The organism is Massilia sp. 01N417 (assembly GCF_056399645.1).
Genome location: NZ_JBFTRS010000014.1, coordinates 110,384 through 162,625, shown reverse-complemented (window position 1 = coordinate 162,625; position 52,242 = coordinate 110,384). Strand labels below are relative to the sequence as shown.

Here is a 52,242-nt window from a genome sequence, read left to right as displayed (position 1 = left end):
CGACTTCGCGGGCGATCAGGCCGTAGGACACATAGTTCAGGCCGGGGCCGCCGTACTGTTCCGGAATGGTCGGGCCCAGCAGGCCGAGTTCGCCCATCTCGCGGAAGATGGACGTGTCCATGGCTTCGTGGCGGAAGGCTTCGAGGATGCGCGGCTGCAGCTTGTCCTGGCAGTAGGCCGCGGCGGCGTCGCGCACCATGCGCTCTTCGTCGGTAAGCTGCTGGTTCAGCAGCAGCGGGTCATCCCAGTGGAATTGGGCTTTGCGGGGCGAATCGGAACGGCTCATGGGGCTCCTGTCTCAATCGGTCTTGTTGGAATGGAGCCATTATAGAAATCCTGTCCTTGTGCGGCTTTTGAAACTGCGACAGCGATTTTCACTTTTCTCACTGACAGCACGCCGCCACTGACCGCCGCTCCCTATGTCGAACCGAACTGGCCGCCATGGAAGATCAGGGCCGACTGCGGATGCGCGGCGCATTCTTCGACTTCGCCGACGAAGATCACGTGGTCGCCTTCCGGATAGCGGCTGCGGTTGTGGCATTCGAACCAGGCGGCCACGCCTTTCAGGATGGGCTGGCCGGTGCGCGAGAGTTCGTAGTCGGTGCTGGCGAAGGGGTTTTCGCCGCGGCGGGAAAAGCGCCGCGCCAGTTCTTCCTGGCCGGCGGACAGCACGTTGATCACGTAGTGCGAGTTGCCGCTGAAGATGGGCAGGCTGTTGGCCTTGCCCGACAGGCTCCACAGCACCAGCGGCGGCTCCAGCGAGACGGAATTGAAGGAACTGGCGGTCAGGCCGCGGAAGCTGCCGTCTTCGAGGCGGGTCGTAATGACGGTGACGCCTGTCGCAAACTGGGACAGGGCCTGGCGAAAATGCGCGGAATCGAAACCGCGCTCGGTGGCGCGGGGGGATCTGGTGTTCATTTTCGCCATTATGCCATCAATGCCCCGGCCGCCCGGAGCCGCTCCGGAGCCGGCATGCACAGGCGTGCACTTTGGTTTACAGTGAAGCCATAAAAAATCCCTTATTTCCCGAGGACCGAGTATGAGCCAAACCGAAGTGGCGATCCTGGGCGGCGGCTGTTTCTGGTGCCTGGAAGCCGTGTACCTCGAGGCGCGCGGCGTGACCCGTGTCGAATCCGGCTACATGGGCGGCAGCACCGCCGGCCCCACGTATGAACAAGTGTGCGCCGGCACCACCGGACATGCCGAAGTCGTGCGCCTGGAGTTCGACCCGAGCGTGATCAGCTATCGTGACATCCTGGAAATCTTTTTCACCATCCACGACCCGACGACCCCGAACCGCCAGGGCAACGACGTCGGCACCCAGTACCGTTCGGTCATCTTCACCACCACGCCCGAGCAGGACGCGACGGCGCGCAAGGTGATGGCGGAAATGGCGGCAGTCTGGGACGCGCCCATCGTCACCCAGGTGCTGCCGGCCGAGACCTGGTACAAGGCCGAGGACTACCACCAGAATTACTTCGAGCAGCATCCCTTGCAGGGTTACTGCGCCTTCGTGGTGGCGCCCAAGGTGGCGAAGTTCCGCAAGACCTTCGCGGAACGCCTGAAGTGATCAATGCCGGGTCGATAGCATGTCGATAGCCCCGCTGCCGTCGTACATGTAGCGGCGCGACCACGGGATCTGGGCCGGTTCCTGGCCCGCCTTGCCGCACACGATCTGGTACAGGCTGATCCAGTCGTGGGCGAAGGCATAGGCGCAGCCGGCCAGGTAAACGTGCCAGATGCGGAAAGTCTTCGGATCGGCCAGCCGGCGGATGCGTTCGGCGTTGTTCTCGAAGTTCTCGGCCCAGATTTCGCAGGTGCGCGCATAGTGGCGGCGCAGGTTTTCCACGTCGCGCACTTCGAGCCCGCCTTCCTGCATCGTACGGATCACGGTCGACAGGTGGGCCAGCTCGCCATGCGGGAACACGTAGCGGTCGATGAATTCGCCGCCGCCGTAGGGGCTGGCGCGCTGGTCGACGTCGCTGGTCGTGATGCCGTGGTTCATCGCCACGCCGCCCGGGGCCAGCAGCTTGTTGATGCGGCCGAAGTATTCGGGCAGGTTCTGCACGCCCACGTGTTCGAACATGCCGACGCTGGTGATACGGTCGAACTGGCCGTCGACGTCGCGATAGTCCTGCAGGCGGATCTCGATCATGCTCTGCAGTCCAGCCCGCGCCACGCGCTCGCGCGCCAGCTCGAACTGCTTCTGCGACAGCGTGACGCCGACGCAACGGGCACCGAACTTCTGTGCCGCGCGCAGCACCAGCGCACCCCAGCCGCAGCCGATGTCGAGCAGGGTATGGCCCGGCTGCACGCCGATCTTGGTGAGAATGTGGTCGATCTTCTTGGTCTGGGCCGTGGCCAGGTCTTCGTCGCCGTTCTCGAAATAGGCGCAGGAATACACCATCGATGGGTCGAGGAATTCCTGGTAGAACTCGTTCGAGACGTCGTAGTGATAGCGGATTGCCTCGGCGTCTTTTTCGCGGGTGTGCTGCGAGACCATGCGCAGCGCGCTGGCGACGCGGCTGCTGCGCGCCGGCTTGCCGGTCGACTCGGCCAGGGAGTTGCCGATCTGGATCATGTCAGCCGCCCGCCCTTCGATCTCGAGCGCGCCTTCGACATAGGCTTCGCCCAGGTTGTCGAGGGTCGGGGACAGCAGGTAGCGCAGGCCCCCGGGGCTCGGCACGCGAATCTTCACGCGTGGTTGTTCGGACGAAAGATCAACCTGCTCGCCATTCCATAACTCCACGCGCAGCGGCAGGTTGTACTTGTTGCGGATGCCTGCGGTCCAGGCGGATAACTTCAACTGGTCGAACACGCGAATACCTCCGGCACGTACATATCGCCAGCTTCGCAGCCGGCTTTACGGTTGCAAACGTTGCCGCGTCCAGCCGCCGTCTTCCTGCCGCGTGTACACGACACGGTCGTGGAAGCGTGAACGCCGCCCCTGCCAGAACTCGATGCGTTCCGGCACCAGACGAAAACCACCCCAGTGTTGTGGCCGCTGTGGCGTTTCGCCATACTGTCGCGCGACTTCCTCGTAGTTGTGTTCGAGGTCTGCGCGGCTTGCGATCGGCGCACTCTGATGGGAGGCGATCGCCGACAGCCGGCTCTTCAGGGGTCGGCTGTTGAAGTATTTGTCGCTCTCTTCGGCGGAAGTGCGTTCGACCCTGCCTTCGATCCGCACCTGCCGTTCAAGTTCGCTCCAGAAGAATAGCAGAGCTGCAAAAGGATTGCCGTTCAGTTGCTTGCCTTTCTGGCTATCGTAGTTCGTGTACCAGGTGAAACCCCGTTCGTCGAACTGCTTGACCAGCACGATGCGCGAGCTCGGCCGGCCCCGCTCGTCCACGGTCGACACGCCCATCGCATTCGGCTCGTTGACCTCGGCCTTCAGCGCTTCCTCGAACCAGCGGGTGAACTGCCGGATCGGATCGTCGGCGACCTCGCTCTCGTCCAGGCTGGCCTGGCCGTAATCCTTGCGCAGGTCGGCCACCCGTTCGCCGATCGAGGCGGCAACCGGCGCTCCGGCGGCGGCCGGCGGCGCGATCCCGCGGCGGCGCTGCATGGCCTGGCCCAGCTGGGCCATCTGCTGCGGGCTGAACAGGCGCACGGCCATCGGCGCCATCGTGCTTTCCTCGCGCTCCATATGGTTCAGGTAACGCTGGCTGAAGCGCTGCACGGTGCTGTTCGAGAGCTGGGTGCCGCTGCCATCGGCGATGGCGGTGAGCTGCTCGTGCAGGTCCTGCCACATGGCGTCCATGTCCTTGTGGTCCTGCAGGATGACCGGCGCCAGCGCCTGCAGGGTGGCGGCGTCTTCGCCCTGGGCGACGGCGCGCAGCATCGGGATCAGGTCCTGTTCCTCGTCCTCGTGGTGCAGGTGGGCGGCCTTCTCGAAATACTTCAGTACCGCGCCGGCAGCCTGGCGGGCCTGCTGGTCGGCGCCGTGTTCGGGCAGGTGGGCCAGCAGTTTTTCCAGGGTGGCAAGCTGCTTGCGGATGCGTCCGTGGCAATGTTTGAGCACGGCGACCGGCTGGTCGAAATCGGGGGCGGTATCGTGGAGAAGCTCGTTCATGTGGATGATTGTTGCGGAGGCGTAAATGAGCCTAAAAAAATGGTTGACCGAAAGTTATTTTAGAGCAATGCACGCGATCCCGTCCGGTAAAATAAGCCCATCATGACGACTATTCCCACCTCTCTTCTTGCGCCAGCCGAAGGGCGCATCGACGAATTTGTCGACGAGATCGATTTCGAGCGCCGCTTCGGCGGCATCGCCCGCCTGTACGGTGAGCGTGCACTGGAACGCTTCCGTCAGGCGCACGTTTGCGTGATCGGCGTCGGCGGCGTCGGCTCCTGGATCGTCGAGGCGCTGGCGCGCAGCGCGGTCGGCCGCCTGACCCTGATCGACCTCGACAACGTGGCCGAATCGAATATCAACCGCCAGATCCAGGCCCTGTCGACGACCGTCGGCATGCCGAAGATCGAGGCCCTGAAGCAGCGTATCGCGCTGATCAACCCGTATTGCGAGGTCGAGCTGGTCGAAGACTTCATCGATCCGGACAATATCCCGCAGATGGTTGCGCCTGGCAAATTCGACTACGTGTTCGACGCCATCGACAGCGTCAAGGCCAAGGCGGCCCTGATCGCCCATTGCCGCGATCACGCGATTCCGCTGATCGTGATCGGCGGCGCCGGCGGCCAGACGGACCCGACCAGAATCGAAGTGCGCGACCTGGCCCGCACCGAACAGGAGCCGCTGCTGAAGAAGGTGCGCAAGATCCTGCGTGCCCAGTACGGCTTCGCCAAGGGCGAGAAGAACAAATACCACATCGACGCCGTGTTCTCGATGGAACCGCTGCGCTATCCGGAAGCGGGCGATGCCTGCGCGATCGATGCCAGCAGCATCACCGGCCTGAACTGCGCGGGCTTCGGTTCCAGCATGGTCGTGACCGCCACCTTCGGCATGGTCGCGGCCGGCCACTTGCTGCGCAAGCTGGCGGAGGCGGCGAATGCGGTCGCCGCCCCGGCCGTCGTGCCGGTGCGCGTGGCCGAACCGGCGCCCGCCGCCAACGACGCTGTGCAAGCCGGGGAGGCCTTGTTATCATAGGTTCAGTTATTTTTACTGAACCATGAAAGAGGCTCCATGATCCGTCGTATCGCCTTCCTGAGCCTGCTGCTGGCGGCTACCGCCGCCAACGCGCAGGACTCGACCCAGACCCAGGCCCAGACCACGGCCGCCAACCCGGGCAGCACCCAGCAGACGACCGACACGCCGGCACAGCCGACCGCGCAGTCGACCGCGCCGCAGATCCAGATCATCGACACCGTCGTCGGCAAGGGCAAGGAAGCCACCGTCGGCAGCAATATCACGGTCAACTACACCGGCTGGCTCTACAAGCCGATGGCCGCCAAGCAGCGCGGCCGCAAATTCGATTCCTCGCTGAACCCGGGCCGCACGCCGCTCGATTTCCGCCTCGGCGCCGGCATGGTGATCAAGGGCTGGGAGCAGGGCGTGGCCGGCATGAAGGTGGGCGGCAAGCGCACCCTGATCATCCCGAGCGACCTGGCCTATGGCAAGCGCGGTTCGCCCGGCGGCATTCCGCCGGACGCGGATCTGATCTTCGACGTGGAACTGCTGGACGTAAAATAAGTCAAACCAAGCCGACCTGGAGGGCAACATGCGCATCGCGAACGACGTTACTGAACTGATCGGTAATACGCCCCTGGTGCGCATCCGGCGCCTCAACCAGGGCGGGGTGGCGGACATCGTCGCCAAGCTCGAGTTCTACAGTCCGGCCCACAGCGTCAAGGACCGGATCGGCTGGGCCATGATCGAGGCCGCCGAGCAGGCCGGCAAGATCGGCCCCGACACCATCATCGTCGAACCCACCAGCGGCAATACCGGCATCGCGCTGGCGATGGTGTGCGCGGCGCGCGGCTACCGCTGCCGCCTGGTGATGCCCGAAACCATGAGCAACGAGCGTCGCATGCTGCTGCGCGCCTATGGCGCCGAGCTGGTGCTGACGCCCGGTCCCGAGGGCATGCTGGGCGCGATCCGCCGCGCCGAGGAGATCGTGGCCAGCGATCCGCGCTGCTTCATGCCGCAGCAGTTCAACAATCCCGCCAACCCGGAAGTCCACCGCCGCACCACGGCCGAGGAGATCTGGCGCGACACCGACGGCAAGGTCGACATCCTGGTGGCCGGCGTCGGCACCGGCGGCACCATCACCGGCGTGGCCGAAGTCATCAAGCAGCGCAAGCCCGGCTTCCAGGCGATTGCCGTGGAACCGGAAGCCTCGCCCATCCTGTCGAAGGGCACCAAGGGACCGCACCCGATCCAGGGCATCGGCGCCGGCTTCATTCCCGAGGTATTGAATACCAAGGCCTACGACGAGGTCGTCACCGTGAAGAACGAGGACGCCTTCGAGACCGCGCGCGCGGCGGCCCGCCAGGAGGGCTTGCTGGTGGGCATCTCGTCGGGTGCGGCGCTGTGGGTCGCGATGCAGGTGGCGAAGCGGCCGGAGAATGCGGGCAAGCTGATCGTTACCATCATTCCTTCGTTTGGCGAGCGCTACCTGAGTACCGCTCTTTACGCGAACCTGGCTGGGTGAGGTCTGCGTGGGCACTTTGTAGTGCGGGCATTTAGCCCGCCCTACTGCCCACGATCAAAGTTCAATGCGCGTGACCCGCGTGGGCGTGATCGTGGTCATGATCGTGGTCGTGGTCGTGATCGTGATCATGGTCATGCGGCCCATGCAGCGCACAGCTGCCATGATTCGTCGTCCCTTCCTCCACCTGCAGCGTGCAGTGGTGAATCGCGAAATCCCTGCGCAATTCGTCGACGATCCCGTCGAGCACGGCATCGCCCGGATACCCGCCCGGCATCACCAGGTGGGCGGTCAGCGCCGTCTCGGTGGTGCTCATCGCCCAGATGTGCACGTCGTGCACTTCGGTCACGCCCTCGCGTGACTTCAGGAATGCCGTGACCCGCGGCAGGTCCACGCTGGCCGGCACGCCCGCCAGTACCATCTGCGTCGATTCCTTGGTCAGCGACCAGGTGCCGGCCACGATGATCACCACGATCACCAGGCTGACCGCCGGGTCGAGCCAGGACCAGCCCGTGTACATCACCACCAGGCCCGCCACCACCACGCCCAGCGACAGCGCGGCGTCGGCGGCCATGTGCAGGTAGGCGCCGCGCACATTGATGTCGTCCTTGCTGCCGGACATGAACAGCCAGGCCGAGAAGCCGTTGATGAGGACCCCGACCGCGGCCACGATCGATACCGTGGTGCCGGCCACCGGTTCCGGATGGGCGAAGCGCAGCACCGCCTCCCAGGCGATGGCGCCGCAGGCCAGCATCAGCAGCAGGCCATTGAACAGCGCCGCCAGGATCGAGGAGCCGCGCAGGCCGTAGGTGAAGCGGCGCGTTGGCGCGGCCTTCGCCAGCCGCGCCGCGCCCCAGGCCAGCACCAGGCCCAGCACGTCCGACAGGTTGTGGCCGGCGTCGGCCATCAGGGCGGTCGAGTTCGCGATGAAACCGTAGACGAATTCGATCACGACGAAAGCCGTGTTCAGGCCGATCGCCAGCATGAAGGCGCGGCCGGCGTCAGCCGGGGCGGGATGGTGATGACCGTGCCCGTGGCCCTGGTCGTGATGGTGGTGAAGGCTCATGTGTCCAGTCCTGTTGCAGAGTCGGGTTCGGCGATGTGTTCGAACATGTTGGCGAGCAGCCCGCTGATGTGGGCATCGGCGGCCGTGTAGAACACCTGCTTGCCCTGGCGCTCGGCCTTGACGATGCGGGCCGCGCGCAGCAGGCGCAGGTGGTGGCTGACCAGGGAACTGGACAGTTCCAGCTGGGCGGCGATGTCGCCCACCGCGATCGGCTGCGCCAGGCAGGCCAGCACGATGCGCAGCCGGGTCGGGTCGCCCAGCAGGTGGAACAGGTCGGCGAGTTCGTCGACCAGATTGTCGGTGTCGTGTGGCGTACTCATCTTTAACATGTGAAGAACTGTTCACATGTTAATCGCAGGGGTCGAGGTGGCGCAAGCTTTATTTGCCCGGGCGAATCAATGACGTTGCAGCAGCGCGTCCATCTCGTCGAGCGTCACGACCTTGACGAGGCCCTGGTCGGCGCGCGTCTTCAGGGCGGCGCACATGTTTTCCAGGTTGGACGTGGTGGCGCCGCCCACCATGTGGTGGTAGGAGCAGCCGCAGGCATGCTGGGCGATGCCGTCGTCGATGTAGGCCACGATCTGCTGGATCGAGGGCTGGCTGGGGTTGTCGGTCTGGATGCAGTCCGGCTGCGCCAGCCAGCCGCCGGGCGTGTTGGCGATGCCGGACAGGCCGCCGCCGGTCGGGTAGCCGGCCGCGATGGTGTGGGCGTGGTCGGAAGTGCCGCGGATCCACTTCAGGCCGCTGCGCATGCAGGCCGAGCGTACGTAGACGTCGGCGGCGCCTTGCGGCAGGGCGAAGAACCTGGCGCCGCTCGTGATGCCCAGCGCTTCCAGGCCGGCGATCCCGGCCATGATGTCGTTGTAGATGGCGCTGTCGTCGAGGGCGGCGCCCGGATAGCGGTATTGGCCGAGCCCGGTCCAGTCGGCCTTGACCGTCACGGTGGCGTCCAGGCTGCCCTGGTCGCTGGCGAAGGTGGCCGTGAGCGCACTGGGAATGCTCTGGCAATAATAGGTGATGCCCGGGACGAAGCCGGATGGGGCGTCGTCGACGAAGACGATCGGCATATTGATCAGGAAGCGGTGGGGATTCTCGAAGCTCACCACATTGCTGCCGGCCGCGGCGCTGACGGCACGGCGCCGGTACGAGGCATCCAGGCCCCAGGCCCGCACGTACTGGGCCGGCAGGGCATCGACCGGATTGCTCAGGAAATAACCGTAGGGACCGAGCAGGCGCAGCCCCGCGTTGTCGGCGCTGGACGGATGCGAAAACGAATGCGAGCCCACGGACCAGCCCGCGGCATGCATCGCCTGCGCGTCGGCCACGCTCATGAATTTGTTCGGGAGCTTGCCATAACCGTGGATGCCGGAGGTGCCCAGCCAGGCCGGCACGAGGAAGAGGCTGCCCTTGAAACCGTAGCTTTCGACGATCTGCTGGCCGCTGCGTGGCGGACCGTCGTCGATGCTGAACGGCGCATCGCCGGCAAAGCCGCTGCTGGCCACCGGGGCCGACAGCGCGGCGTCGCTGGCGAGCGTGAAGGCGTTCGGCGCCGGCAGCGAGCGCACCCAATAGCGTGTTCCCGGCGTCAGGCCGGACGGCGCAGTCGACGGGAACACGATCGGGGCGCCGATCACCACCGTGTGTTGCCCGGCGGTGAAGAATACGCCATTGTCGGTGCCGGTGACGCGGCTGCCGGGCGGCATGAAAACGGGCGGCGCGTTGCGCTGGGAATCGAAGCCGTCGTCGAAGGTGATCGCGAACAGCGCCTGGCCGGGCACGCCGGCGTAGATGTCGCCGAACAGCAGATAGTCGCCCGGCTGCCATGGTCCCTCGGGCGTGTCGTCCTGCTGCTCGAGGCGCACGGCGCCGACGGCATCGTGGCCGGCGTTCCAGCTCGATCCCGCCAGTTGGCTTGGCGAGATGGTGAGCAGGACCCATCGGTCGAGCGGGTCCACTGCACAGTTCCAGGTGAGCAGGTGCTGGCCGCTGCCATCGAGGAGGCGCAACCGGAAGGCCAGCGTGCGCTTGCCCGGGTTGCGTGCCCAGATCGCCACCGAGAAACCCTGCTGCGTGCCGGGCGGCACATAGCCCTGTGCGGCCGCCAGCACGCCCTGCTGCGCGCTGGTGGGGGAAGAGGCCCAGCCGAGACGCAGGGCCATGCTCGACGGCAAAGCCGATGGCTGGTCGCTGGCGGCCACCTGCACGTCGCCGCTGGACTGCAATGCCCCGGACCAGTTGGCGATGGGCAGGCCGTAAGGTCCGGCAACGGGCGGCCCGTTCGTGCCGGGCGCGGTGCCGGTGCTGCTGCTACCGGATCCAGTGCCGCCGCCGCCACCGCAGGCGGACAACAGCATCGAACCGCCCAGGATGAGGATTTCACGCCGGCTGACCATATTTTTCGCTCCTGTCTGCCTGTTTAGATTAGCAGGGAGCTGGTGGGTTCAACATTACCGCTTCATTACAGCGCGTTGCAGAGTTACTGCAATTGCCCATCCGTATTGCGCATCTCCGGCTGCCCCAGCCCCAGGTCCTTCAGTTGCGGCAGCACCTTCGCCTTATCGCCGACCGCGATCACCTTCATCTGCTCCGGTGCCAGGTATTTGCCGGCGGCCGCCTGCACCTGGGCGGCGGTGACGCGGCGGAACTGCTCGGGCTGGGTCTGCCAGTAATCCTGCGGCAGGTCGAAGATCCAGGTTTCGGCCAGGCTGGCGCCGATCGCGCTGTTGGTCTCGAACTGGCCCGGCAGCGAATACACCTGCGAGTCGCGCGCGCCCGCCAGCTCGCCCGGCGGCAGGGCCTTGGCGCGGATCGCGCGCACTTCCTTGAAGATCTCGGCAATGGAGGCGCCGGTGGCGTCGGTGCGCACGCTGCCGGCGATGATGAAGGGGCCCTGCGTGCGGTCGTAGCGGAAGTTCGAGAACACGCCGTAGCTGTAGCCCTTGTCTTCGCGCAGGTTGAGGTTGATGCGGCTCGAGAACAGGCCGCCGAGCGCCGCGTTCATCACCTGCAGGGCCGGATAGTCGGGCGTCTTGCGGTTCGTCGCCAGCTGGGTCACGCGCAGCGCGGTCTGCGGGGCGCCCGGTTTGTCGACCATCACCAGGCGCGCGCGGGTGCCTTCCGGGTCGCCCATCAGCACCGGCGACGGCAGCATGCGCGGCCAGCCGCCGAAGCGCGCGGTCGCCAGGGCGCGCAGGTCGTCCAGCGTGATGTCGCCGGAGACGATCAGGGCCGCGTTGGCGGGCACGTAGTGGCGGCGCCAGAACTGGTAAAGGTTGTCGCGGGTGACGGCGCGGATCGCCTGCTCGGTGCCGAGCTGGCCGTAGCCGTAGGGGTGCTTGGCGCCGTACAGCGCGCCGGCACTGGCGACGGCCGCCACCGCCTCAGGGTTGTCGCGCTGCTGGGTCAGCGCGCCGATGCGGGCGGCGCGCTGGCGCTCGACTTCGGCGGTGGGAAAGGCCGGATGCTGGACCACGTCGGCCAGCACCTCCAGCGCCTGCGGGAAGGTCGAGCGCAGCGACAGCAGCGAGACCGTCGACGAATCCGTGCCGCTGGCGCTGCCGAGGAAGGCACCCAGCTGGGCGATCTCGTCGGCGATGCGCGGCGCGCTGCGGGTGGCCGTCCCTTCCTGCAGCATCTGGGCGGTGAAGCCCGACAGACCGGGTTCGTCGTCCGGATTGGCGTCGGAGCCGCTCCTGACCACCAGCTCGGCCGCCACCAGCGGCAGCGCCGGATTGTAGTGGTGGATCACGCGCAGGCCGTTCGGCAGCTGGAAGCTCTCGCCGCGCGGCAGCGCGAACTTCGGCGCCGGCCCCGGCTTCGGCGGCTGGCGGCGCCAGGCCTCGTCGCGGTTGATGCCGCTCGCGGCGATCTTCTTCGCGCCCGCTTTCGCCGGCTGCGCGGCCGGATCCGGTCCCGGTTCCGGCTTGCCCGGCACGGCCGCCACCACCACCCGCGCATTCGGCTGCAGCCAGCTGCGCGCGACCCGCTGCACGTCGGCGGCGCTGACGCGGCGCAGGCGCGCGATGTCCTTCGGCAGGTAGCCCGGATCGCCGGTGTACTGGTTGTACTGGTTGACCTGGTTCGCCAGGCCGGCGCCGCCCAGCTTCTCGATCGAGGTCAGCATCGCCGTCTCGATGGTGTTGCGGGCCCGTTCGACTTCCTGGTCGGATGGGCCGTTGTCGCGCAGCGCTTTCAGTTCGGCGTCGATCGCCGTTTCCAGTTCGGCCGCTTCATGGCCGGGGCGGGCGGTGACGTCGATCACGAAGGTCGAGGTGAGGGCGTTCGAGTTCTGCGCGGCCGACGTGTCCTGGGCGATCTGGCGTTCGTAGACCAGCGATTTGTACAGCCGCCCGGCCTTGCCGCCGGCCAGGATCTGGGCCGTGACGGCCAGCTCGGCGTCGCCCGGCTGGTAGGCGGGCGGCGTCAGCCAGGCCATGTAGATGCGCGGCAGTTCGATCCGGTCGGCCACGCTCAGGCGGCGCTCGCGCGTGATCGGCGGTGTCGCCACCTCCGGCTTGGCCACCGGCGCGCTGCGCTTGAAGGTGCCGAAGTATTTCGTCACCAGGGCGCGCGTCTTCGCCTTGTCGATGTCGCCGGCGATCACGATGCTGGCGTTGTTCGGGCCGTAGTAGCGGGTGAAGAAGTCGCGCACGTCCGCCAGTTTCGCGTTCTGGATGTCGGCGTGGGAGCCGATCACCGAGGCGTAGTAGGGATGGTTCCTGGGGAACAGCGCGTGGTTCAGCGCTTCCTCGACGATGCCGTAGGGACGGTTCTCGACGCTCTGGCGGCGCTCGTTGCGCACCACGTCCTGCTGGTTCGACAGCGCGGCCTGGTCGAGCACGTCGAGCAGGTAGCCCATGCGGTCGGCGTGCACCCACAGCGCCAGCTCCAGCTGGTTCGAGGGCACGGTGTCGTAGTAGTTGGTGCGGTCGTAATCCGTGCTGCCGTTGCTGTCGGTGGCGCCGGCCGCTTCCAGCAGGCGGTCCGCTTCGCCGCGCGGGATGTGCCGGGTGGCGGCGAACATCATGTGCTCGAACAGGTGGGCGAAGCCGGTCAGCCCCGGCGCTTCGTTGGCCGGCCCCACGTGGTACCAGATGTTCACGGCGACGATGGGCAGGCGGTGGTCCTCGATCAGGATCAGCTCCAGGCCGTTCGGCAGCGTGGTTTTCTCGTACGCGATCTGCGGCAGGGCGGTGACCGGCGGCGGATTCTGGGCGGCGGCCGGTGGAATGGCGACGGCCAACGCCATGGCCAGCGGCAGCAGCAGCGACGGCAGGCGGATGTTCATGAAACCTCCGTGGGGGCAATCAGTGGCAGGCTTCGCTGCCGCGGTCGGGCTCGGGCAGGCCCAGCGTGGTGAGGCGGTCCGACTCCAGGAATTCCCATTCGTAGCGGCCGTCCAGCAGGCGCAGGCGCAGCACGCCGGTGCGGCCGCTGTCGCGCATTTCGCTGTGATCGACCGTGAGCAGGAACGGCGTCGGGTAGGCGCCGCCGGTGCCGACCACGAACTGGCGCATGCCGTGCGCGCGGTCGAGGCGGCCGTCGGCGTCCTGGGGCGCGAAGCGTTCATAGTCGTGGTCGTGGCCGGACAGCACCAGCTCGGCGCCGGCTTCCTGCAGCAGGCGCCAGGCGTCGCGCATCTTCGGGATGCTGCCGTGGCCGCCCGAGCTGTACAGCGGATGGTGCCAGAAGGCCAGCGTGCAGCGCGCCGGATGGGCGGCCAGGTCGGCGCGCAGCCATTCCATCTGGGCGGCATGCTCGGCCGGGGCCAGGTTGCTGTCCAGCGAGACGATATGCCAGCTGCCCAGCTCCAGGCTGTAGTAGCCGCGTCCGGCGCGCTCGCCGAAGTAGGCGAAGTAGGGCGCGGCCTTCGGCGTGTAGTACTCGTGATTGCCGGGCGACGGCCAGGTGCGGTCCTTGAACCGGCCCCAGGTCGGGTCGTAGCAGTCGCTGAATTCCCCGGCGCGGCCGTAGGGATAGGTATGGTCGCCCAGGGTCAGCACCACGGCTTGAGGATCGGCGGCGAGGCCGGCGGCGACGGTGCGGGCGGTATCGGCCGCGCGCGAATACGCGGGGTCGGGGTAGGGACAGCGGGCGATGTCGCCGGCCGCATACACGGTGACGCCGGCGCCGGCGCCGTTGCCGGTATCGGTGCCGGCATGCGCGGCAGCGGCCAGCAGCAGGCTGCCGGCCACCAGGCCTGGTCGCAGGGCGAAGGCCGGCATCTCCTTATTCGAGGAAGCGCAGCAGCCCGGCCAGGGCGTGCGCCACCGTCTGTTCGCGCACCGCGCGGCGGTCGCCCGAGAACACCAGGCGCTCGGTGTAGGTGGTGCCGCCTTTCGACCAGCCGAAGCAGACGGTGCCGACCGGCTTGCCCGGTACCGCGCCGGTCGGGCCGGCGATGCCGGTGGTGGACACGGCGACGTCGGCATTGCTGTTGGCGACCGCGCCTTCGGCCATGACGCCGGCCACCTCCACGCTGACGGACCCGAACTGGGCGATCAGTGCCGCCGGCACGTCCAGCATCTCGGTCTTGGACGCATTCGAATAGGTGACGAAGCCGCACTCGAACCAGCCGGTCGAGCCGGGGATCTCGGTAATCGCCTGGGACACGCCGCCCCCGGTGCAGGACTCGGCGGTGGCCAGCAGCAGGTTTTTCGTTTCGAGCAGTTTGCCGACCCTGGCTGCAAGTTCAAGAATGTCATTCTCCATGTCGCTCCTCTCCCTTCTCCGTTGATGTGCGTCGCCGGACCATTCTAGCGCGCATCGGTCCGGTGCGCGCTAAAACGTTAACGGAAAAATATTTGCTGTCGTTCCGTGCGACATCATCCTGGGGGCTGCTGCTATCCTGCACCCCTGCCGGGCTCGTCCCGGTAGCGCTCACTTCTTGATGTAGGACTGACATGCCGTTCGAATGTTCGCGCATGGCCGAGGCGGCATGATCGGCCAGCGCTCGATCCGTACCAAGCTGGTTACCATCGTGATGTCGACCACGCTGGCAGCGCTGGCGGTATCGGTCGGCACGGTGGTCGCCTACGACCTGCGCGGCTACCAGCATGCGCTGCTGAACGACCTCTCGACCCAGGCCGAGCTGGTCGGGCACATGACGTCGGCTGCGCTGGCTTTCGACGATCCGCGCCTGGCCCGCGAGAACCTGGCCCTGCTGCGTTCGCGGCCCTCGGTGCGCGCGGCCGCCATCTACGACCAGAGCGGGGCGCTGTTCGCGTCCTACCTGGCGCCGGGCGAGAGCGGGACCTTCCCGCCGCACCCGCGCAAGACCGGCAAGGGCATCAAACCCTATACCAGGGATGGCGACGACCTGGTGCTGTACAAACCCATCGTCGAGAACGGCGAGACGCTGGGCACGGTCTACCTGCGCTCCGCCAACCAGCTGATGGGCCGGGTGCGCGATTACCTGCTGATCTGTATCGCCACCACCTTGCTTGCATTGCTGACCGCCTGGCTGCTGGTGCGCCGGCTGGGGCACACGATCACGACCCCGATCGACGCCATCACCACCATCGCGCGCGAGGTGGTGGAAAAGCGCGACTATTCGCGCCGCGCGCCGCGCATCAGCGAGGACGAGGCGGCCGCGCTGGTCGACTCCTTCAATGCGATGCTGACCGAGATCGAGCAGCGCACCCTGGCCCTGGAAGGCTCGAAGCAGGAAGTGATGCGCCTGAACGAGAGGCTGGAGCAGCGCGTGCAGGAGCGCACCATGCAGCTGGAGCTGGCCAATTCCGAGCTGGAGCTGGCGATCGAGGAGGCGCGCAACGCCAACCAGGCCAAGTCGGCCTTCCTGTCGTCGATGAGCCATGAGCTGCGCACGCCGCTCAACGCCATCCTCGGCTTCGCCCAGATCCTGGCCGCCGACAACATGCCCACCACGCCCGAGCAGAAGAAGGAATTCGCGGGCCACATCCTGAAGTCGGGCCGCCACCTGCTCACCCTGATCAACGAGATCCTCGACCTGGCCAAGGTCGAGGCGGGCGCCCTGACCCTGTCGATGGAGCCGGTCGGCCTGGCCGAGGTCCTGGCCGAGTGCCGCAGCATGATCGAGCCGCTGGCGGCGGCGCGCGGCATCCGCGTGCAATTCCCTGAAAACGCCGCGGCCCTGGTCCAGGCCGACCGCACCCGCCTCAAGCAGGTGCTGCTGAACCTGCTGTCGAACGCGGTCAAGTACAACCGCGAGGGCGGCACGGTGAGCGTGGAGTGCGCCGCCCACGCACCGCACCGGCTGCGCCTGTCGGTGGTCGATACCGGCATGGGCCTGCGCCCGGAGCAGGTGGCCGCGCTGTTCCAGCCCTTCAACCGCCTCGGCCAGGAGAACGGCACCCAGGAAGGCACCGGTATCGGCCTGGTCTTCACCAAGCGCCTGGTCGAGCTGATGAAGGGCGAGATCGGCGCCGCCAGCACCCCGGGCGTGGGCAGCACCTTCTGGATCGAGCTGTCGGCGGCGGCGCCCCTGGCCCAGCTGGCGGCGCCGGCCCGGCAGGACGCCGGCCAGGCCGCGGCCGCGCCGGACAGCGCGGCGCCGCGCCTGATCCTGTATATCGAGGATAATCCCGCCAACCTGCGGCTGGTGCAGGAAATCGTGGCCTTCCGCGCCGACCTGCGCCTGCTGAGCGCGCCGGACGGCCATGCCGGCCTGGCGCTGGCGCATACGCACCGTCCGGCGGTCATCCTGATGGACCTGAACCTGCCGGGCATGAGCGGCTTCGAGGTGCTGGCCCAGCTGCGGCGCGATCCGGATACCGCGCACATCCCGGCCATCGCCCTCACCGCCAACGCCATGCCGCGCGATATCGAGCGCGGCCTGTCGGCGGGTTTCGCCCGCTACCTCACCAAGCCGATCGACATCGAACAGTTGAATGCGGCCATAGACGGCGTGCTGACCCAGCGCGCCCCGGAAGAAAGGACAGCACCATGAGGTCATCTCCATGATTTCGCCTTCGGATATCCGGCGCGCGAGCATCCTGATCGTCGATGACGAACCGGTCAACGTGCAGCTGCTCGAATTCCTGCTCAAGACCAGCGGCTACGAACAGGTTGCCAGCACCACCGATCCGCGCCAGGTCGCCACGCTGCACCTGCAGCACCGCTTCGACCTGATCATCCTCGACCTGCAGATGCCGCACATGGACGGCTTCCAGGTGATGGAAGCGCTGAAGCCGATGGAACGCGAATCCTGGCTGCCGGTACTGGTGGTGACGGCCGAGCCGGACAAGAAGCTGGCCGCGCTCGAGGCCGGGGCGCGCGACTTCATCGGCAAGCCCTTCGACACCGTCGAGGTGCTGACCCGCATCCGCAACCTGCTGGAAGTCCGCCTGTTCCACAAGGAGTCGCGCGAGCACGGCGCCCGCCTGGAACGCAAGGTGAGGGAACGCACCGCCGAGCTGCAGCGCTTCCGCGGCGCGATGGACGCCACCGCCGACGCCATCTTCCTGGTCGACGCCCGCAACATGGCGATGGTCGACGTCAGCGACGGCGCCTGCCGCATGCTGGGTTTCTCGCGCGAGGCGCTGCTGCGCATCGACCCGGTGGCGCTGGGCCTGGCCGAGCGGGCCCAGCTGGAACGCTACTCCGACCCGGGCAGTGCGCCGCGCGAGCACGACATCGTCGAGACCGACCTGCTGCGCGCCGACGGCCAGGGCGCGGTGCCGGTCGAGATCAGCTGGCAGCTGCAGCAGCTCGACGAGATGCGCATGCTGATCGCGGTGGCGCGCGACATCAGCGAACGCCTGCACGCGGCCCAGCGCCTGAAGCACATGTCGAACTACGACAGCCTGACCGGCCTGCCGAACCGCACCCTGTTCTTCCAGACCCTGCGCGACGCCATCGAGCTCGCCCAGGACAAGAACTGGCGCATCGCGGTGCTGTTCATCACCCTCGACCGCTTCAAGATCATCAACGATTCGCTCGGCCCGGCGCTGGGCGACGAGCTGCTGCGCCAGTTCAGCACCCGGCTGGTGCGCTGCGTGCGCCTGCGCGACACCGTCGGGCGCCTGGGCGGCGACGAGTTCGCGCTGATCCTCACCATGACGCGCGAGCAGCAGGAGGAAGAGGCGGTTGGCGTCGCCAACGAGGTGCGCGAAGCCCTGCGCGCGCCTTTCGACCTGAATGGACAACGGGCCGCGCTGACGGCCAGCATCGGCATCGCCATGTACCCGGACGACGCCACCGACCCGGGCACCCTGGTCAAGTACGCCGACGTGGCGATGGTGCGCGCGCGTGAAGCGGGGCGCGACGGCTACCGCTTCTTCACCTCCGGCATGAACGTGCAGGTGCTGGCGCGCCTGGACCTCGAGCTGGCCTTGCGCGGTGCGATCGACGGCGAGCAGTTCGAGCTGCACTACCAGCCCAAGCTCGACCTCAACACCGGAAGGGTCAGCGGGGTCGAGGCGCTGCTGCGCTGGCGCCGCCCCGGCTTCGGCCTGGTCTACCCGGCCGAGTTCGTGCCCATCATGGAAGAGACCGGGATGGTGGTGCGGGTCGGCGCCTGGATCATCGATGAAGCCTGCCGCCAGATCGCCGCCTGGAACCGGCAGGGCGTGCGCGACGTGCGGGTGGCGGTGAACGTGTCGAGCCGCCAGTTCGTCGAGGGCGACCTCGAGGGCGATATCCGCGCGGCGCTCCAGAAGCACAAGGTCGAGCCGGGGCTGCTGGAACTGGAACTGACCGAGAGCGCGCTGATGAGCAATGCCGAGCACACGATCGAGGTGCTGGAGAGCCTGAAGAGGCTCGGCATCCGCATCGCGATCGACGACTTCGGCACCGGCTATTCGAGCCTGGCCTACCTGAAGCGCTTCCCGATCGACAAGCTGAAGATCGACATCGCCTTCGTGCGCGACATCACGACCAATCCGGACGATGCCGCGATCGCGCTGGCCATCATCAGCATGGCGCACAGCCTGCACATGCAGGTGATCGCGGAGGGCGTGGAGTCGCGCGCCCAGATGGCGCTGTTGCGGCGCCATTTCTGCGACGAGATCCAGGGCTTCCACTTCTCGCGCGCGCTGAGCGCCGGGGAGCTGGGCAAGCTGGTGCTCGAGAACCGCGCCCAGCCGACCCGCCCGGCGGCCGACGACCGCAACGTCCAGACCCTGCTGGTGGTGGACGACGACGTCAACGTGCTGGCGGCCCTGCACCGCCTGTTCCGGCGCGATAACTACCGGGTGCTGACGGCGGCCACGCCGGCCGAGGGCTTCGAGCTGCTGGCGCTGTACCACGTGCAGGTGATCCTGTGCGACCAGCGCATGCCGGTGATGAGCGGGATCGAATTCCTCAGCAAGGTGAAGGAAATGTATCCGGACACCATCCGCATCATCCTGTCCGGCTATACCGGGGTGGACACGGTGCTCGATTCGATCAACCGCGGCGCCATCTACCGCTTCTACACCAAGCCCTGGAACGACAACGAGCTGCGCGACAACGTGCGCCTGGCGTTTCGCCAGTACTGGCTGACGCACGGGCCCTACGACGACCGCAAGAAGCCGCGCGACGAGCAGGTCGCCTGATAATAACCTGCGTCAAACGAAGTGGTCCCAGCCGCGCAGGTTCAGGGCCAGCGGAGAGCCGGCCGCATCGACCAGGCGCAGCCCCGGCTCGGCCTCGATACGTCCCACGCGCGTGACCGGCGTGCCCGAACGCTGCCCGGCCGCCAGGATCGCATCCCGGTTCGCGGCCGGCGCCGTGAAGCACAGTTCGTAATCGTCCCCGCCCGCCGCCGTGAAGCGCCGCCGCAGGTCGAGCGGCTGGCGCGCCAGCGCCGGTCCGGCCGGCAGGGCGTCGACGTCCAGCAGCGCGCCCACCTTCGAGGCTGCGAGGATGTGGCCGAGGTCGCCGACCAGGCCGTCCGAGATGTCCAGCGCCGCATGCGCCAGCCGCTCGCCGGCCAGCAGCCGGCCCAGGGCCACGCGCGGCGACGGCGCGTGCAGGCGTGGCGCCGCCTGCCGCCGGTCCGCCTCGTCCAGCGTCAGCTCGCCCAGGGAATCCGCCAGCGCCAGGCGGGCATCGCCCAGGGTGCCGGAGATCCAGATGTCGTCGCCGGGACGGGCGGCATCGCGCCGCAGCGCCGTGCCGGGCGCCAGTTCGCCGAAGATCGTGATGCAGATGTTCAGCGGCCCCTTGGTGGTGTCGCCGCCGACCAGCTCGCAGCCGTGGGCATCGGCCAGCGCGAACAGGCCGCGCGAAAAACCGTCCAGCCAGGCCGGATCGGCCGCGGGCAGGGCCAGCGCCAGGGTGAAGCCGAGCGGCATGGCGCCCATCGCCGCAAGGTCCGACAGGTTCACGGCCAGGGATTTGTGGCCGAGGTCGAAAGGATCGGCGCCGGCCAGGAAGTGCCGGCCCTCGACCAGCATGTCGGACGACACCGCCAGCTGCAGGCCGGGGGTGGGCGCCAGCAGGGCGCAGTCGTCGCCGACGCCGAGCACGGTACGGCCGGAGGCGTCAGGGCGCCCGCGTCGGGTGAAATACTGTTTGATGAGGTCGAATTCGGAGAGCATGGGCGGGATTGTAATCCGGCCCGGCGGCCCGGAATACCTCTGCCTGGCACAGCGGCGATCGCTGTATGTACAACTTTTTGGCAAGGCTGTCGGTAGAAATACCTACACGATTAGAGGATTCCCTCTGATAAAATCAAAGTCCCCCAGTCCCAGTACAGTTCAGGAAGGCCTGCAAAGCATGGATTCGTCAATCGACAAAAAAGAAGAATTACGCCAACAACTGCGTGCTGCAGCGCTCGAGTATCACCAGATTCCCCGCCCTGGCAAGATTTCCGTCACCGCCACCAAGCAGCTGCTGAACCAGCGCGACCTGGCGCTGGCCTATTCGCCGGGGGTGGCAGCTCCCTGCGAAGAGATCGTCAAGGATCCGGCCAACTCCTATAAATACACGGCGCGCGGCAACCTGGTTGCCGTGATCTCGAACGGCACCGCCGTCCTCGGCCTGGGCAATATCGGCCCGCTGGCGTCGAAGCCGGTCATGGAAGGCAAGGGCGTGCTGTTCAAGAAGTTCGCCGGCATCGACGTCTTCGACATCGAGATCAACGAGAACGATCCGGACAAGCTGATCGACGTGATCGCCGCGCTCGAGCCGACTTTCGGCGGCGTGAACCTGGAAGACATCAAGGCGCCGGAGTGCTTCTACATCGAGCGCAAGCTGCGCGAGCGCATGAAGATCCCGGTCTTCCACGACGACCAGCACGGCACCGCGATCATCGTCGGCGCCGCCATCCTGAACGGCCTGAAGGTGGTCGGCAAGGATCTCAAGCAGTGCAAGCTGGTGGTGTCGGGCGCGGGCGCGGCGGCGCTGGCCTGCCTCGATCTGATCGTCGACCTCGGCTTCCCGATCGAGAACATCTTCGTGACCGACCTGGCCGGCGTGGTCTATAAAGGCCGCACCGAGCTGATGGACCCGGACAAGGAGCGCTTCGCCCAGGACACGCCGTACCGCAGCCTGGCCGAGGTGATGCCGGACGCCGACATCTTCCTGGGCCTGTCCGCCGGCGGTGTGCTGAAGCCGGAAATGGTGGCGAAGATGGCGCCGAATCCGCTGATCCTGGCGCTGGCCAATCCGAACCCGGAGATCCTGCCGGAAGATGCGAAAGCCGTGCGCAGCGACGTGATCATCGCGACCGGCCGCTCGGACTACCCGAACCAGGTCAACAACGTCCTGTGCTTCCCCTACATGTTCCGCGGCGCCCTGGACTGCGGTGCGAGCACCATCACGCGCGAGATGGAAATCGCGGTGGTGCATGCGATCGCCGAGCTGGCCCATGCCGAGCAGTCGGACATCGTGGCCTCGGCCTATGGCATCGCCAATCTGTCCTTCGGGCCGGAATACCTGATCCCGATGCCCTTCGACCCGCGCCTGCTGACCCATATCGCACCGGCGGTGGCGAAGGCCGCGATGGATGGCGGCGTCGCCACCCGTCCGATCGCCGACCTGGCCGCCTACGCCGAAAGCCTGGAGCAGTTCGTGTACCGCAGCGGTTCCTTCATGAAGCCGCTGTTCCAGGTTGCCAAGAGCGCCCCGGCCGAGCTCAAGCGCATCGTCTACGCCGAGGGCGAGGACGAACGCGTGCTGCGCGCCGTGCAGGTGGTGGTGGACGAAGGCCTGGCGCGCCCGATCCTGGTCGGCCGCCCGGCCGTGCTGGAACAGCGCATCGAAAAGTTCGGCCTGCGCCTGAAGCCCGGCCGGCACTTCGACGTCATCAATCCGGACTTCGACGAGCGCTACCGCGACTACTGGCAGACCTACCACCAGATGGTGATGCGCAAGGGCGTGACCCAGGACATGGCCAAGCTGGCCATGCGCCGCCGCCATACCCTGATCGGCGCCATGATGGTCCACAAGGGCGACGCCGACGGCATGATCTGCGGCACCTACGGCACCACCCACGCCCACCTGGAATTCATCGACAAGGTGCTGGGCCTGCGCCCGGGCGCCAACGTCTATGCGGCGATGAACTTCGTCATCACCGAGGAACGCCAGCTGGCGATGGTCGACACCCACGTCAACGAGAACCCGACGGCGGAAGAGCTGGCCGAGATCACGATCATGGCGGCCGAGGAGCTGGAGCGTTTCGGCATCACGCCGCGCGCGGCGCTGCTGTCGCACTCGAACTTCGGCACCTCGAACAGCGAGTCGGCGCAGAAGATGCGCGCCGCGCTGGCGCTGGTGCAGCAGAAGGCCCCGAACCTGGAAGTCGACGGCGAAATGCACGGCGACGCCGCGCTGGATTCGAAGCTGCGCGCCAAGATCATGCCGCAATCGACGCTGAAGGGCGATGCCAACCTGGTGGTGATGCCGAACATCGACGCCGCCAACATCGCCTACAACCTGCTCAAGACCGCGGCCGGCAACGGCATCGCCGTCGGTCCGGTGCTGCTGGGCTGCGCGCGTCCGGTGCACATCCTGACGCCGTCGGCCACCGTCCGCCGGATCGTCAACATGACGGCGTTGTGCGTTGTGGACGCCGTATCCGCACGCTGAGATTTAACATTCTCGCGACATGAAAATAGGCCGTTCGCGGCCTTTTTTCATGGGTGCTCCCCTATGAATGTCTTCAAAATGTAGAAGTTCCGTACATTTGAAGAACTTGTAATGAACCTTGAGGCAGACGTAACAATGCGTAATCACGCGACGTGGTTCAACTGATTCGGGTGATAATAGTCAAGTATATGTTGTGTCTTTGGCACGATGTCTCCGTGCAAAGCTGCAAGCATTGGCTCTGTTACAATGCGGGGTTTGTCGGAATGATCTGGTCCGGACTCTCCCAAACGCCAGCCGCCTGCCGCGGTGGCCTCCTCAGACCAGCACCTGGAAATACCTAGAACATGCAAACTACAAAAAGAGCCCTGATTACCGGCATTACGGGCCAGGATGGCGCTTATCTTGCGCAATTGCTCCTGGAAAAAGGGTACCACGTGACGGGTACTTTCCGCCGCTCCAGCTCCGTCAATTTCTGGCGCATCGCGGAACTGGGCATCGAGAACCACCCGAACCTGTCGCTGGTCGAGTACGACCTGACCGATCTCTCCTCCAGCATCCGCCTGCTGGAATCGACCCGCCCGGACGAAGTCTACAACCTGGCGGCGCAAAGCTTCGTCGGCGTCTCTTTCGAGCAGCCGGTCACCACCGCCTCGATCACCGGCCTGGGCGCCGTCAACCTGCTGGAAGCGATTCGCATCGTGCATCCGAAAGCGCGCTTCTACCAGGCCTCGACCTCCGAAATGTTCGGCAAGGTGCAGGCCGTGCCGCAGGTCGAGAGCACCCCGTTCTACCCGCGCAGCCCGTATGGCGTGGCCAAGCTGTATGCGCACTGGATGACCGTCAACTACCGCGAATCCTACGGCATCTTCGGCAGTTCCGGCATCCTGTTCAACCACGAGTCGCCGCTGCGCGGCCGTGAATTCGTCACCCGCAAGATCACCGACTCGGTGGCCAAGATCGTGCTGAACAAGCTCGAGGTGCTCGAGCTGGGCAACCTGGACGCCAAGCGCGACTGGGGCTATGCGCGCGAATACGTGGAAGGCATGTGGCGCATGCTGCAGGCCGACCAGCCGGACACCTTCGTACTGGCCACCAACCGTACCGAGACCGTGCGCGACTTCGTGAGCATGGCCTTCCGCGGCGCCGGCATCGACGTCGAATGGAAGGGCCAGGGCGAGGGCGAAACCGGCCACTGCGGCCGTACCGGCAAGCTGCTGGTGCGCGTGTCGCCCAAGTTCTACCGCCCGGCCGAGGTCGACCTGCTGATCGGCGATCCGGGCAAGGCCGAGCGCGAACTCGGCTGGAAGGCGCGCACCACGCTGGAACAGCTGTGCCAGATGATGGTCGACGCCGACCTGCGCCGCAACGAACTGGGCTTCTCGTTCTGACATGAACCGCATGGTCACGGACGAGGTCGCCGGCATGGCCGAAGGGCGCGAAGGCGAGGGCAAGCGCGCCCTGATCACCGGGCTGCGCGGCTTCACCGGTTATTACATGGCGCGCGAACTGAGCGCCGCCGGCTACCACGTCCACGGCACCGTGCTGCCGGGCGAGCCGACCGGCCCGGATATCTTCGCCGTCGACCTGCTCGACCGCGCCTCGGTGGCCGCAGCCGTCGAACAGGTGCGGCCGGATGTGGTCGTGCACCTGGCCGCCATCGCCTTCGTGGCCCATAACGATGCCGACCAGATGTACCGCGTCAACGTGGTGGGCACCCGCAACCTGCTGGAAGCGCTGGCGGCCGGCGCGCACAAGCCGGCCAGCGTACTGCTGGCCTCTTCCGCCAATATCTACGGCAACGCCGACGTGGCCGTCATCGACGAAAGCGTGGCGCCGAATCCGGCCAACGACTACGCGGTCAGCAAGCTGGCGATGGAAACCATGGCGCGCCTGTGGATGGACAAGCTGCCGATCACGATCGCGCGTCCGTTCAACTACACCGGCGTCGGCCAGACCGAGAATTTCCTGCTGCCGAAGATCGTCTCCCACTTCCGCAAGGAAGCGCGCCGCATCGAGCTGGGCAACCTGGCGATCGCGCGCGACTTTTCCGACGTGCGCATGGTGGCCAGGAGCTATCGCCGGCTGCTGGCGGCCGCGCCCGCCGGCGAAGCCTTCAACGTCTGCTCGGGCCAGCCGCATTCGCTGGAAAGCCTGATCGACATGATGAGCGAGATCGCCGGCTACCGCATCGAAGTGCACGTCAATCCCGCCTTCGTGCGCGCCAACGAGGTGCTCACGCTCACCGGCAGCAACGCCAAGCTGGCAGGCGTCATCGGCAAGCTCGAGCCGACCCCGCTGCTTGACACGCTGCGCTGGATGTACACGGCGTGAGTGGAGTGAGAGTCGGCCTGGGAACGACCATGATCGAACCGGGCTTCACTGGCGGACGGCTGGACGGCATCGGGGTGTACACCCGGGCCCTGCTGCGCCACCTGCCGGCTGCCGGCTGCGAGGTCTTGCCCTTTTCCTGGCCGGAAGGGAAGACCCCGCCCAGCGAGGGCCGGGCGCTGCCGCAATCCTTCGGGCGCGCCACCCTGGTCGACCTGCTGACGCCGAACGCGCACCGCATCCACATGCCGGCCGACGTCTTCCATGCGACCGACTACCGTGTGGCACGGATGGATTGCCCGGTGGTGGCGACCCTGCACGACGCGCTGCCGATCAAGCATCCTGAATGGTGCAATCCGCGCCTGCGCGGAATGAAGAACTGGCTGCAGCGCAAGGCGGCGCAGAAGGCCGACCACGTGATCGCCGTGTCCCAGTATGCGGTCGAGGAACTGGTCGACTGCTTCGGCGTGGACGAACGCCGCATCTCGGTGGTGCCGAACGGCGTCGACGAGGAATGGCTGGAACCGCCGGCGCCGGGCGAAGTGGCGGCCACGCTGGAAGCCTGCGGGCTGCGGCCCGGCTACTTCCTGTTCGTCGGCACGCTGCAGCCGCGCAAGAACGTCGAGCGCCTGCTGGAAGCCTATCTCGCGCTGCCGCAGGCGGTGCGCGACGAGCGCCAGATGGTCATCGTCGGCAATGCCGGCGCCCGTTCGGAAGAATTACTGCGCCGGATCGCCGCCAAGGTGGCGGACGGCGCCGGGGTGATCTGGCTGAACCGCCTGACGGACGACGCCCAGCTGCGCCACGTGTATGCCGGTGCCGGCGTGTTCGTGTTTCCCTCGCTGTACGAAGGCTTCGGGATTCCCGTGCTCGAAGCCTTCGCATCGGGTGTGCCGGTGGTGACCTCGAACGTGACCTCGCTGCCCGAGGTGTCGGCCGGGGCGGCCCTCGAAGTCGACCCGCTCGACGCCGGGGCGATCGGCGAGGCGATGCTGGCCCTGGTGCGCGAACCCTCGCTGCGGGCGCGCTGCATTACCGCCGGTCGCGCGCGCGCGGCCCAGTTGACCTGGAATGCGACGGCGCGCCAGACTGCCGCCGTCTACCGTTCACTCATCTAAAGACTCAGTGCTCTAGCGATTTAGCCATGCGTATCCTTCACTTCTACAAGACCTACTATCCCGACTCGGTGGGAGGGATCGAACAGGTCATCCGCCAGATGTGCGTCGGAACCGGGCGGCTGGGGGTGACCAACCAGGTGCTGTCGCTGTCGCGCGAGACCGAGCTCCGGCCTTTCGAGTTCGAAGGGCATATGGTGCACCGGGTGCCGCAGAACTTCGAGCTGGCATCGAACGGGGTGTCGCTGCAGGCGATCTCCGCGCTGGCGCGCATGGCGGCCGAGGCCGACGTCGTGCACTACCATTTCCCCTGGCCCTTCATGGACCTGGCCCATTTCCTGGCGCGCGTGAACAAGCCCAGCGTGGTGACCTACCATTCCGACATCGTGCGCCAGAAGGCCCTGCTGCGCTTGTACCAGCCGCTGCAGAACCGCTTCCTGCAGAGCGTCGACGCGATCGTGGCGACCTCGCCCAACTACCTGGGCTCGTCCACGGTGCTGGACCGCTACCGCGACAAGACCCGCGTGATCACCTTCGGCCTCGACAAGTCCAGCTATCCGGAGCCGGACGAGGCGCTGCTGGACCACTGGCGGGCCAAGGTCGGCCCGAAATTCTTCCTGTTCGTCGGCGTGCTGCGCTACTACAAGGGGCTGCACATCCTGCTGGATGCGGTGGCGGGCACCGATTATCCGGTGGTGATCGTCGGCGCCGGCCCGATCGAGCAGGAGCTGAAGGCCCACGCCGAGCGCCTGGGCCTGAAGAACGTGATGTTCGTCGGTAAGCTGGACGACATGGACAAGGTTGCCCTGCTCAAGCTGTGCTACGCGGTGTCCTTCCCGTCGCACCTGCGCTCGGAAGCCTTCGGCATCTCGCTGCTGGAAGGCGCGATGTTCGGCAAGCCGATGATCTCGAGCGAGATCGGCACCGGCACCACCTACATCAACATCCACCAGCAGACCGGCCTGGTGGTGCCGCCCTCCGACCACGAAGCCCTGCGCGAAGCGATGCGCACCCTGTGGGACGATCCGCAACTGGCCAGCGAGATGGGACGCCGCGCCGAGGCGCGCTACTGGCAGCTGTTCACCGCCGAGCAGATGGCGGACGGGTATGTGAGCCTGTACCAGGAACTGGTGGCGCGGCGCGAGCAGGTGGGGTTGACGCCGGCTACGCGTTTGGGATGAAAGCCGGGTGGGCACCCCGTGCCCACCCTACGAATTACGCGGCCTTGAGTTCCTGGTTCTCTTCCGCCCAGCGCTGCCGGATCGCGCGGATCGCCGGCATCTGGCCGATGAACAGGTCCACCAGGGCCGGATCGAAATGCCTGCCCTTCTGCTCGACCAGGAAGGCCAGCGCATCCTCCTCGCTCCAGGCCTTCTTGTACGGACGCACCGAGGTCAGGGCGTCGAACACGTCGGCGATCGCCGTAATCCTTCCTTCCAGCGGAATCGCTTCGCCCGCCAGCCCCTTCGGATAGCCGCTGCCGTCCCATTTCTCGTGGTGGGTGAGGGCGATGTTGCGCGCCAGCGACAGCATCCCGTTCGGGTGCTCGCCGATGATCTCGGCGCCGATGGTGGCGTGGCTCTGCATGATCTTCCATTCGTCCGGATCGAGCGGTCCGGGTTTCTGCAGGATGCTGTCGGGGATGCCGATCTTGCCGACGTCGTGCATCGGCGCCGCGTGCAGCAGGTCGTCGGCCTCGTTCTCGCTCATGCCGGCCGCCAGGCCGAGGATGCGCGAGAAGTGGCTCATGCGGATCACGTGCAGGCCGGTCTCGTTGTCCTTGTACTCGGCGGCGAGACCGAGGCGCTGGACGATTTCCAGGCGCGTCGCGCGCAGCTCTTCCATGCGCACCAGCGACAGGTGGGTGCGCACGCGCGCGCGCACGATCGGCGGGCTGACCGGCTTGGTGATGTAGTCGACCGCGCCGGCCTCGAAGCCTTCCAGCTCGTCGTCGGTGTCGGTCAGCGCCGTCACGAAGATGACCGGGACCCTGGCGGTACGCGGATCGGCCTTCAGGGCGGCACAGACTTCGTAGCCGCTCATGCCCGGCATCATGACGTCCAGCAGGATCAGGTCGGGACATTCCTCGCGCACCAGTTCGAGTGCGCGCGGGCCGTCCTTGGCGAAACGCAGGCGGTAGTGGTCCTGCAGGATCTGGCGCAGCAGTTGCAGGTTGCTTGCTTCGTCGTCGACCGCAAGGATCAGCGGAAGGTTGACGGTACTCATTCGGACATCTCCTGTGCCATGTCGTCGATGGCGCCCAGCACGGCGTCGAGCTGCTGCAGGGCCAAATCAAAATCAAAATCGGCGATCGCCGCGTGGACCTGGGCCGCGCGCGTGGCGAGCGGGTGGCCGCTCAGCGCAGCCGCCAGGCCGGCCGAGGCGGCGTCGTCCAGTCCGCCGCGGCGCAGGGCATCGCGCAGCACCGTGCCGGCACGTTTGGCGCGATCCAGGTCGAAGCCAGGACGGACGGCCTTCGCCGGCGTGGCGGTGGCCGGCGCCGGCTGCGCGGCGCGGATCTCCGCCAGGGCGCCGTCGAGCAGCGCCTCCAGTTGGGTCAGCGAATCGCGCAGCGTGTCCTCACAGCCCGGATAGAGCTTGCCGCTGTCGCCGTCGACCAGGCCTTCGAGCTTGCCGAGGGCATCGGCCAGCAGTTCCAGGCCGAGGTTGGCGGCCACGCCGCGCACCCGGTGCGCCAGCATGCGCAGGGCGCGGTAGTCGGCGCTGGAGGCTTGCGCCGCCAGGGCCTGGACCAGCCCGGCGTGCTGGGTCTCGAAATGCGCCAGCGCCTCCAGGTAGGCGTCTTCCTTCTGGCTCCAGCGGCGCAGGCCGGCCTGGCGGTTCAGGGTCATGCGTTCCTGGGCCGGCAGGTCCGGGTCCGGCTGGGCACTGCCGAGGCCCAGCACGCGGGCGATCTCGTGCGACAGCGCGAACCAGTCGACCGGCTTGCTGGCGAAGCCGTCCATGCCGGCGTCGACGCTGGCGCGGCGGTGTTCGGCCAGCACGCTGGCGGTCATCGCGATCACCGGCACGCGCGGCCGGCCGGCGGCTTCGGCCTGCTGGCGGATCAGGCGGGTCGCCGAGAGGCCGTCGATGGTCGGCATCTGGAAGTCCATCAGGATCACGTCGAAGGCTTCGCGGGCGGCCAGCTCGACCACCTGGGCGCCGTCGCCGGCGGCGGTCATGGTGTGGCCGCGGCGCGCCAGCAGCAGCTGCAGCAGTTCCTGGTTCTGCGGCACGTCGTCGGCCACCAGCACGCGCAGCGGCGGCAGGGCGGCCGGGGTGCGTACGCGCGGCTGCTGCGGCGCGAAGCGCGCCAGCAGCAGCGGCAGCACCACGTGGAAGGCCGTGCCCTTGCCCTGTTCGCTCGTGGCCCAGATCCTGCCGCCCATGAGCTCGACCAGCTGCTTGCTGATCGTGGTGCCCAGGCCGGTGCCGCCGAAGCGGCGCGTCATCGAGGCGTCGGCCTGGGTGAAGGGATCGAAGATCGCCTGCAGGCGCTCCGGCGCGATGCCGATGCCGGTGTCCTTGATCTCGAAGTGCAGCTGTTCGTCCTGCAGCGAGGCGCGCAGGGTGACGCTGCCCTTTTCGGTGAACTTGATCGCGTTGTCGAGCAGGTTGGTCAGCACCTGGCGTACGCGCAGCTCGTCGCCGCGCAGGCAGGTCGGCAGGGCGGGGTCGTAGTGGATGTCGACGTGCAGGCCCTTGGCGCGCGCATTGGCTGCCAGGGTCGACGACAGTTCGTCGATCAGCGACAGCAGGTTGTAGTCGTTCTGTTCGAGTTCGACCGCGCCTTTTTCCAGCTTGGCGGTGTCGAGGATCTCGTTCAGCAGGCGCAGCAGCGCACGGCCGGCGCTGCGGATCGTATCGAGGTGACGCCGCTGTTCGGGCGCCAGCTCGCCGTCGAGCAGTACGTCGGTGAAGCCGAGGATCGAGTTCATCGGCGTGCGGATCTCGTGGCTCATGTTGGCGACGAAGCTGGCGCGCGCGGCGGCGGCCTGCTCGGCGTTCTCTTTCGCTTCGCGCAGCGCGTCTTCCATCTGGCGGCGTTCGGTGATGTCGAGGATCACGCCGTCCAGCCAGTGCAGATCGCCGGCGTCGTTGCGCACGCCGGTACCGTTTTCCCACAGCCAGTGGACGCTGCCGTCGGCGTGCAGCAGGCGGTACTCGACCAGGTAGGGGTGGTCGTCGCGCAGTGCCGTCTCGATCGCATCGAGCACGCGCACGCGGTCGGCGGCGTGGATCAGGGCGTCGAAGCTGCGGCGCGCCGGCTTGCCCGGCTGCGCCGGCACGAAGTCGCTGCCGGGGTAGCCGGTGATGCGCTCGACGGCGTCGCTGATGAAGACCAGCGAACGGTCGCCTTCCAGCAGGCTGCGGTAGGAAATGCCGGGGATGTTGCCGATCAGGGAACGGAACTGCTGCTCGCTGGCGCGCAGCGCCTGTTCCATCGCGCGGCGCTCGCTGATGTCGGTGATGAAGCAGACGAACAGCTCCTTGTCGTCCAGGCGCGTATGGCCGACCGCGCGCCGGATCGGCACGATGCTGCCGTCCTTGCGGCGGCCGGTGACGTCGGCGCTCTTGGCGCTGGCCGACAGTTCGCCGGTCTGCAGCGTGCGCAGCAGGCCGACCTGGGCCGAGGCTTCCTCGTTGCCGATCAGGACGCGGATGTGCTGGCCGAGGATCTCCTCGCGCGTCCAGCCGTAGATGCGTTCGGCCGAGGCATTGAATTCGAGGATGGTGCCGGAACGGTCGACGGTGACCACGCCGTCCACCGTGGTGGTCAGGAGGGCGCGCATCCAGGCTTCGCTGCGCGACAGTTCGCGGAACAGCTGGCGGTAGCGCAGCAGGCCGTTCCCGCCCAGCACGAAGATGGTGAAGGCGACCGTGATCAGGCTGATCGCCAGCGCCAGGAAGGTATCGGATTGCGCCTTGTGGGTGGTCTGGGCGGCGCGGCCGACGAAGCGCGCGGCTTCCATGCCGGTATAGTGCATGCCGGCGATGGCGCAGCCCATCACGACGGCGGCCAGGAAGATGCGGCGGCCCTGGCTCAGGCGGTGCGACAGGCTGGACAGGCCGAAACGCACCCACAGCGCCAGCGTCGCCAGCACCACCGCGACCACGATCGACAGCAGGAACACCGGCAGGTTGTAGTGCAGTTCGAGGCCCATCCGCATGCCCGCCATGCCGGCATAGTGCATGGTGCCGATGCCGGCGCCGACCACCACGCCGCCCGCCAGCAGGCCCCAGCCGCCCAGGCGCTCGCGCGAGATCAGCCACAGCGCGGCGAGGGAAGCGAAGATGCTCGGCACGCCCGAGATGATGGTGGCGACCGGATCGTAATCGACGTCGGTGCACAGGTCGAAGGCCAGCATGCCGATGAAGTGCATCGCCCACACGCCGGTGCCCAGCGCCAGGCTGCCGGTGCCGAGCACGAGCCAGCGCTGGCTACGGTTGACGGCCGCCTGGCCGGCGATCAGCAGCGCCATCCAGGACGCGAAGATGGCCACCAGCACCGACAGGATCACCAGGCCCGGCGTATATATCCCGTAACTCAGCAGGGACGGATCGTCGGGCACGTTAAACAATGAAAACAGCATAAATTTGATGAAAATGACGACGATTGTTGGCGACAGGCACGCAAGTATGTCACTTTCTCACAGGAAAGTGTTATGGTACATGTAGATAGTGACCGTTTGACAGCAATTCCTGTCGCGTTGGCACCACCAAATTGACGAAAATTGTCGAGTTGCTATGAATTGCCGCGGGGCGGATGTTGCTGGTATGCTAGTTGCACAGGTCGCTGCCAGACGGCAGCGTTGGCATCGGGTGCGCTATGCGAATCGACACAATCATTGTTTCCGCAATGCTTGCCCTTGGCTGTGCCGCATCGCAGGCACAGCCGGTGCCGCGTCTGCATCTCACCACCGAGGCCGCGGCGCCGCACAGCATGCAGGACGGGCAGCGCGTGGTCGGCATCGGCGCCGACACCGTGCGCGAGATCATGACGCGCGCCCGCATCGATCACACGATCGAGCTGCTGCCATGGAAGCGCGCCTACACCGCGGCGCTCGAACACGACGATACCTGCGTGTTCTCCACCACCCGCACGCCCGAGCGCGAAGCCCTGTTCAAGTGGATCGGACCGATCGGCGAAGCCGAGTGGGTGCTGATGGCGCGCGCCGGCCGCAATCTGCATCTGGACAGCCTGGAGGAGGCGCGCAAATACCGCATCGGCACCTATAACGGCGACGCCCGCGACCAGTATCTGCGCACGCGCGGCTTCGACGTCGATCCCGCGCCGAACGACCTGCTCAATCCACGCAAGCTGATGGCGGACCGCATCGACCTCTGGGCCGCCAGCTTCCGGCGCGGCAGCGCCACCCTGTCGCGCCTGGGCTATGGCGACAAGATCGTGCCGGTGCTGGTCTTCAACCGCATCCGCGTCTACCTGGCCTGCAACCGCGGCGTGCCCGACACCCTGACGGCGCGCATGAACGCGGCCTTCGAATCGATGGAGCGCGACGGCACCCTGCAGCAGATCCTGCACCGCTACGACGCTGTCGGCATGCCGGCGCAACGCTGAGTTTCCGCGTGCGACCCGGAACGGGTCGTTTATGTATGATGGAAAACCTGCAACTGAACCCCAGAGGAAGTTGTGACGGCATCCCTCATCCCGGCCGACCGGTTCTCGCTTGGCTCCCTTCGCATGCTGTCCCTGCGCGACGCCGTCCTGCGCGTGTGGGAAGAGCAGTTGCGCGACGTCCTGCCGCGTACGGGAACGCTGAGCCATCCGGTACTGATCGATACGGTGCCGGTGCTGTACGAACGGATGTGTGCCCTCCTGACCCCGGCCTATTTTGGACGCGACGGCGTCGACGTCTCGGCCATCGCCGCCGAGCACGGGGTCGAGCGGGCCAACCTGACCGACTACGACGCCGAGTCCATCCTGGCCGAGTTCCAGATCTTCCGCAGCGTGCTGTTCGACATGCTGGATGCGCACGAGGTCGCGCTGACCGGCCCCGAGCGCCGCGCCCTGCACCTGACCATCGACCTGGCGGTGCGCGAGAGCGTGCGCGCCTTCATCGTCGCCGCCAATGCCCTGCGCGAACGCTTCGCCGGCGCGCTCGCGCACGACCTGCGCCAGCCGGTATCGAACATCGCCATGGGCGCGCAGCTGATCCTGCGCCTGAATCCGCCGCCCGAGATCGCCGACTGGGCCGGCCGCATCCTCAGGAACGGCGAGCGCATGGCGACCATGCTGAAGGAGCTGCTGGACGCGCTGGCGATCCAGTCCGGCGACCGCCTCAAGCTGGCGCTGAGCCAGTTCGACATGCTGAAGCTGGTCGAATCGGTGGCCCAGCGCGCCCGCGACTACCAGGGCGCCGACGTGCGCGTCGAGGGGGGGGAAGTGAACGGCTGGTGGAGCCATGCGGCGCTCGAACGGGCGCTGGAAAACCTCCTCAACAACGCGCAGAAGTACGGCGACCCGGACACGCCGATCCACATCCACGTGGGCGCCGAAAACGAGCGCGCCGTCATCTCGGTGCGCAACCAGGGCAAGCCGATCCCGCCCGGCGAATTCGAGGCGATCTTCCAGCAGTTCGTGCGTTCGAAGGACGCCGGCGAATCGCCGACCGGCAGCTGGGGCATCGGCCTTCCCTATGTGCGCACGGTGGCGCAGAGCCACGGCGGCAGCGCGCTGGTGTTCAGCGATGCGGATTCCGGGACCGTGTTCGTGATCGATGTGCCGGTGGATGCGCGGCCTTTTCAGGAGCAGGTGGCTTAGCTTTGTTGACCATCCGATAACCCAGGGGTATCGTGGACGATCAGCCGGCATCCCGGCCGGCTCCCGAGATGAGGCTCCGATGGCAACCCGTTTCCTGCGTGTGTCACCCCTGATTCCTGCCCGCGACGTCGAAGAAGCCATTCGCTTCTATCGCGACGCGTTCGGCTTCGAACTCGATTACCGCGACGCCGAACCAGCCCGGTTCGCGATCGTCGGGCGCGATTCGGCCTGGCTCAACCTGTTTTTCAATGAAGACAAGTACCTGGCCGACCAGACCAGCCTGCGGATCGTCGTCGACGGCGTCGACGCGCTGCATGAGCGCTGCCAGGCGGCCGGCTGCGTGCATCCGAACGGCGCGCTCGGCACACGGCCGTGGGGCACGCGCGAGTTCTCGATCATCGATCCGAGCGGGGTGTGTATTGCGTTGGTGGAGCAGGAGAGGGAACAGGAGCCGGCGGACTAGGTCGAGCCCTGGAACGCCAAGCGGCGGTTGGCGTTCCAGCGGTCGTCCTCGATACGCAGGGCTCAGCGCTTGGCCTTCTGCGCGGGTATCGACACCATCGATGGCTTGCTGGGGTCGGGAACATAGCTCATCTTCATGTCGTCGCCCGTGCCCTGGTTGAATTCCATGACCACGTTGCCGTCGCCGGAAACGAACTTGTTCTTCGATACGGCCTTGAGCCGCATCGGTTTTTCCATATCGATGGTCGCGTCGATGTATTCCGGCTTGCCGCGCACTTCCAGTCGCCAGCCATTCGCCATGTCATAGGTTCCGGCAATCTGCCTGACTTCGTCGGGCATGAGCCGGACCGTCCTGGCCTGGCCGGTCACCGTCACGGTCGAGATCGGCGCAGTATCGGGCTGTGGGTAGGGTTGGGTTTGCGCAATAGCGCCAGCGGCAAGCACCAGCAGGGATGCGGGAATCAGGAGAGATAAGGGGCGCATGATCATTCCTTCGCAAAGTAGAAACTTTGGACAGGCGTCACGCCAAATCAGCCTCGTGGCGGGCGTCGGGTGCCGCAGGGCCGGTCTTGTCCTTGCGGTACTTCAGTCTAGGCCAGCGTCCATCCGGCACAAGGCATGCAGGGCGCGCATCACGAAACTGTCTGGAACCTGGAAAAGTCATATCCGCGCGAAATGAGGTCAGGTTTCGGCCGGGGGGATTGTCAGGGCTAGGGACTTTACGAGCGCCTGAGGAACAAAAAACCCGCGTTCTCACTATGAGAGTTGCAGATTTAGTGGACCTTCTTGGACTGCTTGAAACTTGCTTTTGGTGCTCCGGCCGGAATCGATGAGCTCGCCGGCGGCCGCGTGGCTGCTGGGTTTTCTTGGCAAGCTCATCTGTGACGTGGATACACTCATGGATACACAGCCGTTCAGGGTATGGGTGCGGTTTTCGTTTGCGGAAGCTCGTGGTACAGGTTTGACCTGTGCTGCCGGTTCAGGTTCGCTTTGTTTGACACGGCCGGATGATTGGCGTCGCGGCAGATCGGGCCGAAAATTTCGTCGCGACGAAATTCGCAAAAAGTTCGTCATGACGAACTTCTGACCTTTTTGCATGCCGCCAGCCCAGACCAGGAGTTCGTCATTACGAACTTTTTGGCCAGCTCGCATGCAAGCTGCTCAAGCTTCGCTGGCTGCGGCTTGCATGTTTTGCCCGATCACGCGCCGTCTCAAGGTCTTAAGTCCTGTCGGCGGGCGCGAATGCAATCGACTGCCCACTGTTCCACTTCGCTTTTGATCCAGGCGGACGACCTACCGCTGAGCTTCACAGGTTTGGGAAAGTCTCCTTTCTTTATTGCGTCATAGAGGCTACTTCGCGACTTACCGCAGATGGCTAGTACCTCCTTCAATCTGAGGAACCGAACGTCGGCACGATTGCTCGACGCACGGCGTTCAACCGCAACATTGACCGTTTGCTGATCCATGTACGCCTCCAAAGTGGCCGTAGAGAGAAGCATCGCAGCTATGTGGCCGGATCATCCGCGTTTCGCTACTTTGTCGGACGTTGGACTTCGCGGATCAGTTAGCGCGGCTGCGACGCAGATAGCAGTGTGCCGTTGGTAGCGAGCCCAGCATTGCGCTGGCACTTATGCAAGCGTCATTAGGGGAGGTTCGACATGTTGAAAGCAGGGTTTTGGAGTTTGGTTTCGGAGGGCAGGATAGACCGGTGTCTTAAATGTTTAATCTCTTCGAGATCAAACATTTCGTCCTCGTCCCTTCGGGACTGCGGGCAAACGGGGTCTGGCTGCTGATGCGGTTTTCTTGCTGTATGGTCAGCGTATTCGCAAACTGTGCTATCACAATTTAGCGGAGGAAATTCACAAATGATATCTATATGGCAATTTATGAGGTATGATTTAATGCTACTAAGAGGGAATCATGCCGAACCTACAGATCATAAACGTCGAGTCACTGCAGCATTATATTGAGGTAGCGGGAGCATCAGCACAGGAAGAGTTTGGGGCGAGGTGGTTCCGGGGCGCTGGTTCCTCCGAGTACACACTAAGTCCTTCAATTCACCGCAACGCAAGTATCACATCCGCTGAACGATTGTTCGAAATGGAGGAAAAGTTCCTTTCTCGATTTAAAGAAAGGTCTATACCTTATCTAACTCATAGATTGTCAGATGAGTGGGAATTCTTGTTTTTGATGCAGCATTATGGGATGCCTACTCGCTTGCTCGATTGGACCGAAAATCCTCTAACGGCGCTTTTCTTCGGTGTCAGCTCTGTGGTCCGAAATTCGGCAGGTGAGCCAGAAAAAGACGTAGCAGTGTGGGTTCTTTCTCCAGTAATGTGGAACGAAACCATCTTTGCTAACCGAAGCTACCGTGGAGGCGCTCTTTCGCCAAGTGATGCAATGATCGCGCAGAGCTATAAACCAGGGGGCGATCTCAGGTATATAAACGAACATCCCGTTGCAATTCTAGGTATCCATAATAGCCCACGGATAGTCGCACAGCGCGGCTCTTTCTGTCTCTTTGGTAAGTCACTTAGCCCGATGGAGACGATATTTACTGAAGGCGTATTTCATCAAGACACATTAAAGAAACTAATTATTCCCAGAGTACATGTGGATGGGCTATTGCGGCAATTGATAAGTATGGGTGTTTCTGATGCTGCTGTCTATCCTGACCTGGAAGGTTTAGCGCGAGAATCAAAACGTATTTTTGGCTATAAGGTATAAAAAATGTTTAAAGTACAAGCCCACGAGAAACGTACAGTAAGTTGGTGGTACTCGAAACGCGAGAAGATCGATGTTGATCCACCCTATCAACGTAAAGGTGATATTTGGGGTGATAAGGATAAAGCTTATTTGATAGATTCGATTCTCAACGAATATGATATCCCTAAAATGTATTTCGCGGATTTTAATATCCTCGACACGCCACTGAACACAAAAAATCTTCCTTATGCAGTAGTTGATGGAAGGCAGCGACTAGAGGCTATCTTCGGGTTTATCAACAATGAGGTGGCTTTGAATGATGATTTTGTTTTATTCTCAAAGCCAAATTTACAGTTGGCGGGGCTGCGCTATGGAGCTTTAAAAGAAAAATTTCCTTCCGTGGCAGACACTTTGGATCAGTTCAATCTGGACGTAATGAGTGTAATAACTGATGATGAAGGGAAGATTCGAGACCTTTTTCTTCGACTAAATCGAAGCAAAAATCTTACGGGCGCAGAATTGCGAAACGCAATGTCTGGAGTTGTTCCTGAATTCATAAGGAAATTAACGGACCGACGCTTTTTTCATGAATGTGTTCGCTTCAACACGGCGCGACGTCAAGACTCCAACGTGGCAGCAAAGCTTTTACTCATAGAATCACATGGGGCTTTTGTCGACACAAAGAAGAAACAATTAGACCGTATGGTAAAAGAAGGGCAGGCACCGGAAAATTTTGATCGTTTTCTTGAGGTTGCACATCGCGTTGAAAGAAACCTTGAGGTAATGGAGGGGATTTTCTTTCCTAAAGATCCGGTGCTTGCATCCAATGGACTGGTGCCAATCATTTATGAGATGGTTAAACGTAATCCCTCCTCAAAGGAAAAAATTCGGCCATTTTTGGTTAATTTTTTCAAGGAGAGAAGAAACGCAAAAGTTTCACGGAGCGATGCGGCTCAAGTAAGCCCAGACATTCTCGCGTTTGAAGCTGCATCAAGAAACATCAATGACGAGAGCGGATTGACAGCGGCATACCAAATACTAGAAAAGCGCCTCCACTCGTTCTGAGTCAGAAATACTGTTAAGAGTCCCGATGGACGAATAACAGCAGCATTATGCCGTTGGTAAGTTCTGTATAAAAGTATTTGTGGTGGCTATAATTCGAGAATAGATAAGGAAAATATGGAAATTGATGCTAAAGAGGCGGGGGCTTTACCTGAGAGGTTTTGTCCTCACTGTGCAGCCTCAACCGTTCCATTAAACGTACCACATTTGCACAAGCAATGTGATCAATGCCATCGTACAAAATATTTCGTCAGGAAAAATGAATCCGACGGTATAAGTGTCGAGCCAGGAGAAAAATTTACAATCCCTGAGGGATGGATAAAATTGTCGTTGCAGCCAGCGCCGAACGGAAGGCTGTTTCGGCCCGGTCTTCGATTCTTATTAGAGAAGATCTTTACTAATTATGTCTCGTCACTGGAAGACTTTAGAGACAACGTTAGTCGTTTAGAGGACGAATACGATAAATTTCTTACCGCAACTGAATTTGGGAAAAACTTAGATCCTCAAAATGGCGATCATGTAAAGCAGATGTTTGAAGAGTTCGCGAAAGACAAGCAATCTCTCGAATGGTATCGATTGATAACTGCAATGCATGCTGGATATATCAAGGAACACGCTGACGATGAGAAATTCGCTGAAGCGGCTTGGCGAGGCTATCTCTTGGGGGTATTTCAAAGCCTAGCTATCGTAACTGAGCCAATTTTTGAAGAGACACTATGGCGTGGGTACCTCGCAAATGAAATTATTGCAGAGACTGATAATGCTGTAGGCAATCGAAGTCCAGCAGAAAAAGAGGCACTTAATAGACTTCAATCGCTTTTCGACCGGCTTGATGAAGTGACATTGAATAGCCTAGTGGAAAGCGGTCTACCGGTAGGCCCGCGCATTAATGTCAAGCTAATTGATGAAGGTGTGTTGATGGCAGCAGCAAAGCACCATGTGAATTTGCGCGAGCGTGCTAGACAGAAGGTAAAGGAGGATAAGGAGGCTCGGGAGGCAGCTGAAGAGAGAAGCATAAAGCTGTACCAAATTTTCTCAGCTGTAGTTATCGCATTTGTTGGCGCAGGTGTGGCGTTATGGGTAAAATACGTTTGATAATAGGCATCCTGCCGCGCACGGCGTACCGTATTGATCAAATTTGGCCTTCTTTAGTCGCTTAGAATCCTCGCGTCGCTTGTTTTATTGAATCAAGGTAGTCTGCCCAGCGCTGCATCATCAGTCGCCGGGCAGGCAGATGCGCCGTGCGGTTGTACGCGCGCCCGTTAGGGTCCTTAACGGCATGTGCAAGCTGATGCTCAATTAAATCAACCCGCTCGCCCAGCACTTCATCCATGATCGTGCGCGCCATAGCGCGGAAACCGTGGCCGGTCATTACGTCCTTGCCGTAGCCCATGCCACGCAAGGCCGCATTGACCGTGTTTTCGCTCATGCAGCGTGTGCTCGTGCGCATGCTTGGGAAGACGAACTTGCCATGCCCTGTCATCGCATGAAGCTCGTGTAGCAGAGCCACGGCTTGCGTCGCCAAAGGCACGATGTGATCCTGCCCCATCTTCATCTTGGAGCCAGGAATACGCCATTCGGCCGCATCGAGGTCGATTTCGGACCATTCAGCGGTACGCAGCTCTCCAGGGCGAACGAATACGAGCGGCGCAAGTTTGAGCGCGAAAGTGCCGTAGGCATGCCCGTTATAGGCGTCTATCGCGCGAAGAAGTTTCGCAGCCTGCGCCGGCTCGGTGATCGCAGGGTAGTGCGCTTCCGGGACCGCTGACAGCGCGCCGCGCAGGTCCACGGTGACATCACGGTCGGCTAGTCCACTGGCGACCGCGAACCTGAAGACCTGACCGCATAGCTGCTTGATCTTGTGCGCCGACTCGATCGCACCGCGCGCCTCGATCCGTCGAAGTGCGGAAAGCACGTCCTTGGGTTTAATGGTGGAGATAGGGAGGGAGCCGATTACCGGGAAGACGTTCCCTTCGAGCCAAGCTGTATTCTTCTCCTGCGTGCTGGTGGCGCGGCTTGCCTTGGTCTTGGCGAGCCATGCGCGGGCGACCGCTTCAAAGGTATGTTGCGCCGCCGTTGCATAGCCTTCCTTTTCTTCGCGTTTGGCCCGGCCTGGGTCGATCCCTTGATCCAGTAGCCTGCGCGCCGCCAGTCGCCTGGTGCGCGCCTCGGCGAGCGACACGACCGGATACTTACCAAAGGTCAGTCGGTTTTTCCTGCCGTTCGGCTGCCGGTAGGCCATGCGCCAGAATTTTGTCCCATTCGGCATGACCTCGAGGTACATGCCTTCGCCGTCGCCGAGAGTGTAGGTTTTCTCCCTTGGCTTGGCGTTGCGGATAGCGGTGTCCGTCAGCGGTGTGCAGATCTTGGGCATTTTGGATCCATGACGTGAGGCGTTTTTTCTCCATAAGCGAAAATATGGATCCAAAAACGCGGGCTGGTGATGGACGAGCTCAAACGTCGGCGCACAAAAAAACCGCGCCCCCAGAGGGAAAAACGCGGTTTCATGGACTTCGCTGGATTACTACGGATGAGTAAGTGGTGCCTCCGGCCGGAATCGAACCGGCACGCCTTTCGGCGCTTGATTTTGAGTCAAGTGCGTCTACCAATTCCGCCACAGAGGCTGCAAGCGCAGGCGCGCATCTTAGCACATGGGATGCCAAAAAGACCAGTGCCCGTGCGCGCTGTTCAGGCGTATGATCTCGCCTACCTCGAGAAACGGCCGCCGGCAGTGCGGTGCGCATGATGAAGAATAAGAAGATACGCGAAATCATCCTCGGCAAGGCGCTCGATCCGATGCAGAGCGAGACCCGCCACTCGATGGCGCTGGTCGCCTTCCTGGCCTGGGTCGGATTGGGGGCGGACGGCCTGTCCTCGTCCGCCTACGGTCCCGAAGAGACCTTCCGCGCGCTGGGCGCCCATACCCACCTCGGCCTCTACCTGGCGGTGGCCACCGCGGTCACGGTCTTCATCATCGCGCTCGCCTACAACCAGGTGATCGAGCTGTTCCCGACCGGGGGCGGGGGCTACCGCGTCGCCACCAAGCTGGTCGGGCCTTATCTCGGCCTGGTCTCGGGCTGCGCGCTGGTCCTCGACTACGTGCTGACCATCGCGATCTCGATCGCGTCCGGGGTCGATGCGCTGGCGTCCTTCCTGCCGCTTGGCTTCCAGGACTATAAATTGTGGGCCGAGGCCTTCTTCATCGGACTGCTGATCGTGATGAACCTGCGCGGCCTGAAGGAGGCGATCCAGATCCTGCTGCCGATCTTCCTCGGCTTCGTCGCCACCCACCTGGTGCTGATCGTGTACGGCATCGTCGCGCATGCGTCGCACCTGCCGGCGCTGGTGCCGAATACCCTGGGCGACACGCGCGAACTGGCGGGCAGCATCGGCTGGGCCGGCGTGGCCGGGATGCTGCTGCTGGCGTATTCGCAGGGCGGCGGTACCTATACGGGCCTGGAGGCGGTGTCGAACAACGTCAACCTGCTGGCCGAACCGCGCGTGCGCACCGGGAAGATCACGATGTTCTACATGGCGGTGTCGCTGGCCGTGACCGCCGGCGGCATCATCCTGCTCTACCTGCTGTGGGATGCGAAGCCGGTGGCCGGCGAGACCCTGAATGCCACCACCTTCCGCAGCATCATCGGCAGCATGGGCATGCACAGCGAGATGCTGAATCACGTGCTGCTGGCCGTGGCGCTGGCCTTCGAGGCCGGGCTGCTGTTCGTCGCCGCGAATACCGGCTTCCTCGGCGGTCCCTCGGTGCTGTCGAACATGGCGTCGGACTCCTGGGTGCCGCACCAGTTCCGCTATCTGTCGACCCGCCTGGTGAAGGAGAACGGGATCCTGGTGATGGGCATCGCCGCGCTGGCGATCCTGTTCTGGACCGGGGGCCGGGTCGCCTTGCTGGTGGTGCTGTATTCGCTGTCGGTGTTCCTGACCTTCGCGATTTCGCTGTTCGGCCTGTGCCTGTACTGGTGGCGCCACCGCAAGGACACGGACAACGTGCGCTGGGTGCGGCGCTTCCTGTTGTCCCTTGGCGGCTTCGTGATCTGCGCCGGCATCCTGGCGATCCTGCTGGTCGAGCGCTTTACGCAGGGGGGCTGGGCCACGGTGCTGATCATCGCCGCAATCGCCGGCCTGTGCGTCGTCATCCGCAATCACTACCGCGAGACCAAGCGCGCGATCAGCTCGGTCGACCAGGTGTTCGCGGACCAGCCCTTCGGCCCGAACGAGGAATCGATCGAGCCTGATCCGGAAGCGCAAACGGCGGTCTTCATCGTCGGTAACTCGCGCGGCGGCGGCCTGCATGCGCTGCTGTGGGTGCTGCGCATGTTCCCGGGCCACTTCAAGAACTTCCTGTTCGTGAACGCGCGCACGGTCGATGCGCATGCCTATGGCGGCGAGGGGGCACTCGAAAAGATGCGGGAGGATGCGGCGAAGACGCTGGAATACTTCGTCGATTTCTGCCAGAGCCACGGGATGGCGTCGGCGTCGTATATCGGCTTCGGCACCGACGCGGTGGACGAGATCACGCGCATGTGCGAGCAGATCAATCGCGAGTATCCGAATACGATCTTCTTCACCAGCAAGCTGATCTTCGCGCGGGACAACTGGTTCACCCGGCTGCTGCACAACCAGGCGGCGCTCGCCGTCCAGCGCCGCCTGCACCTCGAGGGACTGCAGATGGTGATCCTGCCGATGAAGGTCTGACCGGACGCGAACCGTCAGCGCGCCATCTGCTGGCGCAGCGCACGCAGGGCCGGCACCGGCCCCGTGACCTCGAGCGCATGCGCACGCACGGTCACGGCGATTTCCTTGCCGCCACGCGTGCGGTAACGCACGGCGCCGGGGACGCGTTCGGCCGGCGCATAGCCGAGCCGGCCCAGGGCATCGTCCAGCGTGCAGACCAGGTGGCAGGCCTCGAAGCGGGTCGTGACTTCGAAGCGGCCCGGCATCATGGTCAGCATCGGCAGCAGGCCACCGGCGAGGATGGGCAGCACGATATAGGCCAGCGGCGCGCCCGGATCCAGTTGCCGGAACGCACACATCAGCGCCGGCAGGCCCAGCACCAGCGTCAGCGCCAGCCACGCCAGGCGTTGCGGCGAACCCAGGGAAAAGGAGGTGCGGCGCGCCTGTTCCGGGACGCGCACGATATTGGAAAACGTCACGCTTTTCATGAGGGCTCCTTGGCTGGCGATGCCGCCGGATAGCGGGCACATCCACCATTCTGATAAGCCAAGCCGAGGAGGAATTGATCTTTCTCAAGCGAGCTTTTGCCGAAAACGAAGTGTTTTCGTTACGGAAATTTTTAGTCAAAAAATGCCATCTTCCGGCGAAAAGCGGCTGAGATTTGTGCGCAATCTAACAGTTGAGGGGTTGGACCGAACTTAAGCTGTTATCAAGGATCGGTGTCAATACGCCGTACCCTGGATAGTAGGTCCCGACAACTTTCTCAGGAACCATCATGAAACTGAAATCTCTCGTTCTGAGCGCCCTCATCGCGGGCGCGGCGTGTGCCTCCCAGGGCGCCGCCGCCCAGGCGATCGACCGGACCGCTCCGCTAGTGACAGCGGGCGACGGCGTGGGCGGCTTCAACGCGCATTTCGGCGATACCTTCGCGGCCTCGACCGTCGGCAATACCTTCACCGATATCTTCACCTTCAACATCGGCACGCCTTTCGATGCCGCCTCTTCCCTGACCTCGTCCTACCTGAACACCCCGCAGACCAAGGACCTCTTGATCACCGGCTTCAGCCTGTATCGCTACGATCCGGCGACCATGGCGATCCTCGGCACGGCAATCGCCGGCATCAACGAAACCGGCTTCGGCTCGCATCCGACCGACTCCTGGTCGCTGACGGCGTATGGCCTGAGCAGCGGCGACTACGCGCTGAAGGTCGACGGCAAGGTGATGGGCGCGGGCGGCGGTGCCTTCGGCGGCGATTTGACGGTGTCGCCGGTGCCGGAGCCGCAGACCTGGGGCATGCTGCTGGCCGGCCTGGGCCTGCTCGGCGTGGCGGCGCGGCGCAAGCTGGTGCCGCTCAGGGCCTGAATGGCGCGAAGGATTGGCGGATACAAAAAAGCCACCTGCTCGGTGGCTTTTTCATGTCAACGCCGCTGGTACAGGCGGAAGCGCTCGGTGCGGTCGGAGGGCCGGCGGCCTTCCCACAGCAGGGTCCAGTCGCGCGGGCGGAAGTCGTCCAGCACGATCTGGCCGCCGCGCGGGCCATCGCCGGTCTGGAGCACGCTCTGGCGGTTGGCGTCGGCATGCGCGCCGTCGGCGGGCTTCCTGAGGCTTTCCTGCAGCAGCAGGTAGCTGCATTTGCCGCCCTCGACGCCGGCGAAGGGCAGGTGGCCGAAGTAGGCGAAGGAGGCGCGCTGGGCCGGGCCGACGTTGGTGTCGATGCAGTCGGCATTCGCCGGCAGGCGCGCCGCGATCTGCTGGCCGACGCTGGCGTAGCTCCTGGCGTAGTTCAGGTCCGGCATGAACAGGGTCATCAGCAGCACCCACAGCAGGATCAGGCCGCCGGACGACAGCACCACGGCGCGCCACAGCACCGAAGGCTGGCGCGACAGGCGCCAGTGCACCAGCAGGAACCAGCCGGCTGTGGCGGCGGCGGCGACGATGAAGGCGACGATGCCGAATTCCGGCTTGAAACCGGGCACCAGTTTCAGCGCGTTCTTGGCGAGCTGGGCCGGCCAGCCGGTCAGCTTGGCGACCCAGAACAGCCAGACGATGCCGCCCAGCAGGCTCAGGACCATCACCGAGAACCAGTCGATCGCATTGATGGTGCCGCGTTTCATGGTCGGCAGGCCGAAGGCGGCCATCAGGGCCATCGGCGGCAGCAGCTTGAGCAGGTCGCCGTTTTCCGGCACCGGGTCGCACAGCACCAGCAGCACCAGCAGGCCGACGAAGCAGGTCGGCAGGATGATGTGCAGCATGCCGTGCTGGCGGCGCCAGGCCCAGGCGGCCCAGGCGGCGAAGGGCCAGGCCGGCCAGCAGAACCAGATGCCGACGCGGAAGAAGGCGCCGATCGAATGCCAGCTCGGCACGCTCAGCTGGCCCGCGTTCCAGACCAGCCATTCGCTCACCGGCGACAGGCCATAAGGCTGCACCAGCAGCGCGGGCAGGATCCAGACCAGCATCACCAGCACGGCCGAACCGGCGGCCAGGCCCAGGTTGCGCAGCACGGGGCGGGCGGGCAGTTTCAGCAGGCGGGTGCACAGGAGCAGCGCGCCCAGCAGCACGATGGGCGAGGCGACGCCGCGGGTCAGCGCCAGCGCGCCCAGCACCAGGCCGGTCAGGGACGCGTTGCGCCGGGACGGATCCTCGATATAGCGCACCGAGCGGTAGAGGAACCAGGCCAGCAGCGAGCCTTGCAGGGTCACGGCCAGGGTTTCATGGCTTTGCAGCAGCAGGCCCAGGCAGCCCAGGTAGATCAGGACGGCGGTGTCGGCCAGGGTGCGGCCGTAGTCGTCGGGTTCGGGCTGGCCGCCGAAGGCCAGGCGCAGGGGCTGGGCTTCGGCGCGCCGGCCCAGGCGGAACGCGGTCTGCCACAGCGAGACGGTGCCGAGCACGAAGATGCCGATGGTCGACACGCGCGCCGCCAGCACGTCGCCCACCAGCCAGCCGAACAGCTTGATGCACAGGGCGCCCAGCCAGAAGGCCAGCGGACCTTCCTCGGGCGAGGGCAGGCCGGCGATATTCGGCAGCAACCAGTCCTTGAAACCGCCGTGCGCCATGGTCCACATGATGCCGAAGCTGGCGGCGTCGTCCTTCCACGGATCGCGCCCGATCAGGCCCGGCAGGATGTACAACAGCCCAAGTGCATACAGGGCCCATCGTGGCAGCGCGAGGGTGGCGGCGGCTGGGAGGCGGACTGGTTTCATCGATAGTGTTGCGTGATGTGCTGGAATAATGTCGCGCTAGTATAGCGGCAAAAAAAAAGGAAGCCCCAGGGCTTCCTTCTTGGAGACCCGAAGGCCTCCTGACAGTGCGCTCGCCGGGGAATTAGCCGTTGGCGACGCTGGTCTTCGAGCCGACCGAACCGAACTTCTGGCGGAATTTCTCAACGCGGCCAGCGGTGTCGACGATCTTGTGCTTACCGGTGAAGAACGGGTGCGATTCAGCCGACACCTCGATCTTGACCAGCGGGTACTCTTTACCTTCGAAATTGATGGTTTCGCGGGTGTTGATGGTCGAACGGGTGATGAACTTGAAATCGCAGGACAGGTCGTGGAAGACGACTTCGCGGTAATCCGGATGGGTATCGGTTTTCATGGTTTTGCCTCGGTTAAGTTGGTAGCCAAAAGGCACTTCGTCGGTCGCGCTGCTTCTTGACCCGATTGCCGATCACTTGCCATGGGTGGTAATGAACCGGAGATTATATGTCAGCCGGAGCCACGAGGCAACTCGAGCGCCTGACAAAGCCGATGGCGGCGTTGTATCGTCTCGCCGCACTTGCGTACTGTCTTCGCCGATGCGCCTGGCCCTGGGCTTTTCTTGGCGAATCGTGCTGCATAAAGCAGAAAAGGCGAGTTCGACTCGCCTTTTCCGTGGATCCCGTCATATCAAACGGCAGGGATCAGCCGCCGCGGCGCATCAGGTCGAAGAACTCGATGTTGGTCTTGGTTGCGCGCATCTTGTCGAGGATGAACTCCATCGCCTCGATCTCGTCCATCGAGTACAGCAGCTTGCGCAAGATCCAGATCTTCTGCAGCTGGTCCGGCTTGATCAGCAGCTCTTCGCGGCGGGTACCCGACTTGTTCAGGTTGATCGCCGGGTAGACGCGCTTCTCGGCCAGGCGGCGCTCGAGGTGCACTTCCATGTTGCCGGTACCCTTGAATTCTTCGTAGATCACGTCGTCCATGCGCGAACCGGTTTCGATCAGCGCGGTGGCGACGATGGTCAGCGAACCGCCTTCCTCGACGTTACGGGCGGCGCCGAAGAAACGCTTCGGACGCTGCAGGGCGTTGGCGTCGACACCACCGGTCAGCACCTTGCCCGAGGCCGGGATCACGGTGTTGTAGGCGCGTGCCAGGCGGGTGATCGAGTCCAGCAGGATCACGACGTCCTTCTTCATTTCGACCAGGCGCTTGGCTTTTTCCAGCACCATCTCGGCGACCTGCACGTGGCGGGTGGCCGGTTCGTCGAAGGTCGAGGCAACCACTTCGCCGCGCACCGAACGCTGCATCTCGGTCACTTCCTCGGGACGTTCGTCGATCAGCAGGACGATCAGGGTGACGTCCGGGTGGTTCGCGGTGATCGCGTGGGCGATGTGCTGCAGCATGACCGACTTGCCGGATTTCGGCGACGCCACCAGCAGGCCGCGCTGGCCCTTGCCGATCGGCGAGATCAGGTCGACGATGCGGCCGGTGATGTTTTCGGCGCCGTTCATGTCGCGTTCCAGACGCAGCGGCACTTGCGGGTGCAGCGGGGTCAGGTTCTCGAACAGGATGCGGTGCTTCGAGGCTTCCGGCGATTCGCCGTTGACCTTGTCCACCTTCACCAGCGCAAAATAACGCTCGCCATCCTTCGGCGTGCGCACTTCCCCTTCGATCGAGTCACCCGTATGCAGGTTGAAGCGGCGGATCTGCGACGGCGAGATGTAGATGTCGTCGGTCGACGCCATATAGCTCGCATCCGGCGAACGCAGGAAACCGAAGCCGTCCGGCAGCACCTCGAGCGCGCCGTCGCCGAAAATCTGTTCGCCTTGTTTCGCGCGCTTCTTGAGGATCGCGAACATCAGTTCTTGTTTGCGCAGGCGGGCTGCGTTGTCGATATCCAGGCTGATCGCCATCTCCAGAAGGGCGGAGACGTGCATTGCCTTCAATTCAGATAAGTGCATGTGTCGGGTGTCCCGTGACGGGAAAGTAAAGGTAGGGGAGGGAACTACGTGGGTTGATTAAAAGAGAAGCATCGGAGTCGATGGCCTTCCCGGACCGGAATGGCGGCAGTGCGGGCGCGCTGCCGCCGGCTATGGTATCAGATGTTGCTATCGATGAAAGCAGTCAGTTGGCCTTTTGCCATCGCGCCAACTTTCTGCGCGGCTGCAACGCCATTCTTGAACAGGATCAGGGTCGGGATGCCACGGATGCCGAACTTGGCCGGCACGGCCTGGTTCGCATCGACGTCCATCTTCGCGATCAGGAGCTTGCCGTCATATTCCTTAGCGACTTCTTCGAGGATCGGGGCGATCATCTTGCAGGGGCCGCACCACTCGGCCCAGAAGTCGACCAGGACCGGGCGCTCGGACTTCAGCACGTCGGTTTCGAAAGATGCATCGCTAATGTGTTTGATGTTTTCGCTCATGTTTTCCTCAGTGAGAGGTAGGTCAATTAACGCCTGAACGCACAATGGTGGAGACACTGTGTGCAATATTCAATAGTGGAAGTGCTGCAAGGAGGTGTCAGGCGGGGGTTAGCTGAAATAATAACCGATTTTCCTGAAACGTGTTCACTAGCTTTGTACAAAATCTTAACACGTTGTGGCGCACTGCAAGCGCGCTCCAGTTTACGCCCTTGCCGGGCCGGCGGACGGCGGTTCGACCTGAACCTATTATTGCCGACGATGTCGCCGTCTGTACATGGGGCCGAAGGATTTATTTTGCGGCGTGGTACGAGCGGCAAGCTTCAGGTGACGCTGCCGGTAAACTTGTACAGCTGGCCCGGATGCCACATGGTCGCCACCGTCGCCACCCGGCCCTGCGAGGTGGTGCGGCGCCGCAGCACCAGGCAGGCACTGCCGGCGTCGATGTCGAGCATCTCGGCCACCTCGCGCGGCGCCGGCAGCGCCTCGATGCTGTAGGTCGCATCCTGCAGGGGCGCGGCCACCATCAGGTGTTCGTTTGGGGTGACGCGGGTATAGTCCTGGTCCAGGTAGGCAGGGGCGCAGGCCGGGTTGACCCAGCGGTCCTCGACCTGGATCGGCTGGCCGCTCTCGTGGTGCACGATCACGGAGTGGAACAGCGGCGTGCCCGGCGCCAGCTCGAACTGCAGGGCCAGCGCCTCGCCGGCGGGCGCCTGCTCCAGCAGCAGCGGGCGGCTGGTGTGGGCGTGGCCGCGGGCGCGCACCTCGTCGGCGATGTTGCGGATCTCGACCAGCGTGGCCTGGTATTTTTGCGGCGCGACGAAGGTGCCCGCGCCCTGGCGCCGGGTCAGCACCTGTTCCGCGGTCAGCTCGCGCACGGCGCGGTTGACGGTCATGCGCGAGACGCCGAACTGGCGCACCAGCGCCTGCTCGGACGGCACCAGGTCGCCTTCCTTCCAGCGGCCGGAGGCGATCTCGCCCATCAGGTAATCCTTGATGCGCTGGAAAATGGGGGTGGCGTCTTGCGCGAACTGTTCGTCCAAACTACTCTCCAGGATTCAGGTGTGTCTTGTGCCGCTTGCCGAGTGACGCCACATTCTAGCACTGCGATTTGAAAGCAAGACCCGGGATGACGCTGCCTTGGGGATGCCGATACGATGACGGCATTCGACTCGTGGAGCATGGAGATTATCATGGACAAACTGGCTTTCGATACCGACGCGGAGCGCTGGGCCGCGGTGCAGCAGCGCGCACGCGAAGCCGACGGCATCTTCTATTACTCGGTGCGCAGCACCGGCGTGTACTGCCTGCCGTCCTGCCCGTCGCGCGGCGCCAAGCGCGCCAACGTCGCCTTTCACGCCACCCGCGAAGCAGCCGAAGCGGCCGGCTTTCGGCCCTGCCTGCGCTGCAAGCCGGACCAGCCGCCGCTGGCCGAGCGCCAGGCGCAGGCGGTGGCGCAGGCTTGCCGCCTGATCGACTCCGCGGAAGACGAACCTGACCTGGCCAGCCTGGCCGAGGCCTGCGGCATGAGCCGCTTCCATTTCCACCGCGTGTTCAAGGCGCATACCGGGATCACGCCGAAGGCCTATGCGGCCGCGCGCCGCGCCGAACGTCTCAAGCGCGGACTGGCGCAGGCCGCCACCGCGACCGCGGCGGCCTATGACGCAGGCTTCAATTCGAGCGGCCGGTTCTACGCGGCCACGCCAGGCGTGCTGGGCATGACCCCGGGCCGCTGGCGTGCGGGCGGCGGCGGCGAGCAGATCCGCTTCGCCGTGGCGCAATGCTCGCTCGGAGCGCTGCTGGTCGCCGCCACCGGCAAGGGCATCTGCTCGATCCTGCTGGGCGACGATCCGGAGGCACTGGTGCGCGACTTGCAGGACCGTTTCCCGAAGGCCGAACTGATCGGCGCCGAGCCGGCATTCGAAGCGACGGTGGCGCAGGTGGTGGCGTTCGTCGAAGCGCCGCGCATCGGCCTCGACCTGCCGCTGGACCTGCGCGGCACGGCCTTCCAGCAGCGCGTCTGGCAGGCCCTGCGCGCGATCCCGGCCGGGCGCACGGTGGGCTATGCCGAACTGGCTGCGCAACTCGGCATGCCGCAGGGAGCGCGCGCCGTGGCCGGCGCCTGCGCCGCGAATCCGCTGGCGATCGCCGTTCCCTGCCATCGCGTGGTGCGCAACGACGGATCGATTTCAGGCTATCGCTGGGGCGTGGAGCGCAAGCGTGCGCTGCTCGAACGGGAGAGCAGCGAATGAAGGACATCGATTGGGAGCGTGCCGGCGCCGAGCTGGACGCCTATGGCTGCGCGGTGCTGCCGGCGCTGCTGGATGCCGGCCAGTGCGCGGACTACGCGGCGGCCTACGCCCGGCCGGACATGTTCCGCAGCCGGGTCGTGATGGAGCGCCACGGCTTCGGGCGCGGCGAGTACCAGTATTTCTCGTACCCGCTGCCGCCCGATCTGGCGGCGCTGCGCGGCGCGCTGTATCCGCCGCTGGCGCGCATCGCCAACCGCTGGCAGGCGGCGCTCGGGCTGGACGGGCGCTATCCGCTGGAGCACGCACGCTACCTGGAACGCTGCCACGCCGCCGGCCAGACCAGGCCGACCCCGTTGCTGCTGCAGTACGGCCCCGGCGACTACAACTGCCTGCACCAGGACCTCTACGGCGAGCACGTGTTCCCGCTGCAGGTGGCGGTGCTGCTCTCGCGTCCCGGCGAGGATTTCAGCGGCGGCGAATTCGTCCTCACCGAACATCGCCCGCGCATGCAGTCGCGCGCCGAAGTCGTGCCGCTGGCCCAGGGCGACGCGGTCGTGTTCCCGGTCCACACCCGCCCGGTGAACGGCACCCGCGGCATCTACCGCGTCAACATGCGCCACGGCGTCAGCCGCATCCGCAGCGGCCACCGCCACACCCTCGGCATCATCTTCCACGACGCCGCCTGAAATTCGGGGTCAGAAATTCGGGGTCAGAGCACTTTTTCGATCAAGTGCCTGACCTCACTTTCGGCCGCCCGCGCACGCCGATGCCGCCGGGACGGCCGATTTTCCTGGCAATCTCATCGACAAAATCCGGCGCCCCGAGCACCGCGTTGGCCTTGCCGGCATGCCGGATCCGGGCCAGCAGATGTTCAGGCATCGCTTCCCTGAACAGGTCGCGGTAGGCGGCGCGCCGTTCTCCTTCATGCATGCCGAGACCCGTGTAGATCAGGTGCGGCGTGACAAGGTCGTCTTCCACGCCGAGCGCATTGGCCCGATAGCTCGACCACCGGTAGTGCGCCGGATCGCCGGCCATGCCCGCCCGCACCGGATTCAGCTCGATATAGCGCTGGCAGACCAGCAGATAGCGCGCATCCTCGACCACGCACGAGCGGAACCTGCCTTCCCACAGGGTGCCGGTGCGCGCATGCCGCCGGTTGAAATACTGGACATAGTGCTGGCCGAGGCGCCGCATGAGCACGCTCGGTCCCGTCTTGCTTCCCGATGACAGCAACAGGTGCACGTGATTGGTCATCAGGACGTAGGCATGCACCTGGCATGCGGACTCGGAGGCGTATTGCCGGGCAAGGGTGAGATAGACGAGGTAATCGGCCTCGCAACCGAAGCAGGGAGTGCGATTATTCCCGCGCTGGATGATGTGGAGCGGTACCGCGGGCAGTACCAGGCGTGGTCGGCGTGCCATGGGATCGTGGATGCATGAGAAGGCATGACCATATCGAAGCGGGACGGGTGGGGAATGGATGCATCTCAATTGCGCGCGGGTCCTTGCCGCAAAAAGTGCTCTGACCCCGAATTTGACCCTTGCGTGTTTTTC

At 64.6% G+C, this 52,242-nt stretch carries 45 protein-coding genes and 1 tRNA gene; 21 read left to right on the top strand and 25 right to left on the bottom strand.

Annotation, left to right across the window (positions count from 1 at the left end; translation table 11 throughout):
- Both AC1DOQ_RS16375 and AC1DOQ_RS16370 read right to left on the bottom strand, forming a co-directional pair.
- On the bottom strand, window positions 1-286 hold a 286-nt coding region (locus AC1DOQ_RS16375), incomplete at its 3' end, for an acyl-CoA dehydrogenase family protein (RefSeq protein ID WP_477366279.1).
- A gap of 131 nt (window positions 287-417) precedes the next feature.
- Window positions 418-918, bottom strand: a complete 501-nt coding sequence (locus AC1DOQ_RS16370) for a flavin reductase family protein (protein WP_477366276.1) — start codon at window positions 916-918, stop codon at window positions 418-420.
- 121 nt (window positions 919-1,039) lie between these two features.
- Between AC1DOQ_RS16370 and msrA the strand changes: the two genes are divergently transcribed.
- Window positions 1,040-1,570, top strand: coding sequence for a peptide-methionine (S)-S-oxide reductase MsrA (gene msrA, locus AC1DOQ_RS16365; RefSeq protein ID WP_477366273.1), 531 nt, complete (start codon window positions 1,040-1,042; stop codon window positions 1,568-1,570).
- Here msrA and AC1DOQ_RS16360 read toward each other — a convergent pair whose 3' ends face one another.
- Together AC1DOQ_RS16360 and pdxH are read right to left on the bottom strand one after the other, a co-directional pair.
- Window positions 1,571-2,818, bottom strand: a complete 1,248-nt coding sequence (locus AC1DOQ_RS16360) for a class I SAM-dependent methyltransferase (protein WP_477366270.1) — start codon at window positions 2,816-2,818, stop codon at window positions 1,571-1,573.
- A 45-nt stretch (window positions 2,819-2,863) separates the two neighbouring features.
- The gene (gene pdxH, locus AC1DOQ_RS16355; protein WP_477366267.1) at window positions 2,864-4,072 is read right to left on the bottom strand and encodes a pyridoxamine 5'-phosphate oxidase; all 1,209 of its coding nucleotides are present in this window, start codon (window positions 4,070-4,072) and stop codon (window positions 2,864-2,866) included.
- A gap of 102 nt (window positions 4,073-4,174) precedes the next feature.
- Here pdxH and tcdA point away from each other — a divergent pair, with 102 nt between their 5' ends.
- From tcdA to cysK, 3 genes are read left to right on the top strand one after another with little or no spacing between them, the layout of a single operon-like run.
- The gene (tcdA, locus tag AC1DOQ_RS16350) at window positions 4,175-5,104 is read left to right on the top strand and encodes a tRNA cyclic N6-threonylcarbamoyladenosine(37) synthase TcdA (RefSeq protein ID WP_477366264.1); all 930 of its coding nucleotides are present in this window, start codon (window positions 4,175-4,177) and stop codon (window positions 5,102-5,104) included.
- Window positions 5,105-5,140: 36 nt separating this feature from the next.
- Complete coding sequence (locus AC1DOQ_RS16345) at window positions 5,141-5,647, top strand: FKBP-type peptidyl-prolyl cis-trans isomerase (protein WP_477366261.1); 507 nt, start codon at window positions 5,141-5,143, stop codon at window positions 5,645-5,647.
- A gap of 28 nt (window positions 5,648-5,675) precedes the next feature.
- A complete protein-coding gene (cysK, locus tag AC1DOQ_RS16340; protein WP_477366258.1) occupies window positions 5,676-6,608 on the top strand; it encodes a cysteine synthase A in 933 nt (310 codons plus the stop codon).
- A gap of 61 nt (window positions 6,609-6,669) precedes the next feature.
- On the opposite strand, the gene AC1DOQ_RS16335 is transcribed toward cysK, so the two are convergent.
- The 6 genes from AC1DOQ_RS16335 to AC1DOQ_RS16310 form a co-directional block, all read right to left on the bottom strand.
- Window positions 6,670-7,671 (bottom strand): cation diffusion facilitator family transporter, encoded by a 1,002-nt coding sequence (locus AC1DOQ_RS16335; RefSeq protein ID WP_477366255.1) that lies wholly within the window; start codon window positions 7,669-7,671, stop codon window positions 6,670-6,672.
- Window positions 7,668-7,991: an ArsR/SmtB family transcription factor gene (locus AC1DOQ_RS16330; RefSeq protein WP_477366252.1), complete on the bottom strand. Its 324-nt coding sequence runs from the start codon at window positions 7,989-7,991 to the stop codon at window positions 7,668-7,670. The genes AC1DOQ_RS16335 and AC1DOQ_RS16330 overlap by 4 nt, the downstream gene beginning before the upstream one ends.
- 75 nt (window positions 7,992-8,066) lie before the next feature.
- The gene (locus tag AC1DOQ_RS16325) at window positions 8,067-10,064 is read right to left on the bottom strand and encodes a polysaccharide deacetylase family protein (protein WP_477366249.1); all 1,998 of its coding nucleotides are present in this window, start codon (window positions 10,062-10,064) and stop codon (window positions 8,067-8,069) included.
- Between the two features lie 83 nt (window positions 10,065-10,147).
- The gene (locus AC1DOQ_RS16320) at window positions 10,148-12,958 is read right to left on the bottom strand and encodes a M16 family metallopeptidase (protein WP_477366246.1); all 2,811 of its coding nucleotides are present in this window, start codon (window positions 12,956-12,958) and stop codon (window positions 10,148-10,150) included.
- A gap of 19 nt (window positions 12,959-12,977) precedes the next feature.
- Complete coding sequence (locus tag AC1DOQ_RS16315; RefSeq protein WP_477366243.1) at window positions 12,978-13,895, bottom strand: metallophosphoesterase family protein; 918 nt, start codon at window positions 13,893-13,895, stop codon at window positions 12,978-12,980.
- Between the two features lie 4 nt (window positions 13,896-13,899).
- A complete protein-coding gene (locus AC1DOQ_RS16310; RefSeq protein ID WP_477366240.1) occupies window positions 13,900-14,382 on the bottom strand; it encodes a CinA family protein in 483 nt (160 codons plus the stop codon).
- 226 nt (window positions 14,383-14,608) lie between these two features.
- Between AC1DOQ_RS16310 and AC1DOQ_RS16305 the strand changes: the two genes are divergently transcribed.
- Together AC1DOQ_RS16305 and AC1DOQ_RS16300 are read left to right on the top strand one after the other, a co-directional pair.
- Window positions 14,609-16,600: a sensor histidine kinase, YfiR-like protein-associated gene (locus AC1DOQ_RS16305; RefSeq protein WP_477366237.1), complete on the top strand. Its 1,992-nt coding sequence runs from the start codon at window positions 14,609-14,611 to the stop codon at window positions 16,598-16,600.
- A gap of 10 nt (window positions 16,601-16,610) precedes the next feature.
- On the top strand, window positions 16,611-19,187 hold the full coding sequence (locus tag AC1DOQ_RS16300) for an EAL domain-containing protein (protein WP_477366235.1): 2,577 nt from the start codon (window positions 16,611-16,613) through the stop codon (window positions 19,185-19,187).
- A 12-nt stretch (window positions 19,188-19,199) separates the two neighbouring features.
- On the opposite strand, the gene thiL is transcribed toward AC1DOQ_RS16300, so the two are convergent.
- A complete protein-coding gene (gene thiL, locus AC1DOQ_RS16295; RefSeq protein ID WP_477366232.1) occupies window positions 19,200-20,174 on the bottom strand; it encodes a thiamine-phosphate kinase in 975 nt (324 codons plus the stop codon).
- Between the two features lie 178 nt (window positions 20,175-20,352).
- Here thiL and AC1DOQ_RS16290 point away from each other — a divergent pair, with 178 nt between their 5' ends.
- The 5 genes from AC1DOQ_RS16290 to AC1DOQ_RS16270 all read left to right on the top strand — a co-directional run bounded on the left by AC1DOQ_RS16290 (window position 20,353) and on the right by AC1DOQ_RS16270 (window position 27,289).
- Window positions 20,353-22,665: an NADP-dependent malic enzyme gene (locus tag AC1DOQ_RS16290; protein ID WP_477366229.1), complete on the top strand. Its 2,313-nt coding sequence runs from the start codon at window positions 20,353-20,355 to the stop codon at window positions 22,663-22,665.
- Window positions 22,666-23,009: 344 nt separating this feature from the next.
- Window positions 23,010-24,053, top strand: a complete 1,044-nt coding sequence (gmd, locus tag AC1DOQ_RS16285; protein ID WP_477366226.1) for a GDP-mannose 4,6-dehydratase — start codon at window positions 23,010-23,012, stop codon at window positions 24,051-24,053.
- Between the two features lies 1 nt (window position 24,054).
- Complete coding sequence (locus tag AC1DOQ_RS16280; RefSeq protein WP_477366223.1) at window positions 24,055-24,996, top strand: GDP-mannose 4,6-dehydratase; 942 nt, start codon at window positions 24,055-24,057, stop codon at window positions 24,994-24,996.
- Complete coding sequence (locus AC1DOQ_RS16275) at window positions 24,993-26,111, top strand: glycosyltransferase family 4 protein (protein WP_477366220.1); 1,119 nt, start codon at window positions 24,993-24,995, stop codon at window positions 26,109-26,111. The genes AC1DOQ_RS16280 and AC1DOQ_RS16275 overlap by 4 nt, the downstream gene beginning before the upstream one ends.
- Before the next feature lie 26 nt (window positions 26,112-26,137).
- Window positions 26,138-27,289 carry a glycosyltransferase family 4 protein gene (locus AC1DOQ_RS16270; protein ID WP_477366217.1) on the top strand — a complete coding sequence of 384 codons (1,152 nt, stop codon included), beginning with the start codon at window positions 26,138-26,140 and terminating at the stop codon, window positions 27,287-27,289.
- A gap of 34 nt (window positions 27,290-27,323) precedes the next feature.
- Here the strand turns inward: AC1DOQ_RS16270 and AC1DOQ_RS16265 are convergent, their stop codons facing one another.
- Both AC1DOQ_RS16265 and AC1DOQ_RS16260 read right to left on the bottom strand, forming a co-directional pair.
- The gene (locus AC1DOQ_RS16265; RefSeq protein ID WP_477366214.1) at window positions 27,324-28,334 is read right to left on the bottom strand and encodes a response regulator; all 1,011 of its coding nucleotides are present in this window, start codon (window positions 28,332-28,334) and stop codon (window positions 27,324-27,326) included.
- A complete protein-coding gene (locus AC1DOQ_RS16260) occupies window positions 28,331-31,705 on the bottom strand; it encodes an MHYT domain-containing protein (protein WP_477366211.1) in 3,375 nt (1,124 codons plus the stop codon). The genes AC1DOQ_RS16265 and AC1DOQ_RS16260 overlap by 4 nt, the downstream gene beginning before the upstream one ends.
- A 305-nt stretch (window positions 31,706-32,010) precedes the next feature.
- Here AC1DOQ_RS16260 and AC1DOQ_RS16255 point away from each other — a divergent pair, with 305 nt between their 5' ends.
- The 3 genes from AC1DOQ_RS16255 (at window position 32,011) to AC1DOQ_RS16245 (ending at window position 34,357) form a co-directional block, all read left to right on the top strand.
- Window positions 32,011-32,691 (top strand): substrate-binding periplasmic protein, encoded by a 681-nt coding sequence (locus AC1DOQ_RS16255; protein WP_477366208.1) that lies wholly within the window; start codon window positions 32,011-32,013, stop codon window positions 32,689-32,691.
- A 72-nt stretch (window positions 32,692-32,763) separates the two neighbouring features.
- Window positions 32,764-33,894 carry a sensor histidine kinase gene (locus AC1DOQ_RS16250; RefSeq protein ID WP_477366205.1) on the top strand — a complete coding sequence of 377 codons (1,131 nt, stop codon included), beginning with the start codon at window positions 32,764-32,766 and terminating at the stop codon, window positions 33,892-33,894.
- A 79-nt stretch (window positions 33,895-33,973) separates the two neighbouring features.
- Window positions 33,974-34,357 (top strand): glyoxalase superfamily protein, encoded by a 384-nt coding sequence (locus AC1DOQ_RS16245; protein WP_477366202.1) that lies wholly within the window; start codon window positions 33,974-33,976, stop codon window positions 34,355-34,357.
- Between the two features lie 62 nt (window positions 34,358-34,419).
- On the opposite strand, the gene AC1DOQ_RS16240 is transcribed toward AC1DOQ_RS16245, so the two are convergent.
- The 3 genes from AC1DOQ_RS16240 to AC1DOQ_RS16230 form a co-directional block, all read right to left on the bottom strand.
- Window positions 34,420-34,845 (bottom strand): hypothetical protein, encoded by a 426-nt coding sequence (locus AC1DOQ_RS16240; RefSeq protein WP_477366199.1) that lies wholly within the window; start codon window positions 34,843-34,845, stop codon window positions 34,420-34,422.
- 267 nt (window positions 34,846-35,112) lie between these two features.
- Complete coding sequence (locus AC1DOQ_RS16235; RefSeq protein ID WP_477366196.1) at window positions 35,113-35,508, bottom strand: hypothetical protein; 396 nt, start codon at window positions 35,506-35,508, stop codon at window positions 35,113-35,115.
- Between the two features lie 59 nt (window positions 35,509-35,567).
- A complete protein-coding gene (locus tag AC1DOQ_RS16230) occupies window positions 35,568-35,822 on the bottom strand; it encodes a helix-turn-helix transcriptional regulator (protein WP_477366193.1) in 255 nt (84 codons plus the stop codon).
- A gap of 454 nt (window positions 35,823-36,276) precedes the next feature.
- On the opposite strand from AC1DOQ_RS16230, the gene AC1DOQ_RS16225 reads away from it, so the two are divergent.
- The 3 genes from AC1DOQ_RS16225 (at window position 36,277) to AC1DOQ_RS16215 (ending at window position 39,219) form a co-directional block, all read left to right on the top strand.
- On the top strand, window positions 36,277-37,083 hold the full coding sequence (locus tag AC1DOQ_RS16225) for an FRG domain-containing protein (protein WP_477366190.1): 807 nt from the start codon (window positions 36,277-36,279) through the stop codon (window positions 37,081-37,083).
- 3 nt (window positions 37,084-37,086) lie between these two features.
- Window positions 37,087-38,127, top strand: a complete 1,041-nt coding sequence (locus tag AC1DOQ_RS16220; RefSeq protein ID WP_477366187.1) for a DUF262 domain-containing protein — start codon at window positions 37,087-37,089, stop codon at window positions 38,125-38,127.
- A gap of 114 nt (window positions 38,128-38,241) precedes the next feature.
- Window positions 38,242-39,219: a hypothetical protein gene (locus AC1DOQ_RS16215; protein ID WP_477366184.1), complete on the top strand. Its 978-nt coding sequence runs from the start codon at window positions 38,242-38,244 to the stop codon at window positions 39,217-39,219.
- A gap of 61 nt (window positions 39,220-39,280) precedes the next feature.
- Here AC1DOQ_RS16215 and AC1DOQ_RS16210 read toward each other — a convergent pair whose 3' ends face one another.
- Both AC1DOQ_RS16210 and AC1DOQ_RS16205 read right to left on the bottom strand, forming a co-directional pair.
- Entirely contained in the window at window positions 39,281-40,498 is a 1,218-nt protein-coding gene (locus tag AC1DOQ_RS16210; RefSeq protein WP_477366181.1) for a tyrosine-type recombinase/integrase, read from the bottom strand.
- A gap of 165 nt (window positions 40,499-40,663) precedes the next feature.
- A tRNA-Leu gene (locus AC1DOQ_RS16205) sits at window positions 40,664-40,748 on the bottom strand.
- 121 nt (window positions 40,749-40,869) lie between these two features.
- Here AC1DOQ_RS16205 and AC1DOQ_RS16200 point away from each other — a divergent pair.
- Window positions 40,870-42,837: an APC family permease gene (locus tag AC1DOQ_RS16200; RefSeq protein ID WP_477366291.1), complete on the top strand. Its 1,968-nt coding sequence runs from the start codon at window positions 40,870-40,872 to the stop codon at window positions 42,835-42,837.
- 14 nt (window positions 42,838-42,851) lie between these two features.
- Here AC1DOQ_RS16200 and AC1DOQ_RS16195 read toward each other — a convergent pair whose 3' ends face one another.
- Window positions 42,852-43,304, bottom strand: a complete 453-nt coding sequence (locus tag AC1DOQ_RS16195) for a hypothetical protein (protein WP_477366178.1) — start codon at window positions 43,302-43,304, stop codon at window positions 42,852-42,854.
- 287 nt (window positions 43,305-43,591) lie between these two features.
- Here AC1DOQ_RS16195 and AC1DOQ_RS16190 point away from each other — a divergent pair, with 287 nt between their 5' ends.
- Window positions 43,592-44,179 carry an FxDxF family PEP-CTERM protein gene (locus AC1DOQ_RS16190; protein WP_477366175.1) on the top strand — a complete coding sequence of 196 codons (588 nt, stop codon included), beginning with the start codon at window positions 43,592-43,594 and terminating at the stop codon, window positions 44,177-44,179.
- A 56-nt stretch (window positions 44,180-44,235) separates the two neighbouring features.
- Here AC1DOQ_RS16190 and AC1DOQ_RS16185 read toward each other — a convergent pair whose 3' ends face one another.
- The 5 genes from AC1DOQ_RS16185 to hutC all read right to left on the bottom strand — a co-directional run bounded on the left by AC1DOQ_RS16185 (window position 44,236) and on the right by hutC (window position 49,479).
- A complete protein-coding gene (locus AC1DOQ_RS16185; RefSeq protein WP_477366172.1) occupies window positions 44,236-46,017 on the bottom strand; it encodes an ArnT family glycosyltransferase in 1,782 nt (593 codons plus the stop codon).
- 121 nt (window positions 46,018-46,138) lie between these two features.
- A complete protein-coding gene (locus tag AC1DOQ_RS16180; RefSeq protein WP_477366169.1) occupies window positions 46,139-46,408 on the bottom strand; it encodes a type B 50S ribosomal protein L31 in 270 nt (89 codons plus the stop codon).
- A 304-nt stretch (window positions 46,409-46,712) separates the two neighbouring features.
- Window positions 46,713-47,975, bottom strand: coding sequence for a transcription termination factor Rho (gene rho, locus AC1DOQ_RS16175; RefSeq protein ID WP_477366166.1), 1,263 nt, complete (start codon window positions 47,973-47,975; stop codon window positions 46,713-46,715).
- A gap of 137 nt (window positions 47,976-48,112) precedes the next feature.
- Complete coding sequence (gene trxA, locus AC1DOQ_RS16170) at window positions 48,113-48,439, bottom strand: thioredoxin TrxA (protein WP_036236119.1); 327 nt, start codon at window positions 48,437-48,439, stop codon at window positions 48,113-48,115.
- A 320-nt stretch (window positions 48,440-48,759) separates the two neighbouring features.
- The gene (hutC, locus tag AC1DOQ_RS16165; RefSeq protein WP_477366163.1) at window positions 48,760-49,479 is read right to left on the bottom strand and encodes a histidine utilization repressor; all 720 of its coding nucleotides are present in this window, start codon (window positions 49,477-49,479) and stop codon (window positions 48,760-48,762) included.
- Between the two features lie 150 nt (window positions 49,480-49,629).
- Here hutC and ada point away from each other — a divergent pair, with 150 nt between their 5' ends.
- Window positions 49,630-50,688: a bifunctional DNA-binding transcriptional regulator/O6-methylguanine-DNA methyltransferase Ada gene (gene ada, locus AC1DOQ_RS16160; protein ID WP_477366160.1), complete on the top strand. Its 1,059-nt coding sequence runs from the start codon at window positions 49,630-49,632 to the stop codon at window positions 50,686-50,688.
- Window positions 50,685-51,374, top strand: a complete 690-nt coding sequence (locus AC1DOQ_RS16155) for a 2OG-Fe(II) oxygenase (RefSeq protein ID WP_477366157.1) — start codon at window positions 50,685-50,687, stop codon at window positions 51,372-51,374. The genes ada and AC1DOQ_RS16155 overlap by 4 nt, the downstream gene beginning before the upstream one ends.
- Window positions 51,375-51,414: 40 nt before the next feature.
- Here AC1DOQ_RS16155 and AC1DOQ_RS16150 read toward each other — a convergent pair whose 3' ends face one another.
- Window positions 51,415-52,110, bottom strand: coding sequence for a transposase (locus AC1DOQ_RS16150; RefSeq protein ID WP_477366154.1), 696 nt, complete (start codon window positions 52,108-52,110; stop codon window positions 51,415-51,417).
- Window positions 52,111-52,242: the final 132 nt, after the last annotated feature.

What these genes read in the sequence shown, in the direction of transcription:
- AC1DOQ_RS16370 (WP_477366276.1), bottom strand. Translation starts at nt 918, where the DNA reads ATGAACACCAGATCCCCCCGCGCCACCGAGCGCGGTTTCGATTCCGCG.
- msrA (WP_477366273.1), top strand. Translation starts at nt 1,040, where the DNA reads ATGAGCCAAACCGAAGTGGCGATCCTGGGCGGCGGCTGTTTCTGGTGC.
- pdxH (WP_477366267.1), bottom strand. Translation starts at nt 4,072, where the DNA reads ATGAACGAGCTTCTCCACGATACCGCCCCCGATTTCGACCAGCCGGTC.
- tcdA (WP_477366264.1), top strand. Translation starts at nt 4,175, where the DNA reads ATGACGACTATTCCCACCTCTCTTCTTGCGCCAGCCGAAGGGCGCATC.
- AC1DOQ_RS16345 (WP_477366261.1), top strand. Translation starts at nt 5,141, where the DNA reads ATGATCCGTCGTATCGCCTTCCTGAGCCTGCTGCTGGCGGCTACCGCC.
- cysK (WP_477366258.1), top strand. Translation starts at nt 5,676, where the DNA reads ATGCGCATCGCGAACGACGTTACTGAACTGATCGGTAATACGCCCCTG.
- AC1DOQ_RS16335 (WP_477366255.1), bottom strand. Translation starts at nt 7,671, where the DNA reads ATGAGCCTTCACCACCATCACGACCAGGGCCACGGGCACGGTCATCAC.
- AC1DOQ_RS16330 (WP_477366252.1), bottom strand. Translation starts at nt 7,991, where the DNA reads ATGAGTACGCCACACGACACCGACAATCTGGTCGACGAACTCGCCGAC.
- AC1DOQ_RS16325 (WP_477366249.1), bottom strand. Translation starts at nt 10,064, where the DNA reads ATGGTCAGCCGGCGTGAAATCCTCATCCTGGGCGGTTCGATGCTGTTG.
- AC1DOQ_RS16320 (WP_477366246.1), bottom strand. Translation starts at nt 12,958, where the DNA reads ATGAACATCCGCCTGCCGTCGCTGCTGCTGCCGCTGGCCATGGCGTTG.
- AC1DOQ_RS16315 (WP_477366243.1), bottom strand. Translation starts at nt 13,895, where the DNA reads ATGCCGGCCTTCGCCCTGCGACCAGGCCTGGTGGCCGGCAGCCTGCTG.
- AC1DOQ_RS16310 (WP_477366240.1), bottom strand. Translation starts at nt 14,382, where the DNA reads ATGGAGAATGACATTCTTGAACTTGCAGCCAGGGTCGGCAAACTGCTC.
- AC1DOQ_RS16305 (WP_477366237.1), top strand. Translation starts at nt 14,609, where the DNA reads ATGATCGGCCAGCGCTCGATCCGTACCAAGCTGGTTACCATCGTGATG.
- AC1DOQ_RS16300 (WP_477366235.1), top strand. Translation starts at nt 16,611, where the DNA reads ATGATTTCGCCTTCGGATATCCGGCGCGCGAGCATCCTGATCGTCGAT.
- thiL (WP_477366232.1), bottom strand. Translation starts at nt 20,174, where the DNA reads ATGCTCTCCGAATTCGACCTCATCAAACAGTATTTCACCCGACGCGGG.
- AC1DOQ_RS16290 (WP_477366229.1), top strand. Translation starts at nt 20,353, where the DNA reads ATGGATTCGTCAATCGACAAAAAAGAAGAATTACGCCAACAACTGCGT.
- gmd (WP_477366226.1), top strand. Translation starts at nt 23,010, where the DNA reads ATGCAAACTACAAAAAGAGCCCTGATTACCGGCATTACGGGCCAGGAT.
- AC1DOQ_RS16280 (WP_477366223.1), top strand. Translation starts at nt 24,055, where the DNA reads ATGAACCGCATGGTCACGGACGAGGTCGCCGGCATGGCCGAAGGGCGC.
- AC1DOQ_RS16270 (WP_477366217.1), top strand. Translation starts at nt 26,138, where the DNA reads ATGCGTATCCTTCACTTCTACAAGACCTACTATCCCGACTCGGTGGGA.
- AC1DOQ_RS16265 (WP_477366214.1), bottom strand. Translation starts at nt 28,334, where the DNA reads ATGAGTACCGTCAACCTTCCGCTGATCCTTGCGGTCGACGACGAAGCA.
- AC1DOQ_RS16260 (WP_477366211.1), bottom strand. Translation starts at nt 31,705, where the DNA reads ATGCTGTTTTCATTGTTTAACGTGCCCGACGATCCGTCCCTGCTGAGT.
- AC1DOQ_RS16245 (WP_477366202.1), top strand. Translation starts at nt 33,974, where the DNA reads ATGGCAACCCGTTTCCTGCGTGTGTCACCCCTGATTCCTGCCCGCGAC.
- AC1DOQ_RS16240 (WP_477366199.1), bottom strand. Translation starts at nt 34,845, where the DNA reads ATGATCATGCGCCCCTTATCTCTCCTGATTCCCGCATCCCTGCTGGTG.
- AC1DOQ_RS16235 (WP_477366196.1), bottom strand. Translation starts at nt 35,508, where the DNA reads ATGCGAGCTGGCCAAAAAGTTCGTAATGACGAACTCCTGGTCTGGGCT.
- AC1DOQ_RS16230 (WP_477366193.1), bottom strand. Translation starts at nt 35,822, where the DNA reads ATGGATCAGCAAACGGTCAATGTTGCGGTTGAACGCCGTGCGTCGAGC.
- AC1DOQ_RS16225 (WP_477366190.1), top strand. Translation starts at nt 36,277, where the DNA reads ATGCCGAACCTACAGATCATAAACGTCGAGTCACTGCAGCATTATATT.
- AC1DOQ_RS16220 (WP_477366187.1), top strand. Translation starts at nt 37,087, where the DNA reads ATGTTTAAAGTACAAGCCCACGAGAAACGTACAGTAAGTTGGTGGTAC.
- AC1DOQ_RS16215 (WP_477366184.1), top strand. Translation starts at nt 38,242, where the DNA reads ATGGAAATTGATGCTAAAGAGGCGGGGGCTTTACCTGAGAGGTTTTGT.
- AC1DOQ_RS16210 (WP_477366181.1), bottom strand. Translation starts at nt 40,498, where the DNA reads ATGCCCAAGATCTGCACACCGCTGACGGACACCGCTATCCGCAACGCC.
- AC1DOQ_RS16200 (WP_477366291.1), top strand. Translation starts at nt 40,870, where the DNA reads ATGAAGAATAAGAAGATACGCGAAATCATCCTCGGCAAGGCGCTCGAT.
- AC1DOQ_RS16195 (WP_477366178.1), bottom strand. Translation starts at nt 43,304, where the DNA reads ATGAAAAGCGTGACGTTTTCCAATATCGTGCGCGTCCCGGAACAGGCG.
- AC1DOQ_RS16190 (WP_477366175.1), top strand. Translation starts at nt 43,592, where the DNA reads ATGAAACTGAAATCTCTCGTTCTGAGCGCCCTCATCGCGGGCGCGGCG.
- AC1DOQ_RS16185 (WP_477366172.1), bottom strand. Translation starts at nt 46,017, where the DNA reads ATGAAACCAGTCCGCCTCCCAGCCGCCGCCACCCTCGCGCTGCCACGA.
- AC1DOQ_RS16180 (WP_477366169.1), bottom strand. Translation starts at nt 46,408, where the DNA reads ATGAAAACCGATACCCATCCGGATTACCGCGAAGTCGTCTTCCACGAC.
- rho (WP_477366166.1), bottom strand. Translation starts at nt 47,975, where the DNA reads ATGCACTTATCTGAATTGAAGGCAATGCACGTCTCCGCCCTTCTGGAG.
- trxA (WP_036236119.1), bottom strand. Translation starts at nt 48,439, where the DNA reads ATGAGCGAAAACATCAAACACATTAGCGATGCATCTTTCGAAACCGAC.
- ada (WP_477366160.1), top strand. Translation starts at nt 49,630, where the DNA reads ATGGACAAACTGGCTTTCGATACCGACGCGGAGCGCTGGGCCGCGGTG.
- AC1DOQ_RS16155 (WP_477366157.1), top strand. Translation starts at nt 50,685, where the DNA reads ATGAAGGACATCGATTGGGAGCGTGCCGGCGCCGAGCTGGACGCCTAT.
- AC1DOQ_RS16150 (WP_477366154.1), bottom strand. Translation starts at nt 52,110, where the DNA reads ATGGCACGCCGACCACGCCTGGTACTGCCCGCGGTACCGCTCCACATC.